The 55,226-nt window shown below is 68.9% G+C and carries 57 protein-coding genes, 2 tRNA genes and 1 riboswitch (2 of these 60 only partly in view); of the genes, 27 read left to right on the top strand and 32 right to left on the bottom strand.

Annotated features, from left to right (window positions below):
• Both VMV28_01355 and VMV28_01360 read right to left on the bottom strand, forming a co-directional pair.
• A protein-coding gene (locus VMV28_01355; protein ID HUZ79257.1) for a glutamate--tRNA ligase crosses the window boundary here: on the bottom strand, positions 1–1,522 show its 5' portion. 218 nt of this gene lie to the left of the window's left edge; 1,522 of the gene's 1,740 nt are visible here — the first part of the coding sequence; it begins with the start codon at positions 1,520–1,522; its stop codon lies off the left edge, out of view.
• A gap of 13 nt (positions 1,523–1,535) precedes the next feature.
• Positions 1,536–2,339, bottom strand: coding sequence for a hypothetical protein (locus VMV28_01360; GenBank protein ID HUZ79258.1), 804 nt, complete (start codon positions 2,337–2,339; stop codon positions 1,536–1,538).
• 56 nt (positions 2,340–2,395) lie between these two features.
• Between VMV28_01360 and VMV28_01365 the strand changes: the two genes are divergently transcribed.
• The 4 genes from VMV28_01365 (at position 2,396) to VMV28_01380 (ending at position 3,700) form a co-directional block, all read left to right on the top strand.
• Positions 2,396–2,719, top strand: coding sequence for a zinc ribbon domain-containing protein (locus tag VMV28_01365; protein ID HUZ79259.1), 324 nt, complete (start codon positions 2,396–2,398; stop codon positions 2,717–2,719).
• Complete coding sequence (locus VMV28_01370) at positions 2,701–3,174, top strand: hypothetical protein (protein ID HUZ79260.1); 474 nt, start codon at positions 2,701–2,703, stop codon at positions 3,172–3,174. Before VMV28_01365 ends, VMV28_01370 begins: the two co-directional genes overlap by 19 nt.
• Positions 3,175–3,201: 27 nt before the next feature.
• Positions 3,202–3,284 (top strand) — tRNA-Leu (locus tag VMV28_01375).
• 149 nt (positions 3,285–3,433) lie between these two features.
• Positions 3,434–3,700, top strand: coding sequence for a hypothetical protein (locus tag VMV28_01380; GenBank protein HUZ79261.1), 267 nt, complete (start codon positions 3,434–3,436; stop codon positions 3,698–3,700).
• On the opposite strand, the gene amrS is transcribed toward VMV28_01380, so the two are convergent.
• Complete coding sequence (amrS, locus tag VMV28_01385) at positions 3,697–4,755, bottom strand: AmmeMemoRadiSam system radical SAM enzyme (protein ID HUZ79262.1); 1,059 nt, start codon at positions 4,753–4,755, stop codon at positions 3,697–3,699. The genes VMV28_01380 and amrS overlap by 4 nt on opposite strands.
• A 105-nt stretch (positions 4,756–4,860) precedes the next feature.
• Here amrS and cca point away from each other — a divergent pair, with 105 nt between their 5' ends.
• The gene (gene cca, locus VMV28_01390; GenBank protein ID HUZ79263.1) at positions 4,861–6,273 is read left to right on the top strand and encodes a CCA tRNA nucleotidyltransferase; all 1,413 of its coding nucleotides are present in this window, start codon (positions 4,861–4,863) and stop codon (positions 6,271–6,273) included.
• Here the strand turns inward: cca and VMV28_01395 are convergent.
• From VMV28_01395 to VMV28_01435, 9 genes are all read right to left on the bottom strand, one after another.
• The gene (locus tag VMV28_01395) at positions 6,270–6,635 is read right to left on the bottom strand and encodes a hypothetical protein (protein HUZ79264.1); all 366 of its coding nucleotides are present in this window, start codon (positions 6,633–6,635) and stop codon (positions 6,270–6,272) included. The genes cca and VMV28_01395 overlap by 4 nt on opposite strands.
• Positions 6,636–6,638: 3 nt before the next feature.
• The gene (gene lipA, locus VMV28_01400) at positions 6,639–7,559 is read right to left on the bottom strand and encodes a lipoyl synthase (protein HUZ79265.1); all 921 of its coding nucleotides are present in this window, start codon (positions 7,557–7,559) and stop codon (positions 6,639–6,641) included.
• 25 nt (positions 7,560–7,584) lie between these two features.
• The gene (locus VMV28_01405; GenBank protein ID HUZ79266.1) at positions 7,585–8,733 is read right to left on the bottom strand and encodes an AAA family ATPase; all 1,149 of its coding nucleotides are present in this window, start codon (positions 8,731–8,733) and stop codon (positions 7,585–7,587) included.
• A gap of 42 nt (positions 8,734–8,775) precedes the next feature.
• Entirely contained in the window at positions 8,776–9,414 is a 639-nt protein-coding gene (gene tmk / locus VMV28_01410; GenBank protein ID HUZ79267.1) for a dTMP kinase, read from the bottom strand.
• The gene (locus VMV28_01415) at positions 9,411–10,283 is read right to left on the bottom strand and encodes a TatD family hydrolase (protein ID HUZ79268.1); all 873 of its coding nucleotides are present in this window, start codon (positions 10,281–10,283) and stop codon (positions 9,411–9,413) included. The genes tmk and VMV28_01415 overlap by 4 nt, the downstream gene beginning before the upstream one ends.
• Positions 10,284–10,312: 29 nt before the next feature.
• Complete coding sequence (locus tag VMV28_01420) at positions 10,313–10,861, bottom strand: TATA-box-binding protein (protein ID HUZ79269.1); 549 nt, start codon at positions 10,859–10,861, stop codon at positions 10,313–10,315.
• A gap of 263 nt (positions 10,862–11,124) precedes the next feature.
• Positions 11,125–11,790, bottom strand: coding sequence for a CoA pyrophosphatase (locus VMV28_01425; GenBank protein HUZ79270.1), 666 nt, complete (start codon positions 11,788–11,790; stop codon positions 11,125–11,127).
• Positions 11,787–11,960 (bottom strand): hypothetical protein, encoded by a 174-nt coding sequence (locus tag VMV28_01430; protein HUZ79271.1) that lies wholly within the window; start codon positions 11,958–11,960, stop codon positions 11,787–11,789. Before VMV28_01430 ends, VMV28_01425 begins: the two co-directional genes overlap by 4 nt.
• A 49-nt stretch (positions 11,961–12,009) precedes the next feature.
• Complete coding sequence (locus VMV28_01435; protein HUZ79272.1) at positions 12,010–12,840, bottom strand: alpha/beta fold hydrolase; 831 nt, start codon at positions 12,838–12,840, stop codon at positions 12,010–12,012.
• 395 nt (positions 12,841–13,235) lie between these two features.
• Here VMV28_01435 and VMV28_01440 point away from each other — a divergent pair, with 395 nt between their 5' ends.
• From VMV28_01440 to VMV28_01475, 8 genes are all read left to right on the top strand, one after another.
• A complete protein-coding gene (locus VMV28_01440; protein HUZ79273.1) occupies positions 13,236–13,862 on the top strand; it encodes a hypothetical protein in 627 nt (208 codons plus the stop codon).
• 65 nt (positions 13,863–13,927) lie between these two features.
• A complete protein-coding gene (locus VMV28_01445; GenBank protein ID HUZ79274.1) occupies positions 13,928–15,391 on the top strand; it encodes a hypothetical protein in 1,464 nt (487 codons plus the stop codon).
• Positions 15,392–15,395: 4 nt separating this feature from the next.
• Positions 15,396–15,896, top strand: coding sequence for a zinc ribbon domain-containing protein (locus tag VMV28_01450; GenBank protein HUZ79275.1), 501 nt, complete (start codon positions 15,396–15,398; stop codon positions 15,894–15,896).
• 120 nt (positions 15,897–16,016) lie between these two features.
• Positions 16,017–16,520 carry a hypothetical protein gene (locus VMV28_01455; protein HUZ79276.1) on the top strand — a complete coding sequence of 168 codons (504 nt, stop codon included), beginning with the start codon at positions 16,017–16,019 and terminating at the stop codon, positions 16,518–16,520.
• A 10-nt stretch (positions 16,521–16,530) separates the two neighbouring features.
• Positions 16,531–16,845, top strand: a complete 315-nt coding sequence (locus tag VMV28_01460) for a hypothetical protein (protein HUZ79277.1) — start codon at positions 16,531–16,533, stop codon at positions 16,843–16,845.
• A gap of 36 nt (positions 16,846–16,881) precedes the next feature.
• Positions 16,882–18,036: a beta-ketoacyl synthase N-terminal-like domain-containing protein gene (locus VMV28_01465; GenBank protein ID HUZ79278.1), complete on the top strand. Its 1,155-nt coding sequence runs from the start codon at positions 16,882–16,884 to the stop codon at positions 18,034–18,036.
• Between the two features lie 88 nt (positions 18,037–18,124).
• Positions 18,125–18,457, top strand: coding sequence for an OB-fold domain-containing protein (locus VMV28_01470; protein ID HUZ79279.1), 333 nt, complete (start codon positions 18,125–18,127; stop codon positions 18,455–18,457).
• Between the two features lie 11 nt (positions 18,458–18,468).
• Positions 18,469–20,181: a long-chain fatty acid--CoA ligase gene (locus tag VMV28_01475; GenBank protein HUZ79280.1), complete on the top strand. Its 1,713-nt coding sequence runs from the start codon at positions 18,469–18,471 to the stop codon at positions 20,179–20,181.
• On the opposite strand, the gene VMV28_01480 is transcribed toward VMV28_01475, so the two are convergent.
• Both VMV28_01480 and VMV28_01485 read right to left on the bottom strand, forming a co-directional pair.
• Positions 20,162–21,355: an acyl-CoA dehydrogenase family protein gene (locus VMV28_01480; protein ID HUZ79281.1), complete on the bottom strand. Its 1,194-nt coding sequence runs from the start codon at positions 21,353–21,355 to the stop codon at positions 20,162–20,164. The two genes, VMV28_01475 and VMV28_01480, sit on opposite strands and share 20 nt — an antisense overlap.
• Before the next feature lie 2 nt (positions 21,356–21,357).
• A complete protein-coding gene (locus VMV28_01485; protein ID HUZ79282.1) occupies positions 21,358–22,143 on the bottom strand; it encodes an enoyl-CoA hydratase-related protein in 786 nt (261 codons plus the stop codon).
• A 129-nt stretch (positions 22,144–22,272) separates the two neighbouring features.
• On the opposite strand from VMV28_01485, the gene VMV28_01490 reads away from it, so the two are divergent.
• Entirely contained in the window at positions 22,273–23,010 is a 738-nt protein-coding gene (locus tag VMV28_01490) for a KEOPS complex kinase/ATPase Bud32 (protein ID HUZ79283.1), read from the top strand.
• Positions 23,011–23,019: 9 nt separating this feature from the next.
• Here VMV28_01490 and VMV28_01495 read toward each other — a convergent pair whose 3' ends face one another.
• The gene (locus tag VMV28_01495) at positions 23,020–24,525 is read right to left on the bottom strand and encodes an NAD(P)H-hydrate dehydratase (GenBank protein ID HUZ79284.1); all 1,506 of its coding nucleotides are present in this window, start codon (positions 24,523–24,525) and stop codon (positions 23,020–23,022) included.
• 6 nt (positions 24,526–24,531) lie between these two features.
• A complete protein-coding gene (eif1A, locus tag VMV28_01500) occupies positions 24,532–24,972 on the bottom strand; it encodes a translation initiation factor eIF-1A (protein HUZ79285.1) in 441 nt (146 codons plus the stop codon).
• Between the two features lie 102 nt (positions 24,973–25,074).
• Here eif1A and VMV28_01505 point away from each other — a divergent pair, with 102 nt between their 5' ends.
• Entirely contained in the window at positions 25,075–25,602 is a 528-nt protein-coding gene (locus VMV28_01505; protein HUZ79286.1) for a pyridoxamine 5'-phosphate oxidase family protein, read from the top strand.
• Here VMV28_01505 and VMV28_01510 read toward each other — a convergent pair.
• The gene (locus VMV28_01510) at positions 25,599–26,441 is read right to left on the bottom strand and encodes an amidohydrolase family protein (protein HUZ79287.1); all 843 of its coding nucleotides are present in this window, start codon (positions 26,439–26,441) and stop codon (positions 25,599–25,601) included. The two genes, VMV28_01505 and VMV28_01510, sit on opposite strands and share 4 nt — an antisense overlap.
• Positions 26,442–26,536: 95 nt before the next feature.
• Here VMV28_01510 and VMV28_01515 point away from each other — a divergent pair, with 95 nt between their 5' ends.
• The gene (locus VMV28_01515; protein HUZ79288.1) at positions 26,537–27,838 is read left to right on the top strand and encodes an FAD-dependent oxidoreductase; all 1,302 of its coding nucleotides are present in this window, start codon (positions 26,537–26,539) and stop codon (positions 27,836–27,838) included.
• A 313-nt stretch (positions 27,839–28,151) separates the two neighbouring features.
• On the opposite strand, the gene VMV28_01520 is transcribed toward VMV28_01515, so the two are convergent.
• Genes VMV28_01520 through VMV28_01530 form a run of 3 tightly spaced genes read right to left on the bottom strand, consistent with a single transcriptional unit; the run spans position 28,152 to position 31,107 of the window.
• The gene (locus tag VMV28_01520) at positions 28,152–29,150 is read right to left on the bottom strand and encodes an electron transfer flavoprotein subunit alpha/FixB family protein (protein HUZ79289.1); all 999 of its coding nucleotides are present in this window, start codon (positions 29,148–29,150) and stop codon (positions 28,152–28,154) included.
• Positions 29,147–29,944 carry an electron transfer flavoprotein subunit beta/FixA family protein gene (locus VMV28_01525; protein ID HUZ79290.1) on the bottom strand — a complete coding sequence of 266 codons (798 nt, stop codon included), beginning with the start codon at positions 29,942–29,944 and terminating at the stop codon, positions 29,147–29,149. Before VMV28_01525 ends, VMV28_01520 begins: the two co-directional genes overlap by 4 nt.
• Before the next feature lie 14 nt (positions 29,945–29,958).
• Positions 29,959–31,107 (bottom strand): acyl-CoA dehydrogenase family protein, encoded by a 1,149-nt coding sequence (locus VMV28_01530; GenBank protein ID HUZ79291.1) that lies wholly within the window; start codon positions 31,105–31,107, stop codon positions 29,959–29,961.
• A 60-nt stretch (positions 31,108–31,167) separates the two neighbouring features.
• Between VMV28_01530 and larB the strand changes: the two genes are divergently transcribed.
• From larB to VMV28_01545, 3 genes are read left to right on the top strand one after another with little or no spacing between them, the layout of a single operon-like run.
• Positions 31,168–31,944 (top strand): nickel pincer cofactor biosynthesis protein LarB, encoded by a 777-nt coding sequence (gene larB / locus VMV28_01535; protein ID HUZ79292.1) that lies wholly within the window; start codon positions 31,168–31,170, stop codon positions 31,942–31,944.
• A 28-nt stretch (positions 31,945–31,972) separates the two neighbouring features.
• Positions 31,973–33,253, top strand: coding sequence for an SLC13 family permease (locus VMV28_01540; protein HUZ79293.1), 1,281 nt, complete (start codon positions 31,973–31,975; stop codon positions 33,251–33,253).
• A gap of 56 nt (positions 33,254–33,309) precedes the next feature.
• Positions 33,310–34,215 carry a hypothetical protein gene (locus VMV28_01545; protein ID HUZ79294.1) on the top strand — a complete coding sequence of 302 codons (906 nt, stop codon included), beginning with the start codon at positions 33,310–33,312 and terminating at the stop codon, positions 34,213–34,215.
• Between the two features lie 35 nt (positions 34,216–34,250).
• On the opposite strand, the gene VMV28_01550 is transcribed toward VMV28_01545, so the two are convergent.
• The 3 genes from VMV28_01550 to VMV28_01560 form a co-directional block, all read right to left on the bottom strand.
• Positions 34,251–35,228, bottom strand: a complete 978-nt coding sequence (locus VMV28_01550; protein ID HUZ79295.1) for a hypothetical protein — start codon at positions 35,226–35,228, stop codon at positions 34,251–34,253.
• Between the two features lie 138 nt (positions 35,229–35,366).
• Entirely contained in the window at positions 35,367–36,308 is a 942-nt protein-coding gene (locus tag VMV28_01555) for a hypothetical protein (GenBank protein ID HUZ79296.1), read from the bottom strand.
• Between the two features lie 3 nt (positions 36,309–36,311).
• The gene (locus tag VMV28_01560; protein HUZ79297.1) at positions 36,312–37,472 is read right to left on the bottom strand and encodes a hypothetical protein; all 1,161 of its coding nucleotides are present in this window, start codon (positions 37,470–37,472) and stop codon (positions 36,312–36,314) included.
• Positions 37,473–37,591: 119 nt separating this feature from the next.
• Between VMV28_01560 and pyrF the strand changes: the two genes are divergently transcribed.
• Entirely contained in the window at positions 37,592–38,434 is an 843-nt protein-coding gene (gene pyrF / locus VMV28_01565; protein HUZ79298.1) for an orotidine-5'-phosphate decarboxylase, read from the top strand.
• Here pyrF and VMV28_01570 read toward each other — a convergent pair.
• Both VMV28_01570 and pdxS read right to left on the bottom strand, forming a co-directional pair.
• A complete protein-coding gene (locus VMV28_01570; GenBank protein ID HUZ79299.1) occupies positions 38,400–39,563 on the bottom strand; it encodes a glycosyltransferase in 1,164 nt (387 codons plus the stop codon). The two genes, pyrF and VMV28_01570, sit on opposite strands and share 35 nt — an antisense overlap.
• 30 nt (positions 39,564–39,593) lie before the next feature.
• Positions 39,594–40,535 carry a pyridoxal 5'-phosphate synthase lyase subunit PdxS gene (gene pdxS, locus VMV28_01575; GenBank protein ID HUZ79300.1) on the bottom strand — a complete coding sequence of 314 codons (942 nt, stop codon included), beginning with the start codon at positions 40,533–40,535 and terminating at the stop codon, positions 39,594–39,596.
• Between the two features lie 166 nt (positions 40,536–40,701).
• Positions 40,702–40,810: riboswitch (TPP riboswitch) on the top strand.
• A gap of 28 nt (positions 40,811–40,838) precedes the next feature.
• On the opposite strand from pdxS, the gene VMV28_01580 reads away from it, so the two are divergent.
• From VMV28_01580 to acnA, 4 genes are all read left to right on the top strand, one after another.
• On the top strand, positions 40,839–41,999 hold the full coding sequence (locus tag VMV28_01580; protein HUZ79301.1) for a hypothetical protein: 1,161 nt from the start codon (positions 40,839–40,841) through the stop codon (positions 41,997–41,999).
• On the top strand, positions 41,963–43,612 hold the full coding sequence (locus VMV28_01585) for an ABC transporter permease subunit (GenBank protein HUZ79302.1): 1,650 nt from the start codon (positions 41,963–41,965) through the stop codon (positions 43,610–43,612). Before VMV28_01580 ends, VMV28_01585 begins: the two co-directional genes overlap by 37 nt.
• Positions 43,599–44,570, top strand: a complete 972-nt coding sequence (locus VMV28_01590; protein ID HUZ79303.1) for an ABC transporter ATP-binding protein — start codon at positions 43,599–43,601, stop codon at positions 44,568–44,570. Before VMV28_01585 ends, VMV28_01590 begins: the two co-directional genes overlap by 14 nt.
• 81 nt (positions 44,571–44,651) lie before the next feature.
• Positions 44,652–47,321: an aconitate hydratase AcnA gene (gene acnA, locus VMV28_01595; protein ID HUZ79304.1), complete on the top strand. Its 2,670-nt coding sequence runs from the start codon at positions 44,652–44,654 to the stop codon at positions 47,319–47,321.
• A 96-nt stretch (positions 47,322–47,417) separates the two neighbouring features.
• Here the strand turns inward: acnA and VMV28_01600 are convergent.
• Positions 47,418–47,524: transfer RNA gene (locus VMV28_01600), tRNA-Arg, on the bottom strand.
• Between the two features lie 131 nt (positions 47,525–47,655).
• Here VMV28_01600 and gatD point away from each other — a divergent pair.
• From gatD to VMV28_01615, 3 genes are read left to right on the top strand one after another with little or no spacing between them, the layout of a single operon-like run.
• Positions 47,656–48,975, top strand: a complete 1,320-nt coding sequence (gene gatD, locus VMV28_01605) for a Glu-tRNA(Gln) amidotransferase subunit GatD (GenBank protein HUZ79305.1) — start codon at positions 47,656–47,658, stop codon at positions 48,973–48,975.
• Entirely contained in the window at positions 48,972–50,831 is a 1,860-nt protein-coding gene (gene gatE, locus VMV28_01610; GenBank protein HUZ79306.1) for a Glu-tRNA(Gln) amidotransferase subunit GatE, read from the top strand. Before gatD ends, gatE begins: the two co-directional genes overlap by 4 nt.
• A complete protein-coding gene (locus VMV28_01615; protein HUZ79307.1) occupies positions 50,828–51,550 on the top strand; it encodes a phosphoglycolate phosphatase in 723 nt (240 codons plus the stop codon). Before gatE ends, VMV28_01615 begins: the two co-directional genes overlap by 4 nt.
• Positions 51,551–51,738: 188 nt before the next feature.
• On the opposite strand, the gene VMV28_01620 is transcribed toward VMV28_01615, so the two are convergent.
• From VMV28_01620 to ftsZ, 6 genes are all read right to left on the bottom strand, one after another.
• Entirely contained in the window at positions 51,739–52,077 is a 339-nt protein-coding gene (locus tag VMV28_01620; GenBank protein HUZ79308.1) for a hypothetical protein, read from the bottom strand.
• Positions 52,078–52,254: 177 nt separating this feature from the next.
• The gene (locus VMV28_01625) at positions 52,255–52,548 is read right to left on the bottom strand and encodes a hypothetical protein (protein ID HUZ79309.1); all 294 of its coding nucleotides are present in this window, start codon (positions 52,546–52,548) and stop codon (positions 52,255–52,257) included.
• On the bottom strand, positions 52,545–53,012 hold the full coding sequence (locus tag VMV28_01630; protein ID HUZ79310.1) for a 50S ribosomal protein L11: 468 nt from the start codon (positions 53,010–53,012) through the stop codon (positions 52,545–52,547). The genes VMV28_01625 and VMV28_01630 overlap by 4 nt, the downstream gene beginning before the upstream one ends.
• A complete protein-coding gene (locus VMV28_01635; protein ID HUZ79311.1) occupies positions 53,002–54,000 on the bottom strand; it encodes a transcription elongation factor Spt5 in 999 nt (332 codons plus the stop codon). Before VMV28_01635 ends, VMV28_01630 begins: the two co-directional genes overlap by 11 nt.
• 32 nt (positions 54,001–54,032) lie before the next feature.
• Positions 54,033–54,278, bottom strand: a complete 246-nt coding sequence (locus VMV28_01640; GenBank protein ID HUZ79312.1) for a protein translocase SEC61 complex subunit gamma — start codon at positions 54,276–54,278, stop codon at positions 54,033–54,035.
• An 11-nt stretch (positions 54,279–54,289) separates the two neighbouring features.
• Positions 54,290–55,226 carry the 3' portion of a cell division protein FtsZ gene (gene ftsZ, locus VMV28_01645; GenBank protein ID HUZ79313.1) on the bottom strand. 176 nt of this gene lie beyond the right edge of the window, so 937 of the gene's 1,113 nt are visible here — the last part of the coding sequence; the start codon falls outside the window, past its right edge; the stop codon is at positions 54,290–54,292.

Genomic DNA, 55,226 nt, shown 5'->3' on the forward strand with positions numbered 1-55,226 from the left:
TGTTCTCGCGGCTCGTGAAACGGGCGGAGAGATGGGATGCATCGGGGGCTAGGCGATCCGGGAGTTGGACGTTGAGCAGGTCCTTGAGGCGGACCTCGAGCCCGAGCCGCGTCTCTAGGTCGATCCGCGCGAGGTAGAAGGAGGGCCCCGCGGGCACCGTCCGCGCTCCGAGCTCGGCGCGGTCGGGGTGGTTCGGGAGTTCCACGGTCCGAAGTTCGGCGGGGTAGTCGTCCACATCGACCCGGATCGGCTGGGCCACGAACGCCCGGCGCGGGGTCATCGGGTCGATCCGCTTGCGGTTCTCCGCGTAGAGGGTCTCGGCCGGCACCTCGATGTCGGAGAGCGACATGCCGAAGGAGAGGGTGAAACGCCGGCAGGCGTCCATCGATATCCCTCGGCGATCGAGCGAACGCAGCGACCAGGTACGCGGGTCGGCCCAGCCGTCGTAGAGGCCGCTCTTGACCTCGCGGTAGGATTTGCTCTTCGAGATCTTCGCCTCTCGCACCCGCAATAGGCCCCAGTGCAGGAAGGGAGGTCCCTGGATCTCGAGGAGCTTCCAGACGAACTGCTGCATGCGGTCCTCCATCACCAGATCCTTCCCGCGGAGCACGTGGGTGACCCCGAGCTCGACGTCGTCCGCCGCCCAGGAGAACTCGAGCATCGGCCACACCCGATACTTGTGGCCCACGCGCGGATGCCCCTGCTCGTTGATGCGGAACAGCACGCGGTCGCGGAACGCGGGATCGGGGTCGGCGATGTCCGTCCGCAGCCGCAGCACCGCCTCGCCCTGCGCGAACCCGCCCGAGAGCATCCGTTCCCACATCTCGAGGGTCTGCTCTACGGTCTGCAGGCGCTCCGCACAGGCCCGGCCCGCCTCGCGGTTCTCCCTCAGCGTCTCGGCCGGACAGACGCAGACGTACGCCCCGCCGCGCTCGATGACGCGGTGGGCCCACGGGTAGAACTTGTCGATGCGGTCCGATTTGTAGTACACCGCATCCGGATGGATCCCCGCAAGCTCGAGGTCTCCGAGGATCAGATCGAACGCCTCCGGGTCGACCCGCTTCTCCTCCGAACCGACCGTGTCGTCGAACACGAGCAAGAGGCGGCCGTCGTACTTCCGTCGGTAGTACTCGTTGACGAACAGCATCCGCGCGTTGCCGATGTGCAGGCTGCCGCTCGGGAACGGGGCCATCCGCAGCACGACCTTTCCCGGCACCGCTCCGATGAGATCGGGGAACGTGCCCTCCTCGGACGTGACGGGGCGCGGGGTGCTCGCCTCCGCCCCCCCGAGGGCCGCGAGCGCGGCGTCTCGAGCCTCGGGGGAGAGCGCTGCGATCTCCCGGATGGTGGCCTCGACGGCCGCCTGGACGGCGGGGGCGTCGTGCCGCAGGGCGGGGTCCGTGCCGAGGAGACGCGCGACGATCGGGCCGGCTCGCGGAAGCCCCCCGTGGGTGATGGCATTCTCGAGCGCTAGACGGCGAGCGCGCACGAGGATCTCGGGCGAGAGCGGCACGCTTGGCACGAGCTCTACGCCGTTAAAGCGGTTCGTGGACCGAGGAAGTGCGGTCGTGATCGCTCACGATCGCCGGCGCCGCACGGTCGCCGAGCGCGTCCGCGACCGCCTGCGTCAGCGTGAGCTCGCCGCAGAGCACGCGATGCGCGGCGGTCCGGGGGATGGTGACCCGCCCATCGCTGCCGATGCGGCTGAGCCGCTGAACGTCCGCGATCGCCCCTGCGGTCGGCCGCAGCGTCAGACGCCCTCGGATGGGTCGACCCGGTGTCTGTGCGATCCTTCGCGCCGCCACCATATCTCGCGGCCGCCGCGAGCCGCGCGGAGTGGTGCCCTGCTCGTCCACCAGTTCTACGGCCCGGGCCGACGCGAGGAGGTCGTTGACGAGGCGGTTGCGCGAGGGCGGGTCCCCACTCCCGACACGGAACAGGATCGAGCGGGAGGTGAAGCGGCGACGCAAGTGGTTCGCGAACTGTGCCCCCTCGCCCGGCGTCTCCAGCACGCCTTCCCCGATGCAGGTCCCACCGGACATAATCGCGTAGCCGGGTCGCGGGCCGGGATCGATCCCCACGATGAGGCCCCCGCGAACATCATGGGTCCGCAGGGCGTAAAGGACCGCAGCCCAGAGCGACGGGCGGTCGCCGTCTTCGGCCACCGCGAGGATGTGGGAGTGCGAAATCTCGGCGGCTTCCGCGGGCGTCGTCAGGACGACCGCGGCGCGCTCAGGGATGCGTTGCCCCGGGAGCAGGCTGATGGAAGGGAGACAGCGCTCGCGTAACGTACCCGCCATCTCCGCGTAGAGCGCGGGATCCCGGGTTACGAGCGCCACACACCGAGCCAACGAGCTCCCTGACGGTGATATACGGCATATACTTTGCCGAGGCGATGCCCGTCTGCCTGCATTGCGGGACGCTCGCCGACGAAGGCGCGCTGTTCTGCACGAAGTGCGGCTGGACCATGCCGCAGGAGGAACGTTTGGTGGGGGGAATGACCGGCCCACGCCTAGCCCCCCAGGTTCCACCGTCGTCCCCGCCCCCGGCCCCCCGGTTCGTTCCGATGCCGATGCCTTCCTCGCCGGTTCCCACGCTCCCTCCGGTGTGGGCCGCCGGACCGACCGCGACCACCTCTCCCGGCAAGCTGTGCATCCATTGCCAGACCCGGATCTCGCCGGCTGCGGTCTACTGTCCCGTATGCCAGAGCCCGCAGTGACCGTCCGTCGCGCCGGCCGCAGGGGACGCCGGACCGGCGCGATGGTGCGCATCGCCCAGGAGCGCGTGCGAGACCTCTTCGGCCTCGCCGAGCGCGAGGCCCTCACGGGACACCCGGAACTGAGCGATCGGTACGTCCATCTGGCCCGCCAGGTCGGGGCCCGGTACAACGTTCGCCTCCTCCCCGAGCAACGAGAGCTGTACTGCCGCGGTTGTTCGGCCTACTGGATCGAAGGTCGCACGGTGCGTACCCGGCTCCGATCCGGTCGACGAGTCCGTACCTGCCTGCGCTGCGGCCGGGAACGGCGGATCCGGATACGCGCCCCGCGGACCCCGACGTCTCGGGCGGCGGATGGCGCCCCTCCGGGAACGATGCGCGAGCAGGGGGCCGAGGTCGCCCTCCTCGACACGGCGGAAGAAAGCGAATCCCTGGAAGAGGAGTCGGAACAAGAATAAGCCCCGAGCGCTGGTCTCCCAGCAGCTGCCGGGGTAGCCGAGCGGCCAAAGGCGGCAGACTCAAGATCTGCTCTCGTAGGAGTACCCAGGTTCAAATCCTGGCCCCGGCATCGCTCCGAGCCGTCTTGGACGGCGGCGCGGAGATCGCCTTCCTCGGGGGTTCATCCGGATCGGCGGCGGCGCCGGTCTCAACGAGGTCGAATCGACTCGGATCCCGGCGAGCGCCGGGAGGGTCGGACGCTAGGGGAGCGCCGCGGAAATGATCTTCGCGCCCACGGTAACGAGCGGGTTCCTCCGCCGGGTGGCCGGAACTCCCCTCGCTCCGTACGGCACGGCGCTCGCCCCGCGCATCACCACCGGCTCCTTCGCCTATGCCGCGTTGCTCCTCCCCTCGGTCGCCCTGCGCGTCGCGTTCTCTCCGATCGCGGATGTGAGCCTCTTCCAAGGAATCCACCCGATCGTCGGCTCCCTGGCCGGTGCGGTGCTGTGCGCGTGGCTCCTGCGGTCGGATCCGGACGCTGCCTAAGTGACTACGGGCATGGCGAACGTCGGCACGTAATCGTCGGGCGGTCGGCCGACAATCGGGATCTGCTCCCCGCAGGCGCGGCACCGATTCTCCGCGTCGAGGTTCCAGCTCTTGATCATGAACCCGTACCGCTCCACGGCGATAGCGTGGCAGCGGGGGCAATAGGTGTGTTCGAGAGGGTGTCCCCAGAGGTTGCCGAGGTACACGTAGCGCAGCCCTTCCTCCACCGCGACGGCGTGCAACGCCTCCAATGTCGCCACGGGAGTGCTGGGGATGTCCATCATCTTGTAGTCGGGGTGGAAGCGCAACAGATGGAACGGCGTGTCGGGTCCGACCCGGTCACGGACCTCGCGGGCGAGCCGCCGCAGCGCTTCGGGAGAGTCGCCCACGCGGGGCACGATGAGGTTGGTCACCTCGACGTGGATCCCGTGACGCGCGAGGCCCTCCATCGTCTCCAGGATCGGTTCGTCGCCCTTCGCGGCGACGTACTTGCGCATGAATCCGGCCTCCCCACTGGCCTTGAAGTCGACGCTCACCGCGTCCAGGTGGGGCCCGATCGCACGTACGGCCTCGGGAGACATGTACCCGTTCGTGACGAAGTTCGCGAACAGGCCGGCCTGCCGAGCCTCGCGTACGATGTCGAGTGCGTACTCGATGAAGATCGTGGGCTCGTTGTACGTGAACGTGATCCCTCGGCAGTCGAAGCGCTCGGCGAGCTTGACCGCCTCACGCGGGGAGAGTCCGCGACCGACGATGTCGCGCTCCTGAGAGATCTCGGCGTTCTGGCAGTACTGGCAGCGCCAGTTGCAGCCGGCGGTTCCGATCCCCAGGACCCGAGTGCCGGGCCGGTAGTGCGATAGCGGCTTCTTCTCGATGGGATCGACCTGGATCGCCGCGGCCCGCCCGTACGAGAGGAGGACGAGGCGACCCGCCTCGTTCTTGCGGACGAAACAGAACCCGTGCGATCCTTCGGGAATCACGCAGTAGCGCGCGCACGCCGTGCAGCGGACCTTGCGGTCCGGCAGCGGTTCGAAGAGCGTGGCGAGATGAGCCATCGACCGGGGACCCCGTGATGATATCGCCCCGCGCGCCGATAACGGTACCCCGCTCCGGCCCCGTGCGACCAAGCTTTCAAGTGCGCGGAGGCTCCCCTGTCTGCCATGCCCGCCGGTCGGTCCCGAGAGAGTCCCGCGGCGGCGGCGCAGCGGATCGAAACTCGCGTCCGGGAGCGGATCACCCCCTCTCCGGAGGAGCTCGCCCGCGTCGCTCGCGTGCGGGCCGATCTCGTCCGCGCCGTCCAGCTCGCGGCCGAGGCCCGGAAGAGCCCGCTCGCGCGGGCCCTGGTCGCGGGGAGCGCCGCGCGGGGGACGTTCTTGCGGGACCGGCTGGACATCGACTTCTTCCTCCTCTTCCCGCCCGAGCTCCCACGGGCCCAACTCGAGACCGAGGGTCTCGCGCTGGCCGAGGCGATCCTCACGAAGCCCGAACGCAAGTACGCCGAGCACCCGTACCTCCGGGGAACGTTCCAGGGATACACCGTCGACGTGGTCCCCGGCTACGCCATCTCGGATCCGTCGAAACCGCTCACGGCGGTCGACCGGACGCCGTTCCACGACGAGCACCTCCGGGCCCACCAGACGCCGGCCAACGTCTCGGAGGTCCGGCTCGCGAAGCTGTTCCTGCGCTCGCTCGGGATCTACGGCTCGGAGGCCCGGACCGAGGGGTTCTCCGGCTACTTGGTCGAGCTCGTCATCCTCCAGTTCGGGACGCTGCACGCGCTCCTCGAGGCCGCCCGAAGCTGGCGCCTCCCGGTCCGCCTGTGCCCGCCGGGGAAGGAACCTCCGCGGCTTCCCCCGGACGTCGCGCTCATCCTCCCGGATGCGGTCGATCCGAACCGGAACGTCGCGAGCGCGCTCTCGCCGCGCAACCTCGCGCTGTTCATTCTAGGGGCGGCCGCGTACCTGGAGCACCCCTTGGAAGAGTGGTTCGAACTGCCGAAGCCGCGCCACCTCTCCCGTGCCGATGCTCTCGAACGCGTCACCCGACGGGCGACGCACGTATCGGTGGTGGAAGTGCCCCGCCCGGCGCTCGTGGATGATACGCTGTATCCCCAGCTGCGCAAGGCGGAACGCGCGATCGCCGAGGAAGCGGCCCGCGCCGGGTTCGAGGTCGTCGGTTCCGCATGCGCGGCCGGTCCGGCCGCGCTCCTCGTGCTGGTCGAAGTGGCGCACGGGCGGCTCAGCGCGGTCCGAGTGCAGGATGGGCCCCCGGCGGGTCTCGACCGGGTCGGCTCCTTCCTCGAGAAGTGGACCGCTCCGGGCGCCCCCGTTTCTCAAGGGCCCTACGTCCGCGAGGACGGCCGTCTCGGCATTGAGGTCCGGCGCAGCGAGCGCGACCTCGAGGTCGTGCTCGCCGCGGCGATCCCTCGGCTCTCGCTCGGCAAGGACATCAGCCCAGCGGCGGCCGAACGCACCCAGGTCCGCCGACTCGCCGATCATCCCGAGAGTCCCGAGCTCGATGGGGCCCTGGTCGACCTTCTGGGAAAGCGCCTACCCTGGCTCGGCCCGCGCTAGAACACGCGGATGGTGTCCATCAGCAAGAACCAGGTCGCGAGCCATCCAAAGAAGACGACCGCGTAGAGCGTGGCCCACTCGCCCTTGGTGTAGATGCGCGCGCGCGGGTGGAGCATCGTGACCAGCGAGTACAGGACGATGAGGACGATCAGGGCGATGACCGGCGGGAGCTCCCACGGCAGCGACGCGGTATCGATCGCCCAGGAGATGCCCCCGAGCAGGACGGCGACCCCGCCGGCGATGAGCATCCCGCGGGTGATCTCGTACTCGTGGTTCAAGAACGCGCGATCGTCGAACACCGGGAACTCGAACGGAGGCTCCTCGTCCACCGCGCCGGGCTTCCCGCGGACCTTCTTCGCCATGGCTCACGCCCCCCGCCGTGCGAACGCGCGCCGGTATAGCTCTTCCGCATGGTAGGAACTTCGCACGAGCGGGCCCGCCTCGACTCCCGCGAAGCCGTTTTCGAGCCCCCGGGTCCGGTACCGATCGAACTCCTCGGGAGGAACGTACCGGGCCACCGCGACGTGCTCCGGTCCCGGTCGGAGGTACTGCCCCAGCGTCAGCAGATCGACCTCCGCGGCTCGCAGATCGCGCATCGTCCGCACGAGCGCGTCCTCGCTCTCTCCGAGCCCCAGCATGATCGAGCTCTTGGTCACCAGACCGGGGGACCCGATCGCCCGGGCGCGCCGGAGGACCTCGAGCGAACGCTCGTAGCTGGCGCGGGGATCGCGGACGGAGCGAGAGAGCTCCCGGACGGTCTCGATGTTGTGCGCGAGGACGTCCGGGGGATGTTCGAAGAGCTTCGCGAGCGATTCCTCTCGTCCGGCGAGGTCGCCGATGAGGAGCTCGACCCGGGCGGAGGGAGCTCGTTGTCGGATCTGGCGGACGGTATCGGACAGCACCTCGGCACCTCCGTCCTCGAGGTCGTCCCGGCAGACCTGGGTCAGCACGACATAGCGCAGCCCGGCGCGCTCGACGGCTTCGGCCACGCGCGCGGGTTCGGTCCGGTCGACCACGCCGCGGGGCCAGTGGGTCGTGACCGCACAGAAGCCGCAGCGTCGCGTGCAGTCCGTCCCGAGCAGCATCAGCGTGGCCGTTCCGGCCGACCAGCACTCCGAGAGGTTGGGGCACCTCGCTTCCCGGCAGACGGTTCCGAGCCGGAGCTCCTCCAGCGTGGAGCGCAACTTCCCATACAGCGCGCCCTGAGGCGGGCGAGTGCGGATCCACCTCGGCAGTCGAGGCTCGGGACCCGCTCCCGAAGATGCCGGTGACGCGGGGGAGGACACGACCCGTCGAACCGAGATATCGGGTTTAGGCTTTGCGAGCCCGGCCGTGGCCGAGCCGCTCTTCGATCAGCGTCCCGAGATAGCTCGCGGGGAGCTCGTCCATCGCGACGCTTGAGGACGCTCCGGACGGGCCCGTATCGAGCGCGACGAGGCCGTCGCGCTCGAGCTCCTTGAGCGTGCGCCAGAACGTCGTTCGGCTGATCGGCTTTTCGGCGAATTCCTCCAACAGCGCGGAGTGAGCGGTCCGCAGCTTCTGGCTGGGCACCGAGGACCCCTTGCCCTTCAGGGTACGCGTGAGGGCGAGCAGCACCGTGAGCGCATTGACCGAGAGGCCCTCGAGTTGCGTCTCCGTGACCGTCGAATAGATCGATCCTTTCGCGGCGCGGATGTCCTCCGCGGAGATCGCCCGGTGTCCGGCCTCTTCGGCCACATGGGCGGCGCTCCCGAGGACCTCGATCGCGAAGCGAGCGTCCCCGTTGGGCGCCGCGATCCGCGCGATCTGCTCCAGTGTTTCGTGGGTGTAGCTCGCCGGAGCGAGCGCGACCTCGGCGCGCGCCTCGAGGATGTCCGTCAGCGCGGCCCGGTCGTACGGAGGGAGCGCCATGCGGTGCGTGACCCCGAAGCTCGACCGGCTCGCCGGGTCGAGGTACGGGAGCAGGTCCTCCGTCGCGATCAGGAGCAGCGAGATCGACCCGAGGCCGACCTCTCCGGAGCGGGAGAGGAGGTAGACGAGCTTCGTCTCCTGCCGGACGAGCGCGCTCGCCTCGTCCAGGATGACGAGGTGGTGCCGGGGATGGCGGCGGATCCCCTGCTCGAAGACGTCGAGCATCTCCGGCAGACCGTACCCTCGATCGGGTAGGGAGACATCGACCGCGCGCAACAGATCGAGCACGATCGTCCGATCGCTGGCGCGTCGCCAGGCGTTGATGTAGATCGCCTTGACCGGAGCGGGACCGATGCGGCCGAGTCGTTCGAGATCCGCCGCGAGTCGCTTGGCGAGGGCGGTCTTGCCGCTCCCGACGCCCCCGGTCAGCAGGAGGTGGAACGGAACTCCCTTGGAAAGCGCCTCCCGGTACCGGCGGGTGAGCAGCGCGAGCTCGGCAGTGCGATGGGGCAGCTTCGGCGGAAGGAATGTCGGTTCGAGGGTCTCCTCCCGAACGAGGATCGCACCCACGTCTTCCTCCCTGGTGAGGGGCGAGGCATCTTGGGTAGGATATCACCTTCGACGCCGCGGCCGGGTCCGGCTCCGAGCCGCGAGCTTGTTTCGGATCGACCTCGCGGCCGCGTCGGCGACCTCCCGAGCCGTGTTCCGCGCATCGACCACGAGCCAGCCATTCCGACGGGCGAATCGCCGGTAGGCACGCGCGACGCGCTCCTGGGTCCGCCGCCGCTCGAGCGGGCTCTTCGCCGAGGCGCGGGATCCGACGCGACGCATCGCCTCGGTCGGATCGAGGTCGATCAGAATCACCTGGTCGGGCTCTACGGTGGCGTGGGCCTGGAGCCCGGCCAGCTTCCGCTGCCGCTCGGGAGCGAGCGCGCTCCCCTGGTAGGCGAGGGTCGACCAGTAGGAGCGGTCGGTGAGCACGACGGACGCCGCGCGAAGATCGCGTTCGAGATCCGCGCGGGCGAGGTAGCGGTCGAGCGTGAAGTACACCGCGCCGGTCCACGGATCCTGTACGCTCGCGGCCTGAGCCTTCCGATTGAGTTCGGCGGATGCGGGCTCCCTGCGGGTCAGCACGCGCAGTCCCTCTCGGCGGAGGCGCGAGGCCACGCGGCGAACGGCCGTGGACTTCCCGGCTCCGTCGATTCCCTCGAAGGCGACGTACCACGCTCGGCGCGGGGCGTTGCCCTTCATGGAGAGGCCCCCTTCCCGATCTCGGGGGCCCAACCGTACACCTGCCGGATCGAGTCGACGAACGGGATACGCAGTTGCTCTGCGGCAGTGGTCGAGCGCTCCGCGATGGCGCGCGCCCTCCTCGGCACTGTTGCGAGATCGAGCACGGCACCGGGGCGAGCGGGGTCGTCCAGGAAGTCGGTCTCGAGGAACCAAGGGCCGGGGTCCGCGAGGGCCCGATCGACCAGCTCGCGCCGCGCGAGGAAGGACGGGGCGACTCCGGCCCGATCCGGCTCGGCGACGTAGCGGCGGGCGTAGTGCTTGATCAAACGATGCGCGGGAAGGCCGGCGGCTCGGCCGAGCGCGGCGATCGCGCGGTACCCGTTCGCGTCAAGATCCTCGCAGTGGATCACCGCCGGACAGTCGGAGTCCCGGGCGACCTCGAGGGCGTGACGGAACGCCTCTTCGCACGCCGCGCGCGTGGCCGCATCGACCTCGAAGTGAGGACGTCCGACCTCTCCGATGGCCACCGCGCGGTGCTCGCGGACCCACCGTCCCGCGAGATCGAGCGCGGCCCGTTGCAGATCGAGAGCGGCCGGTAGGCCGATCGACGAGGAAACGTGAACAAGATCGATCGGGTACGGCGCGACCACGGAGTAGACCACCACCCCGACCTCGTCGTGGATCTGGCGTCCGAGGCGCTCCGTGACCTCGAACTGTTGAGCGTAGTCCGCGACCGAGCTCGGGGGCCGGCCGGCGTAGTTCTGCGTGGCAAGGAAGAGGTGAGTGCCGCCGGCGGAGTGGAAGCGGCGTGCGGCCGCAACGCCTTCCCCGGTCGGCGACAGATGACAGTGGTGATCGACGACCGGAAGGTCGGAAGGGAACGGCACGGCGTCCGTCCCGGGGCCCGGAGCGCCTCCTAGCGCAGGAGGCCGGCGCCCTGGAGCTCCTTGGTGATCTTCTTGACCGCGACCTCGACATCGGAGGGTTTGCGCGCCCCCGTGCAGACCAGCTTGCCGCTTCCGAAGAGGAGCACGACGACGCGCGGGTCCTGGATCCGGCAGACCAACCCGGGGAACTGCTCGGGCTCGTACTCGACTCGGTCGAGACCGAGAGTGACGGCGATCGCGTTGAGGTTGATCTCGCTTTCCAGATCAGAGCTCGCGACGATGTTCTGGACGGCGATCTTGGGCTTCAAGATGATCTTCTGTCCGCCCTTCTTGATCTGCGCGGCCACGGTGTGGATCGAGTCCTCGACCTCCTTCATGCTCTTCGCGCCGGTGCAGACGACCTTCCCGGAGCGGAACAATAGGATCGCCGTCTTCGGCTTCTTGAGCCGGTAGATCAGGCCCGGAAACTGCTCCGGCTCGTACTCCGCGCCGTCCAGGCCGAGGGCGATCGACTGAAGATCGAGCTCATCACCCAACGAGGTCGATGCGACCACGTTCTCGATACGAATCTTGACCATGGTTTCGAGGTTGAAGTATTTAGGCCGTTATTTAAATGTATTTAAAGCGCCTGCCGCGCCTGGGGGTCCAGCGCTATTCCCCGACGGGCAGGTCGAACGTGCCCCACCGGCCGCGCCCGGAGCATCTCATGTACCGCTTCGAGTCCAGCTGTACTGCACTCGGGGAAGCGCCCACGAAGAAGTCGTAGTCGAATTTTGTCCTTCGCATCGCCGGCAGGTCAAGGGAAACTCTTGCATGGTGAAGAGCGGTGCTCTCGAGGTGCTTACCCCGTTCGGCGGGCTCGGTTCAAGTCGGGAACGCTGGACGACTCGCGGACGGCACGATTGTCCTCGGGATCGTCCGGGTATCCGAAGAACTTGAGCAAGAGCCGGCGGGTGAAGCCCCAGAGAACGTGATCTGCGTACATCACCGCGGGAACCTCCATCGTCCCGCGGTCGGTGGGTCGCGGCACACGCTCCGATCGCTCCAGGGCGGAGCGGGGGAGCCAAAAGATGCTCGCGACCTCCGTCGGGCTGTGCGCCGTCGGGCCGGGGGCCGGGTCGCCGAGCTCGGCGGCGAAGACGGCAACATCCATGGAGAAGGCCCGCGCGGGCTCGATCCCCACGAATCGTGGGGCCGAACGGAGGTCCCCGGGCCGGAGACCGACCTCTTCCGCGCATTCCCGCAAGGCGGTCTCGGCGAGCGAACGATCGCCCTCTTGCACGTGGCCTCCAGGGAGCGCGATCTGACCGGAGGCCCGATCGTTGGAGCGGATCGCGCGCTCGATGAGGAGGGTCTCGATGTCGCGAGCGCCCTCGCGCAGGATGATCAATACGGCCGCTCCCGCAAGGTTCGTGGGTAGAGCCGTGGGAGCGAAGCGTTGGAGCAGGGCGGGGATGCGGTCGCCCGGAGGCTTGGAGTGTGGTTCTTTTCCGCCGGTCGCGCTCACGCTTGCCAGTCGTACGTGACCTTGGACCGGACGACCTTCTGGTCGACCGGGTGCTCCCCGCGCTCGGCCGCGGATCGTTCGAGATCCACGATGCGGTCCTTGAGCGCTTGGATCTCGCGCTCCATTGCGCGCAGGCGAGCCTCCACTTCGGGGGGAACGGGATTCGCCATCGGTGCTGGTCCTCTGGAGGGCGGACGGGGCCTTAACCTCGGCCCCCCCTCATGGTGCCGGACCTGACGGACCCGCGGCCGCGGAGCTCGCCCCGGCCGATTGGAGGAAGCCCGAAATCGCCTGCGCGGTCTCGGTCGGTCGCTCCACGGGGATCATGTGGCCCGTGTCCCGGAACAGTCGGAGCTCGGAACCCGGGATCGATTGACGCAGGAATCGTCCGTGCGACCCGTCGATGACCCGGTCGTCCATCGCCTGGATGATCAGGGTCGGGAGCCGGATCCGCAAGAGGCGGCCCCGGAGGTCGAAGCTCTGGATGGCACGCCCCCACAACGCGACCGCGCGGAAGGAACGCTCGTCGAACTGCGATCGCATCCGGTCCAGATAATCGAGGTGCGCTTCGATCCACTCGGGGTAGTACAGGTCCTTGACCAGCAGGAGCAGTAGGGCCTCGCGCCCCTCGGTCTCGTAGGTCTTCGCCCAGTTCTCTCCGACCTCCTTCGTGTGGGGATCGCAGCGAGCCGACGCGCCGAGCACCGTCAGGCTCACCAGGCGCGTCGGATGATCGAGGGCCATGCGCATCGCGAGGAACCCTCCCGCGCTCAGGCCGACCAGGTGGCAGCGCGCGAGCCCCCGTTTCTCCAACAGCTGGAGGAGGTCCCTCTCCAGCTCCTCGAAGGAGAAGCGCGAATTCTCGCCGTCGGAGGACCGTCCGTGACCCCGCAAATCGGGCGCGATCACTCGGAACTTGTCCGAAAGGAGAGGGATGACGCCGTTCCACACCTGATGGTCGCCCCCGAGCCCATGGAGGAGAACCAGCGCCGGACCGTTCCCTTCCTCCCGAGCGTACAGTTCCACGGGAGGGGAGATGGGCTCCGACATGACCCCGCAACGGAGCCTCCCGTCTTAACAGCTAGTCCAGGTTCCGAGGTGATGCCGCGTTTCCCGGGCCGGTGATGCTAACGATTGGGCAGATCCGGGCTTCGGTCCGATCCCGAGCCGGCCCAGTCTCAGTTGAAGCGGATTCGGGACGTGTCCCTTCGTGGGTAGATCCGCGCCTCAGAGGACGATATCCCCGCTCTCCGCGGAAGGCACGTTGTTCGCGTCCGCCCTGATGATTCGAAGCCGCTCCACAGAGCTCCCGTACTAGGCGTCGGAATCCGACAGCCCCGGTATCGAGGGAGGTCGCCCGTCGATTTCTACCCGCGAATGCGCGCGAAGGGCACGGGCGTTCGATTCCGCACGCCTAAATACTGCCCCATCGGTGGTAGGCCGCGATGTCGCGCGGCGTGATGCTGATGAGCGGTGGGATCGACTCGCCGGTCTCGCTGTACTACCTCCTCCGCCAGGGTCACGAGATGATCACCGTCCACATGGACAACCGACCGTTCACCGACGATTCGCCGCTGGAGAAGGTCGTGGACCACCTCCAGGTGCTGCGCGAGCGCTTCCACCAGCCCATCCCGCTGTATGTCCTGCCGCACGGACCGACCCAGATCACGCTGATGCGGAACACCGATCGCCACGTGGGTTGCGTGCTCTGCCGCCGGTTCATGTGGCGATCGGCAGAGCGGATCGCGGAACGGGAGAACGCGACGTTCCTCGCGACCGGCGAATCCCTCGGTCAGGTCGCATCGCAAACGCTCAGCAACATGCGCTCCGCGACCTCGAGCGTACGCCTGCCGATCGTCCGACCGCTCATCGGATTCGACAAGATCGAGATCGAGACGGTGGCGAAGGAGATCGACACCTACGAGATCTCCACCCGCCCGGGCCTCTGCTGCCAGGCCGTCCCCGACAAGCCGGCGACGCGCTCGAACCTTGTCCAGATCCTGGGCGAAGAGGAGCGGATCGATGTCGACGACATGATCGAGGAGTGCATCCGCAAAGCCATCGTGATGTGACGGGATCGGGTGCGGACACCTCGAACCGGCCGAGCCTCTATTAGGACCGCGAGCTTGTTCGAGCCGTGGCCGCGTGGGGCAGCGGATTCGCCGCTCCGTGGGCCCTCGGTCTGTATATCGGGACCTTCGCGATCCTCGGCTGGCTCGTATTGTGGTACGAGAGGGAAGCTCAGGGCGCTTCGAGCGGATGGGCCCACCGCTGGGTCGCGCGGCTCACGGGCGGAAGCGACCTCTCCTGGATCGATGCGCGGCTCCTGACGGCGGTCGCCGCCGGAGCGTTCGCGCTCGGTGCGATCGCGAACGCAGCGTTGGGAGCGTACGCCTGCAGTGCCCCCGGTCCCTCCGACCTCACGACGCTCTTCACCTCGGGCCAGGAATTCCTGCGGGGGGGCGATCCGTTCACGATCACCGCCTGCGGGGTCTCAGGAAACCCGGTGCCCGCCGGAATGGCGTCGGTCCTCCTCGACGCGCTCGGCAGCCTCGGCGGGGAGGTGGGGACCCTACTGGTCTGGGGAGCGGTCTCCGTCGCGCTCGTGCCGCTCGTCTGGAGCCTCGCTGGCACGCGCCGGGCCGTGACGACCGTCGGAATCCTCGTCTCGTTCCTCTATCTACCGGTGGTCGCGGTCCAGGTGGATGGCGCGAGCCTCGCGATCGTTCCGCTGGCCGTGCTCCTCGTGCTTTACCTCGCCCGTCGCGGTTGGGCGCGGGCGGCGGCCATCGGCGGGTTCCTCGCGACGGGACGGTTCCCCGCGCTGTTCCCGATCTTGGCCGCGACCGGTCGTGCCGGAGCGCGCCGGGCGATCGCCTTCGCGAGCGCGCTGGGGATCTTTGCGGCCGTCACGCTGATCTCGATCGCAATCTACGGGAGCGCCTTCCCCGGTCCGGTGTTCTTCGCCCAGTTCGCCCGCGGGGATTCCTCGCTGAACTACTGGGGCGTCCTGCAGGGCGAGGGCTGGCTCAACACCTCGAGCGCGCTGACGATCGTTCAGGCCTCGCTCACCATCGTCCTCGTGGGAGTGACGTGGGTGTGGGCTCGCTCCGCGCTCGGAGCGATCGCGATCGTCCTGACGGGCACGGTCCTGCTGACTCAGTATCTCTCCTTCACGGCCCTGATCTTCCTCCTTCCGGTCGCCCTGTTCGGTTCCCGGGCGCGATGGTGGCTGTGGGCGATCGGGCTCGTTGCGATCTCGAACTACCTCCTCGCCATCCAGTCCTACGCGTCGATCGGCGGCTCCGCGATTCCATCGTACGTTCTGGATCTCGCTCTCACGGTGCTGGTCCTCGGATTGCTGATCGAGTTGCTCCGGACGGAACTGGCCCGGTATCCGAGCCCTGAAGGTTCGATCGAGGCGGCGATGTCCGGGGACGAGCGGCCGGCACCGCGCGCCCGCGATTCGCCATCTCGAGCGAGCGGCCTCCATCCAACGCCCCTGAGGAGCCGACTCGGACGGGAGAACGCCGAATCCTACCCTCGCGGGGCGGCACCGCGTCGCGAGCCGACGCTTGAAATACGCGAGCGCGTCATCTAGGACGATGGCGCCGAGCTCGACGCCGACCTATCCGGTCGGCGCGTACTACCTGACGATCTTCGGCGGGATCGTCATCGCGTTCGTCGGCGTGATTCTGTTCTTCGCCGGCATTACCTTCACGATCTTCTTCTCGGAGGTCGGGACGACGATCCTGATCTTCTCGTTCCTGGGAGTCCTGGTCGGACTGCTGCTGCTCGTGTGCGCGTGGATGCTGCGGCACACGCACCGGTGGACCTCCGCGATCGGAGTGCTGATCGTGCTCCTCGCCGGAGCGAGCCTGCCGTTCACGCTGGGCGGATTCGGCTTCGGCTTCATCCTCGCCCTAGTCGGAGGGATCCTCGCCATCCTGTGGAAACCGTCCGCCCGTGGCCCGATGTTCGTCTACACCACCCCCGCCGGCGCGTCTCCCAACCTCCCATCGCTCCAGCGCGTTTGTCCGGCATGCGGCGCGATGAGCTCGCCGGGCTCGACGTTCTGCTCGAAGTGCGGGAAACCGTACGCCTGAACGCGAGGCCCGTACTCTTGGGAACGGCGTCCGGTACCCGGTACCCCGAGCTCCAGGACCGAGAGCGTATTCGGCCGATTGGACTCGGCTTGAAATAGGCGAAGGGGCGTGAAATGCCCGATGCCGCCCGAAGGCTCCGAGGAGCTCCGCCCGATCGCTTCCCTCCTGGCACGCATTGGAGGGGTCCTGATCCTTCTCGGGGGTCTGCTCACGCTGATCTTCGCGGCGGTCAACTACTACCCCGGGTACCGGCCCGGCCCGGTGGACCACTCCTTCTGGGGGGGCCTCATCGTCGGCTTCATCGCCGTCATCCTGGGGTTCGTAATCTTCGCTCTCGGCGAGCGCCTGAAGCCCGGCCACTCCGATGTGGTCCTTTGGAGCGTGGTGATCGTGGCCCTCGCCGCGATCAGCCTCGCCGCAGAGGGTTGGTTCACGGCGATCGGGTTCATCTTCGCCCTGATCGCGGGGATCCTCGGGATCATCTGGGCCGTGATCCAGACCTCGGGGACTCCTCCCCCGGTGCCCCCGATGCTGTACGCGCGCGCCTGTCTGTCGTGCGGAGCGCTCAACTCGGGCTCGGCCGCCTACTGCCAGAGCTGCGGGAAACCGCTCAATCGGCCGTAGGAGCTCCGGCGTGACGCCTCGGTCCTCATCGGTCTCCCCCGTGTACGAGACCGTGCGCCTCTGCTCGGGGAAGGGATCCTACGAGGCTCTTCCTCGGAGGGGCTATACCTTCGATCTCGAGCGCGCGCGCCACCTACTGGAATCGGAGGGGATCCCCGTCACCAACGCGCGTGTGATGCTGATCGTCTCGACGAAACCGGAGATTACCCTGAGCCGCAATGGGCGGATCCTGATCAAGACCCGGGACCCCCGTGAGGCGGAACGCGCCCTCGACTCCCTCTTGGAGCATCTCCGGCTGCCGGGGCGGGCTTCCCGGTCAGGTTAAAGACCCGAACGTTCTCGTACGATCCCCGAGGGATCGATGCGCGAGACGTGGGTCGTCGCAGCCGCTTCCAACCGGTACGGCAAGATGAAGGAGAGCGGCCGGGAGGCCGCCACGCGCGTCGCCTGGGAAGCGATCGAGCGCTCGGGCCTTGCCCCGAAGGACATCGGCTACACGTTCGTCTCGAACGCCTTCGGAGTGGCCGAGCGCCAAGCCCATGTCGGGCCGCTCATCAACACCTCGCTCGGGATCCCGGACGTGCCGTCGTGCACGATCGAATCCGCCTGTTCGAGCTCGAGCGCCGGGCTCCACGAGGCGTTCGTCCACGTGGCGGGAGGCTTCGCCGACGCGGCGCTCGTCGTGGGCGTCGAGAAGTTGTCGCACCTCGACACGCTCGCGGCGACGAGCTACTTCGCCATGGGCGCGGACTACGCCTTCGAGACCAAGAACGGGGCGACCTTCCCCGGGCTCTACGCGACCCTCGCGGACGCCTACCAGCACGCCTTCCGCACCCAGCCCGAGATGTTCGGATCGATCGCCATCAAGAACCATGCGAACGCCGCGCTCAACCCGCATGCTCAGTTCCGCAAGCCGATCTCCCTCGACGTCTACCTCAACTCCCCGGTCATCGCCTCGCCCTTGCGCCTGTACGACTGCTGCCCGTTCTCCGATGGCGCCGCGGCGGTGGTGGTCGCGGCCCGGGAGTTCGTCCGGACGCCGAAGACCGAGCCGCTCGTCATCCGGGCCAGCGCCCGCTCCGGATCGATCGGCGACATGCACGATCGGCCGGACCTCCTCGGACTCCCCGCGACCCGCACCGCCTCCCAGAAGGCGTTCCGCCAGGCGAAGATGGAGCCGAAGGATATTGACTTCCTGGAGGTCCACGACTGCTTCACGATCGCCGAGGCCCTTGCGCTCGAGGATCTCGGATTCTACCCCCGGGGGACCGCGGCCCGCGAATCCCTCGAGGGATCCACGGCGTTGCACGGGCGACTTCCCGTGAACCCCTCCGGCGGCCTGAAGGCGAAGGGGCACCCCGTCAGCGCGACCGGGGCGGGCCAGGTCGTCGAGATCTTCGAGCAGTTCAATGGGCTCGCGGGCGCACGGGCCGTCCCGAAGACCGACACCGCCCTCGCGCACAACGTCGGAGCCACGGGAAGTTCCTGCTCGGTCCACATCTTCTCGCGGCGCTGAAGGAGCGATCGATACGACCGATTCCTCCGAACCGACCGCGTCTCACTCGATCGCGGACTACGTCCGGGCCTACGAGGAAGAGCATCGGTTGCGAGGCTACCGCTGCCCGAACTGCCAATTCGTGACGGCGACCTGGTCGCTCGCCTGCCCCCGATGCGGAGCGGCCCGGCTCGGCGAGATCGATCTCTCGGGCCGGGGGCGGGTCGTCGCGCACACGGTTCAGAACGTGCCGGGGGACGAGTTCCTGAACGAGGCCCCGTATGCCTACGTTATCGTCGAGCTGGAGGAGGGAGGCCGGATCACGGGATGGATGCCGACGGTCCGCCGGGAGGAGGACCTGGCGATCGGCGATCACGTCCGCTTCTCCGGCAGCTACAAGCCGGGAGTGCAGTTCGTCAAGGACGAGCCGCGCGCGGAGTAGGAGTTCGATCGGTGAGCGCACCCCCTTCCACGGATCCCGCGCGACCCTGGCTGGGCCAGTACCCGCCGAAGGTTCCGGCCCATGTCCCGATCCCGCCGGGGACGCTGCAGGCCGTGATCGGCGAGTCCATGCGCAATCTTCCGGACCACACGGCCCTGATCTACTACGGTCGGAGATGGACGTACCGGCAGCTCGACCAGGAGAGCGCCCGGTTCGCTGCGAGCCTTCGGCGGGAGGGGGTCCGTCCCGGAGATCGCGTTGCGCTGTACCTTCCGAACTGCCCAGCCTATCCGATCGCGTTCCTGGGGGTGCTCCGGGCCGGGGCGATCGTCGTCCAGGTCAGCGCGCTGTACTTCGGGGACGATCTCGTCGCGCTGCTGAAGGACTCCCAGCCGAAGGCGGTCGTCACGCTCGAGATCCTCTACCCGAACTTGGAACGGATCCGGGGCGCCTTCTTCGCGCCGGTAGTGTACGTGGCTCGCCTGCGCGAATTCTATCCGGCCCGGACTCGCCCGTTCGTGAACATGGTCCTCCGCCGCCAGGGACGCGACACGAGGGTTCCCCACGGGCCGGAGATCCGCCTTTGGGGCAAGGTCGTCCGGACCCCGGGAACGATCGACGATCACGTCTGCGATCCGGCGACGACCGTGGCGGTGTTCCAATACACCGGAGGCACCACCGGGCTCGCCAAGGCGGCGATGCTCACACATCGCAACCTCCTGGCGAACATCACCCAACTGAACACGTGGAACACCCTCCGCGACTCCGGCCACGAAACGATCCTCGCCTCGATCCCGTTCTTCCACATCTACGGACTGACCGTGGCGCTCCTCCTCGGTCTGGTCGATGGGGACGCGGTGCTCATCCAGACACGGCCGGACATCCCCGAGGCGCTCAAGCTCATCGACCGGTATCAGCCGACTCAACTTCCCGGGGTCCCCGCGCTGTACATGGGCCTGATCCGGTTCCCCGACATCGGCAAGTTCCACCTGCACTCGATCAAGTTCTGCATGAGCGGCTCGGCCCCGCTCCCGGTCGAGGTCATGCGCCGCTTCGAAGCGCTGACAGGGGCCCGGCTCATCGAGGGGTACGGCCTCAGCGAGGCGTCGCCGGCGACCCACGCGAATCCCGTGGAGGGCGCGCGGAGAGCCGGCTCGATCGGTCTGCCCCTTCCCGACACCGATCAGCGGATCGTGGATCTCGAGACCGGGAAGAACGATGTGGCCCCCGGTGAGGTGGGCGAACTGTGCGTGCGCGGCCCGCAGGTGATGGCGGGCTACTTCCACAGCGCCGCCGACACGAGCGCCGCGCTCGTCGACGGCTGGCTCCACACGGGGGACGTCGCGCGGATCGACGCGGACGGCTGGGCCTACATCGTCGATCGCAAGAAGGACATGATCAACGTCGGTGGATTCAAGGTCTACCCGCGGGAGGTCGAAGAAATCCTCTTCCAACACGCGGCGGTCGCGGACGTCGCCGTGGTCGGGGTCCCCGATGCCGAGCATGGGGAGGTGGTCCGCGCCTACGTGGTCCTCAAGCCCGGTGCGAGCGCTACGGCGCCGGAGCTGATCGACTTCGTCCGCGAGCGGCTCGCGCACTACAAGGCGCCCCGCTCGATCGAGTTCCGCTCGGAGCTTCCCCGCAGCGGGATCCAGAAGGTGCTCCGGCGTGTCCTGCACGCGGAAGCGATCGCGAAAGCGACGGCTACAAGCCCCGGCCCATGAGATCGCGCGAGATCACGAGCCGCTGGATCTCGTTCGTCCCCTCGAAGATCTCGCTGATGCGCGCATCCCGGTAGGCGCGCTCGATCGGCGTGCCGCGGATGTACCCCAAGCCCCCGTGGATCTGGAGCGCCTCGTCGATCACGTCCGCGGCCCACTCCGACGCGAGGCACTTGACGATCGCCGCCTCGCGCGTCTTCTCCAATCGCTCGAGGTGGCTCCACGCCTTCGGGTTCGTCCCGAGGCGGTCCTGGCGCGCGGCGGCGTGGTAGACCATGTAGCGGAGCGCGTGGATGTGCATCGCCATGTCGGCGAGCTTGAACTGGATGACCTCGTACTCGCTGATGGGCAGTCCGAACTGGGTCCGGTTCTTGGCGAACTCCATCGCCTGGGTCGTGGCCGCCTGCATGCCGCCCAGCGAGGCGGCCCCGAGCGAGACCCGGCCGACGTCGAGGGCGGTCATCGCCACGTGGAATCCCTTGCCGACCTCCCCGAGGACGTTCTCGGGGCCGACCTCGACGTGATCGAGGATGAGCTCCGCGGTGGAGGTGCCGTGCAGGCCCATTTTCTTCTCGCATCGCCCCACTCGGAACCCCGGCGAGTTCGTGTCCACGAGGAAGGCGCTCACTCCGCCGTTCGGGCCGAGCTTCGCGTTGTTCGCGGCCATCACGATGATGGTGTCGGCCTCCCGGCCGTTCGTGCAGTAGAGCTTCGTTCCCGTGATGCGCCAGCGATCTCCCGCCGCCTCCGCGATCGTGTGGACGGCGCCGGAGTCCGAGCCGGATCCGGGCTCGGTGAGGGCGAAGGCGAGCAGCTTCTCCCCTTTCGCGGCGGGCACGAGCCAGCGCTTCTTCTGGGCTTCCGTCCCGTAGTACAGAAGCGGGGTCGTGCCGAGCGACGTGTGGGCCCCGAGGATGGTGCCGTGGGACGCGTCGACCCGGCCCATCTCTTCGAGCAGGATGCAGTATCCGACCTTGCCGAGACCGAGGCCGCCGTACTCCTCGGGGATCGGGACCCCGAAGAACCCCTCCTCCTGCATTCGGCGGACCGTCGCGCGCGGGAACTCCTCCTTCTCGTCCATCTCGACCAGGATCGGGGCGACCTCGCGCTCAAGGAAGGAGCGGACGGCCGTGCGGAACGCCTCCTGGTCGGCGGTGAACGAGAACTCGAACGGCATCGCTAGGCTCCCCGGAACTTCGGCGGTCGATGTTCAACGAAGGCGGCAATCCCCTCTCCGAGGTCCTCGCTCGGCAGCACCTCGGTCTCGAACAGCTTCGTCTCGAGCTCGATCCCCTCGGAGAGCGAACGCTCTCGTCCTTCGTTGATCGCGCGCTTCGAGGCCTGAACGGCCTTCGGTGCCTTCTGGGCGATGGTGTGCGCGAGGTCGCGGGCGGCGCGCAGCTCCTGCCCCGCCGGAACGACCTTGTTCACCAACCCCAGTCGGAGCGCCTCGGCGGCCGAGATCATCGTTCCGGTGAAAATGAGCTCCTTGGACTTCGCCGATCCCAGGAGACGGGAGAGGCGCTGCGTGCCCCCGTACGCGGGCATGAGACCGAAGTTGACCTCGGGAGCCCCGAGCTTCGCGGACTCTCCCGCGACCCGGAGATCGCAGGCGAGTGCGAGCTCGAGGCCGCCTCCGAGCGCCAGACCGTTGATCGCGGCGATCACGGGCACGCGGAGCCCCGCGATGCGGCCGAAGAGGTCGTGGCCCTTACGGACGATCTCCACCGCCCGGTCGAGACCGAGCGTCGCCATCTCTTTCAGGTCGGCACCCGCACTGAAGAACTGGCCGTCCCCCGTCAGGATCAGGGCGCGCGCGTTCGCGTTTGCGGCGAGTTCCCGGATCTGTGCGTCGAGCTCGCTCAGGAGCGACGTGCTCAGGGCGTTGACCGGCGGGTGCTTGAGAATCAACAGCTCGACCCCGTCTTCCTCGCTCTTCTTCCCGACTAGGCCCGTGGCTGCCATCTTCCGACCTCCTCCGGTCGAGGTCCGGTTGCCAAATAACGCATCCTCCTGCTCCGCGCGACGGCGCGCGCCGTCGCACGGTCGACCATCGCACCCACCCGCGGGGCCACGCTATAGTAGGCCTCCGACGTGGACCTCGCGTTCCGCCCGCCGTCGAACACCGGCCGCGGGACTCGGACGAACGGAGAAGCGGACGTGGGCAAGCCGAAGACGGACGACAGCTCTCCCGCGGCGGGCCGAGTGGTCCACCGGGGAGCGGAGGCGACCCTGCGCGCGGTCGATTGGTGGGGATTCCCGGCGATCGTGAAGGATCGTGAGGCCAAGGGGTATCGGCCCAAAGCGCTGGATGAGCGCCTGCGGCGCGAGAGAACCCGGACGGAGGCCCGGCTGCTCCTCGACGCTCGTCGCGCGGGAGTGCGCACGCCCATCGTCTATGACGTGGACGTGCTCCACCACCGGCTCGTTCTCGAGGAACTTCCCGGACCGACCTTGAAGTCGATCCTAGAAGATCCAAACCTCGCGCCGACGCTCGTGCGCGGGGCCGTCCGGTCCTTGGGGATGGCGCTCGGCAAGCTGCACGCCGGCGGGATCTCCCACGGAGACCTGACGAGCTCCAACGTGCTCTACCCGGACGGCCCGGAAGCCCTGCCGGCGCTGCTCGATCTATCGATGGGTACGCGGAGCCCGGGGGTCGAGGAACTCGGCATCGATCTCCACCTCGTGGAAGAGGACCTGCGAGCGCTGAGCCCGGAGAGCGAGGCACTCACCCGCGCATTCCACGAAGGATACGCGATCGGGAATCCGAACGGCCAGACCGCGGTCCGCACGCGAGCGAAAGAGATCCGGGGCCGGGTCCGGTATGCCTGAGCGGCGCGCTCAAGCCGCGCGCTCGATGCGGGAGAGCCCCCCGACGAGCGCGTGGGGGACCTCCTCGATGACGTCCGTGGCGACGAGCCCGAGGCCTTCCCGAGCCGCCGCGCGAATGCCGGCCTCGCCCACCCAGTAGCTCGCGAGCCGGGTGGCGTGCAGCGGGGAGACCCCCTGGGCGAGCAGGCTTCCCAGGACGCCTCCCAGAACGTCCCCGACGCCGCTGACCGTGGCGGCGGGATGATGGTGGTAGTTCTGGAACGTCCGGTCTCCATCGGTGAGAATGTCGGGGTCGCCCTTCACCAGGAGCACGATGCGCCGATCAAGCGCCGCGCGCCGGGCGTGCTCGATGCGCTCCGAGAGCGCCGCGTCGCTCGGACCGCTGAAGTATCGGCGGTACTCGCCGGCATTCGGGGTGGCGATCAGGCCCGGGCCGGGCTCGCCGATGGTCCCGGCCTTGGGAGAAGGCAGGGCACCGAGGGCGTCCGCGTCCACCACGAACGGCGTCGTCGCTCGCAGGTGCTCGAGCACCGCGGCGAGGGCGGCGACGGTCTCGGGATCTCGGCCCGCGCCCATCCCCATCACGATGGCCCGGGGGGGCGCGGTGCGGATGAACTCCAGGATCGCCGGAACGTCCGCGGGTCGGAAGTGATCGGTCCCGAAGGCGCGGACGACCAGGTTCGGGCTGAACGACTGCACCGCAAGCGCCGCGCTTCCCGGGGTGAGCACCGTGGCGCGCTCCGCGCCCGAGCGCAGCGCCGCGAGGCCGGCGAGCGCGGGAGCCCCGGCGTACGGCCCTCCACCGATCACGATGACGCGGGCCGAGCGGCCGGCCTCCTGAACGGCCCCCCGGCTCCTCGGCAAGAAATAGAACTCGCCGGGCCCCGTGCGCAGCCAGGCGTCCGCCGGGATGCCGATGTCGCGGACGATGATCTCTCCGGAGTTCTCCGGGACCATGCTCTCCTTGAGGGCGGTGAGGGCTACGGTCCAGCGGGGGCGCAGGCCGTCCGGGCTCGAGATCCCCGTGGGCACGTCGATCGAGAGGATCGGCACACCACTCGCCTTCGCCTGCGCCACCGCCTCCCGGTACGGCGGACGCAACGGTCCGGTCTGCCCGGTACCGAGCAGCCCGTCGATCAGCATCGTCAGGTTCGCGAGCTCTTCCGGCCGCGGAAGCCGCAGATGGATCATGCCGCGGCGTTCGATTCGCTCGAAGCACCGTCGGGATGCGCGCGAGCGGATCTCCGTCGCGGGCCGAACAAGCCAGGCCTCGGCTTGGTAGCCCCACTGGGAGAGGTAGTAGCCCGCGGCCATGGCATCTCCTCCGTTGTTGCCCATCCCTACGAGGATCCCGACCCGGGAGGGCGGGGCGGAGAGTCGACGCGCCGCCTCTTCGGCGACCGCGCGTCCCGCGTTCTCCATCAGGGCGTCGATGGGGACCCCGAGGGCGACCGCGTTCTCCTCGGCGACCGCCATCTCGAGCGAATCGATGCGGGGGGCGGCCGGGGCCGTCATCCTGGTTCAGGTGGCCGTGGGCGGGACCGAGTCGGAGGGAGGTGCATCCGGCGCGCCGAACAGATCCATCGAGGCGGGCAGGAGCTTGCGGCGCGAGAGGTACTGCGCCTGGGTGCGGCTGTAGCGGAAGATGATGTCGGCCTTTCCTTCCTGGAATCCCCACGGGCGCACGACGAGGAGATCGCCCTCTCGGATCCACATCTTCTTCTTCATCTTCCCCGTGATGCGACCCATCCGCGAGATCGAGTCGTCGCACATGACCTGGATCCGCGCGGCTCCGAGCAGTCGGCTCGCGATGCCGAAGGATTCGCCCCGGCTCTTCCGAGGCAGCGGGAGTCGGCCGACGTCTTCGCCGCTTTCGACGAGCTCGACGGTGGCGGGAGCCGCTTCGGGTTCCGAGGGAGCCGGAGCTTCGTCGGAAGCGTCCGGCTTGGAGGGATCGGTCACGCCCTAACGAGACGGGGTGGGTATGTAAGTCCTCACGTCCGCTCTCCGGGGAGCGCGGATCGGCGGACCGAAGCCTTTAGTGCCGGGGCCGATGGGGGGAACGTGGTCGTCCGTCTCGAGTCTCGCGCGTTCGCGGAGAGCGCCGTACGGGCGAGCCTCGCGCACATCCTATCGGAGACCGCGATCGCCTCGATCTCGACCGTCGCCCCCGGACACCGGGCGCACATCAACACCGCGTTCGTCGCCTACACGCCCGATCTCGAATTCTACTTCATCTCGGATCCGGCGTCCACGCACGCCCAGAACCTCCTCCGGAACCCGTCCATGGCCCTGACGATCTTTCGCTCGACGCAGCGCTGGGGCGGCAACGACCGGGGCGCGCAGCTGTTCGGAAAGGCGCATCGGGTCTCGGGCGCGGCGGCGAAGACCGCGAGCCGGGTCTACGCGCGCCGGTTCCCCCGCTACGCGCAGTACCTGCGCGGGCGGACCCCGCAGGACCGGCTCCTCGCGGACGGATTGAGAACGCTCGCCTTCTTCCGCTTCGCTCCCGATCGCGTCCAGGTCTTGGACGAGGGGCGGTTCGGGGCCGCCACGTTCGCGAGCGCCTCGGTCCGCCGTACCCGACGCTAGCGGGGACGGAACACGCGGCGGGGATTCTCCTCGAGGATGCGCCGCTGCGCGTCCTCCGGCAGCCCCAGGGCGCGGAACTGCTCGAGGTTCTCGCCGATCCCTTTGACCCCGGGCCCCGGCCAGTCGCTGCCGAAGAGAACCTTGTCCGAGATGCGGGGCAGGATGGGAAAGTACTCGAGCAGCCTCGTCGGAGGGACGCCGGAGATCTCGAGCCACACGTTGGGGAACCGCCGAGCGAGGTAGACGGCCTCTTCCGTCCAGAACGGACGGCCCCCATGGGCCAGCACGATCGTCAGCTCGGGATAGTCCAGGGCCACGTCCTCCAGGAGGAGCGGGTCCCCGAAGCGACTCCGGGCGCGGGGAAAGATCGACGTGCCCGTGTGGAATATCACGGGGAGCGTGTGCCGGGCGCACGCGGCGTAGATCTCCGAGAGGCCCGGGTGTCGGCCCTCCGCGTAATCGTTGGGACGGAAGAGCTGGTGCGGGGGGTGGAGCTTCAACGCCCGGATGCCGAGCGCATCGACGAGGTGGCGGATCTCCTCCGCCGGTTTGGGGTGATCGGGCGAGATCCCTCCGACCGCGATGAGCCGATCCGGGTCGGCTCGGGCGTACTCACTGACGAACGCGTTCGCCTTCTCGGTGTATCCGATCACTTCCGGTGCGACGTAGTTGACCAGCACCGCCCGCTCGACCCCGGAGCGGTCGAGCATGTCGAGGAAGAGGCGCGGTTCGTGGACCAGCCGCGCGACCTGGGGATCGATGTGCCCGATGAGCTGGAGCGCGTCCGGGCGCATCTCCCAGATGGGGTTGATGTGGACATGGCAGTCCGTGACGTCCATCGGAGCGCCTCGACCGCCGCCGAAATATAAGCGCGAACGGACGCGGGCCCCGGTCGAAGACTTATCATGTCGCGACCCGTCCGCGCAGCGGACCGATGGCGGACGACTTCGACGTGATCGTGGTCGGCGCCGGGATGGCCGGCAGCCCCGCCGCGATCCGCCTCGCGCAGGGCGGAGCGCGGGTCCTCCTCCTTGAACGGGCCCCCGAGGCGGGAGCGAAGAACCTCTCGGGCGGCGTTCTCTGGGGGCGCGATCTCGACCGGATCCTCCCGGATTGGACCGCGCAGATGCCGCTCGAGCGGCACATCGTGCGCAAGCGATTCGGTTTCCTGACCGAGGATGGAGCGCTCTCGGTCGACTTCGACGACGAGCGCTGGAAGCGAGCGCCGTTCGCCGCGCACACCGTGTTGCGGGCGCGAACGGATGCCTGGCTCGCGAAGAAGGCAGAGGAGGCCGGGGCGACCGTGGTCACTGGGGTCCCCGTCGACGGCCTTCTGTGGGAGGGCACGCGGGCCCGCGGGGTGCTCCAGGGCGGGGAACCGATGACCGCCCCGATCACGATCGTGGCCGACGGGGCGAACTCTCGCGTCACGCTCGGGACCCCGATCCGGCCGGCGAAGCGCCTGGAGTGGAGCGCCACCGAGCTCGGCATCAAGGAAACATATCGGCTCCCCGCCGAGCGGATCGAGGAGCGCTTCCAGCTCGGACCGGGCGAAGGGCACGCGGAGGAGTGGGTCGCCGGCATGCTCCCTCCCGGCGTCATGGGGGGCGGGTTCCTCTACACCAACGCCGACACGTTGTCGATCGGCCTGATCGTGAACATCGGATCCATGTACGGACAGCCTACGCCCTCCCACGAGCTGATCGAGCGGTTCCGGATGCATCCAACGATCGCCGCCCGCTTGAAGGACGCCGAGCTCGTGGAGTACGGAGCGAAGCTCATCAGCTCCGGCTGGGCGAGCCGGCCCGCGGCATTCTCCGGCGAGGGCTGGATGGTCACGGGGGACGCGGCGGGATTCGTGTTCTCCAACGGGATCGTCATCCAGGGCATGAACTACGCGATCCGAAGCGGGCTCGAGGCCGCCGAAACGGCGCTCGCGGCCAGGTCGGCGGGCGACGCATCGGCCTCTCGGCTATCGGAGTACGACCGGCGACTCGAAGCGACGGGGATCCTGCACGACTTCCGGGAGTTCGAGAAGATGGACCGCGTGAAGTGGAACTCCCGCTTCTACGGGGTCCATCCGAAGCTCGCGATCGAGATGTTCCATGCGATGCTATCGGAGTCCGGGGAGCCGAAACGCCACCTCCGCGAGCTCCTTCGCGCGGCGCGCGCCGCCTCCGGCGACTCCCGAATGGACCTCGCGCGCGACACGCTCGACCTCGCTCGATACTTCTGAAAGGCGCCGGAGCGTGCCTCAAGACCCGAGGCCGGTCCGATCTCGACCACCGGCTCCCTGCACGTCGAGACGTTCGGAGCGATCCGAAGCTCCTCCACGCCGGAGGCGAAGTAGGACGGACGAGGAGCGGACAGCTCATGCTTTGCGCGTTCGGCTGCCGAGTTCTCCCCGACGGTTAGGTGTGGATCCCGCTCGGGAAGCGGGTGTTCGACACCACACTCTAGCGCCTCGGCTACGATGTGGAGACCACCCGGCTGCGCCACGTGAATGGGAGGTGCCAGGGTTTCCTCTACGCCGGTGAACGGCGAGCCCCTCAATTCGCCGGGAGACCCCGGACGCGTCGGATCTCCTTCGTGAGCGCAGGGACGATCTGGAACAAGTCCCCGACGATGCCGTAGTCGGCCACGCGGAAGATCGGGGCGGTGGAGTCGTTGTTGATGGCGACGATCACTCGGGAGCTCACCATGCCCACAATGTGCTGGATCGCTCCGGAGATCCCCACCGCGATGTAGAGCTGCGGAGAGACGGCCTTGCCCGTCTGGCCGACCTGGAAGGAACTCGGCCGCCATCCCGCGTCGGTGACGGCGCGGGAAGCTCCGACGGCCGCTCCGAGCGAAGCCGCCAGCTCCTCGACGAGGCGGAAGCCGTTCGCGTCCCGAACCCCGCGGCCACCCGAGACCACGATGGAGGCGTCGGAGAGCGCGGGCCCGGCCGACGAACCGGCCGCGGCAACCTCGCTCCGTCGCGCTGCCAGTAGGGGGTCGGGAATCTCCGGGCCGGAGTCCGGCTCGGTGGTGGCCGTTGCCGCGCCTGCGGTGGGCTCGGCGAACGCATGGGGACGGATCGCGATCGCGATGCGCGGCCCGGTAAGGCGACGGGTCTCGGTGGCTCGGCCCCCGTAGACCGGTCGGCGTACGCGGAGCGCGCTCGCATCGGCCCACGTCGCTTCCGTCACGCCGTTCGCCGCCGCCGCGTTCCATCGAACGGCCAGGCGGCCCGTCAGGTCCCGACCGAATTCCGTTCCGCCGGTCACGATGACGGACGCGGAGACCGCCTCTGCCGATGCAACGACGCTCACCGCGATCGCCCCGGCCCCCGCCGCGTCGAGGCGCGGGTCCTCCCGGGTCCGGATGCGCGTCACTCCGAGCTCCCCGAACTCCGTCACCGAGAGGGCCAGCGAACTGCCCGCGAGGAATCCGACCACGGAGCCTTCGGGGCCCGCGAGCCCGAGCGCAACCCCGACCGCCTCCCGCGTCGCGGAGGTGAGATGGCCGGAAAGCCGCTCGCCGACGACGAGGATGGAGGGCGTCATGGGAAGACCTTCGCCTCCTCGCGCAGGATGCGGACGAGCGTCTCCGCCGCCTCTTCCGGGGACTTGTACTCGATCATCTTCGCGCCGGTGCGGGCCGGCGGGAGCTCGAACCGTTCCGCCACCGAGCGGGGTCGGGCCGCCTCTCCGAGCGCGGCCGAGACCTCGGCCCAGGGGATCTTCGCGATCGGCATCTTCCGGGATTTGAGGATGTTCGGCAGTTTCGCGGTCCGCGGATCGTTCCACGCCTGCTGGAGCGCGATGGCGCACGGGAGGGGAGCGGTCCAGCTCTCGACGCCCTCCTCGGTCGCGCGCTGGAACGTGAGAGACCCGGTCGCCGAGTCGACGCGAAGGTTGACGACGGTGCCGAAGTCCACGATACCTAGGGACTCGGCGATGGCGGCCGTCACGAGACCTTCCTCGTCATCGCCCGCCTGCTTGCCTCCCAAGAGGAGCTCGTGCGGGACCCGGGCGAGCGCGAAGGCGAGCGCGCGGGCCACGATCCCGGGATCGTCCGCCCCTTCCGCCGGCGATTCGACCCAGGTCGCCTCATCGACCCCGAGGGCGAGGGCGGCGCGCAGGACCTCCTCAGTGCGGGGCGCCGGACCGAACGCGAGCGCCCGTACCTTCGAGCCGGGCGTCGCCTCGCGGAGGAGGAGCGCCTGCTCGATCGCGGACTCGTCGTAGCCGGCGAGCACGAACTTGACGCCCTCGGCGTCGAGCTGGGTCCCGTCGGCTCGGGCGCGCAGGCGGGTCTCCGCCTCCGGTACCGGCTTGATCAGAACGGCGATCTCCATCGGCTACCCCGGGCCTACGCGTACGCTCGCAGCAACTCTTTCGAGATGACGATCCGCTGGATCTCGTTCGCGCCCTCATAGATCTGGGTGAGCTTCGCGTCGCGCAGGAGCTTCTCGACCGGATACTCCTTCATGTAGCCGTAGCCGCCGAAGATCTGGATTGCGTCGTCGGCGACGCGCATCGCGGCGTCGGAGGCGAAGCACTTCGCGATCGCCGACTCGAGCGATCCCCGCTCTCCCCGGTCGATCGTCACGGCGGCCTGCCAGGTGAGGAGCCGCGCGGCGCGAATGGACTGGACCATGTTGGCGAGCTTGATCTGGATCGCTTGGTGCTCGGCGATCGGCTTGCCGAACGAACGGCGACCGAGCGCGTACTTTGCGGCGTGGTCGAGCGCCGCCTGGCCGATCCCGGTCGCGAGCGCGCCGATCGGCGTCCGGGTCTGGTCGAGCGTGCGCATCGCGATCGAGAACCCTTCGCCCTCGGCGCCGAGCCGGTTCGCGACGGGCACTCGAACCCCCTCGAAGTGGACCGTGCTGGTAGAGCTCGCGCGGTGGCCCATCTTGTCCTCGTCCTTTCCGGGAGCGACCCCGCGAGTGTCGCGGGGAACGATGAACGCGGTGATCCCTTTGTGGCCGAGCTGCGGATCGATCGTCGCGAAGACCGTGTACAGCGAGGCGTGGGGGGCGTTGGTGATGAAGCACTTCTCCCCGTCGAGGACGTAGTGATCCCCCTCCTTTCGCGCACGCGTCTTCAGCGCACCGGCATCGCTGCCGCCGCCGGGCTCGGTCAGGCAGAAGGACGCGAGATGGTACTCCGCGCAGAACGGCGTGAGCCATTGCGCCCGCTGCTCCGCCGTCCCGCCGAGGATGATCGGTTCGAGCGCGAGGCAGTTGGCGATGATCGAGGTCGTCATGCCCCCGCAGCCCTGGGCGAGCTCCTCGACGATCAGGCATTGGTCCATGACCGAGAGGCCGCTGCCGCCGTACTCGGTCGGCACGTTCAGGTTCATCAGTCCAAGCTCCCAGCCCCTGCGATAGATCTCCTCGGGGAAGCGTCCGGCCTTGTCGCACTCCGCGGCATGCGGCGCCATCTCGGTCCGCGCGAACTTCCGGGCGAGGTCCCGGAGGCTTTCCTGTTCCGGAGTGAGTGAGAAGTCCGGCATGGGGGGCCGCCGGGCGCGACTACTAGCACCCGATATATCACAACTTGGGTCGTGGAAGTCGTGACCCGACGTACGGAGCCCCGGAAAAGCTCACCGACCGAGCTCACGGTCGGCGGATACGCTCGCCTCGATCGCGCGCGGACGCGACGCACCGGGGTCCCCGAGATAGTGCTCGCGGAGGGCAAGAGCGCCGAGCATCTGGTCGGCATCCTTCGTGCGCTTCACCGAAAGGGGGAAGGCGCTATCGTCTCCCGCCCCACCCCCGCTCAGCTGCGACGTCTCCGGGCGGAACGGGCGACGGGGCTTCCCGTCCGGGAGCTCGCGGGCGGACGGGTGCTCCGGCTCCTCGGACCGCTGCATGTTCACTACGCACGGGGACCGATCGCGCTCGTCACCGCGGGGACGAGCGACGTGGTCATCGCCGAAGAAGCCCGGGCGGTACTCAACGAACTCGGGATCCGGACCGTGACGGCCTACGACGTCGGAGTGGCGGGGCTGCACCGCCTCCTGCGCGCCGTGAGGAAGCTGGAGCGCCATCGCCCTCGGTGCTACCTCGTGTTCGCGGGACGAGAGGGAGCCCTCGCCACGGTCGTCGCGGGCCTGGTCCGCGCCCCCGTTGTCGGGGTCCCCGTCTCGGTCGGCTACGGCCGGGGCGGCGCCGGGGAGGGCGCGCTCTCCTCGATGCTGCAATCGTGCGCGCCGCTCGCCGTGGTCAACATCGACGCGGCCGTGCCGGCCGCTCTCTTCGCCGCGCATCTGCTCACTCGCCTCCGCCCCGAGCGGCCCCGCGCCGGAGACACGGAACCGCCCACTTCCGCCCGGACTCCTAAGACCTGAACCCTCGCGGAGGCTCGGGCGGAGGTAGATGGTCGAGCCGGGGGCGTGGGGAGCCATCGCGGTCTTCGCGATCGCGCTCCTGCTCGTCGCTCGATGGGAGCGCTACCGCGCCGCGTTCGTGCTGGGCGGGGCCGTCGCGGTCATCGCCGTGGGCTGGGTCCCGCTGCCATCGCTCGTGCCGTCGGGCCCCGGGGGGAACGCCGGCGCGGTTGATTGGAACACGCTCGGCTTGATCGTCGGGGTTCTCCTCTTCGCCGGCCTCCTCGGCGCCCTCGGGCTGTTCCGCGCGGCGGCCCACGCGATCGCACGTCGGACGGCCGACCGCCCACTCGCCCTCTACGCATCCCTGGTGCTTCTCACGGCGGTCCTGAGCGCGTTCGTCAACGCGGTCGCGGTGATGAGCCTGCTCGCCGCCGTGACCCTGGAGATCGTCCGGCGCTTCGGGCAGAACCCGATCCCGCTGTTGCTCGCCGAAATCGCGGCGGCGAACATCGGGGGGACGATGTCGCTCGTCGGGAATCCTCCGAATCTGATCCTCGGCGAGTACTTCGGCTACACGTTCATCGACTTCCTGCAGTATGCGGCCCTGCCGGCGCTCGCCGCACTCGCCGTAACTCTGTACCTATTCTCGCGAAGGGTCGACCGAACCCCGCGGGAAGCTCCCGCCTCCGCCGTACCCTTCCGTGCGGAGCATCCGCCCCTTCGATTGGCCGCGGCGGTCGGGGCGTTCGCGGTCCTGTTGGTGTTCCTATCGGTACCCGGGGCCCTCGGGATACCCGTCTGGCTGATCGGCGTGCTCGGCGGGCTCGTGGCGCTGGCGCTATCGTTCCCCGTCTACACGACCCGGGTGATCCGCTCATTCGATGGGGAGATCGTGCTGTTCCTGCTCGGGCTCTTCATCCTCGTCGGGGCGCTCGTAGGCACCGGCGCCGTGAGCGCGATCGCGGATGGGCTCGCGTCGATCGGGACCCGAAACCTCCTCGTGATGGGTTCGATCCTGCTCTGGGCGCTCGCCCTTGCGTCGGCGTTCATCGACAGCGTTCCCATGGCCGCGGTGGCCGGGCCGCTGATCGCCCGGCTTTCCACCGACACGGGGCTCTCCGCAAAGCCCCTCGTGTTTGCCTCGGTCTTGGGACTCGGCATCGGCGGGAGCGGCACCCCGATCGGGTCCGCCTCCAACATCGTCGCGCTCTCGGCCGCGCGCCGAGCGGGCGTGACGATCACCTGGCCCACCTATCTCAAACGCGCACTGCCGTACACCTTCGCCGCGTTGGCCATCGCCAACCTCCTCTGGCTCTTCCTATCCTAAGCGGACCGCGGGGTGCGGGGGTAGTCTATTTGAGACCCTCCGTTGGTCGTGGGGCCATGCGCGGACGGACGGCGTTCCTCTCCGAAGAGGCGGAGCAGGAGGAGCGGGAGGGCCGCGATCGCCTCGAGGCGATCGACGGCAAGCTGCGCATCCTCCACCAGCGCCGTCAGGACCTGGTCGACCAGGTCCGCGAGCTCGCGGCCGAGCAGAAGGCCCTCTACGATTCCCAGCACGGTCCGCAGGCCGCCGCCGAGCAACGCTACGAGGAACACCGCCAGATGGGCCGGGAGATCGCCCGACTGCGCGATGCACGCAACGCGGCCCGCGCGAAGCTCGACGAGCTCACCGCCCGCACTCGGGAGATCCGCTCGGAGATCCCCGCGAGCGAGCGCGCGCGGCCCGAGCAGGTCCGCAAGGAGATCGCCGAGCTCGAGCTGCGCCAGCAGACCCACGCGTTCCCCGTCAAGGAGGAGAACGCGCTCATCGCACGGATGCGCGAGCGCAGCCAGTTCCTCAAAGAGCTCGAAGCGCACGCCGCGGTGCTCGCCGAACACGAGAAACGCTTGAAGGAGGCGGAGACCGCGATGCGGGAAGCGCGGGGCGAGGTCAGCCGCCTCGGCTCGGAGACCGTTCGCCTGAAGGGCGACCGGGACGCGAAGCTCGATGAGGTCCGTTCCAATCTCGTCGCCCAGGGCTCGGTCGTTGCGCAGATGCGAGCGAAGGGTCTGTTGCGCCGCCAGATCATGGAGAAGCTCGATTCGGTGAACCGGGAGTTCGCGACCCTCGACCGTGAGGCCGTGCAGCTGGTGGATAAGTCACGCCAGCGCCGGGAGGAGGCGCGCGACGCCGCGCGTCGGTTCGCCCCCCAGCGGCGCGGAGCCGGGCCGGAAGAGGTTCGAGCCCGCGTGGCAGAATCGACCCTCGAGCAGCTGAAGAAGCACGGTCGGGTCACGCTCCGCTAAGCGAGGCTCGCTCCGAGCGCCTCGGGCGGGCGCGGTCAGTACCCGCCGCTTCCGGAGGACCCGCCCGTGTGGCTCGGGCCGGGATAGATGTTCAGGACCGTGACCACGAAGACGAGGGTCTGCCCCATCACTTCGGCGTTGAAGTTCCAGACCTGGGTGTTCGTAGCGGGGCTGATCGAACTGACGATGAACTTGTTCGCGCTGCAGACCGTGCTCGCCGAACTCGGCAGCTTGCCCAGGACGAGTCCCGCCTGGCTGGGGGCGAGCAGGCTCGTGAGAGTGATCGTGCCCGCGCCGCCGCTTGCGGTCGAGATGTTCGTCACCTGCTCGGGGTACCCGTACGGCGAGGCGAGCTGACCGAGAGTGGGATGGTACTGGACGACGACCCAGCTCGCGTTCGCGCTGAGGACGAAGTCGGTCCAACCGTACTGCGGGTCAGCGAACTGGGCCCCCGTCGCGGCGGTCGCGTTGGGATATTGCGTATGGAAGGTGGACAGCGCGATGAGGTTCGTGGCGGGAATCGTGTAGACGAGCGGGCTGCTCTGGTAGCACCCGGCCTGCCCGTTGCCGTAGCCGAGCGACGGCGGGATCGAGATCCATTTGCTGACGTTCCCGGTCATCCCGAGCATGCCCTTCCAGAACCCGGTGATGACCGTGTTGAAGGTGGTGTTGTGGACCACGTAGCCGCCGGATGGAGCGGTGGGCCCGACATGGACGCCGAGCGGCGTGTAGGCCGCTTGCGATCCTCGATTGGCGAATTCGAGAGATTTCTTCAGGTTCGAGTTGTTCGCGACGCTCCAGAGCGACGTGTCGAAGATCGCACCGGCCTGGGGACCGCTTCCGAAGTAGCCGACGTAGTTCACGGTCACGTTGTCGCCCAGTTCGACCGAAAGGAGCGGTTTCGTCGGGGAGAGCTTGGAGTGGTAGTAGAGGTAGGCCCCGGCTCCGCTGGCGGCCACGATGACGATGGCCATGAAGACCGCGAGGGGCCAATACGAGTACTTGTGGGCCATTGAGTTCTAGTTCCGTTGGAAGGTGGGGGTCAGTTCGTCGCTGGTCTCGTCACGTGATCGGAGAGACAGGTGGTCTTCATCCCCCCGCCGCCGAGTGTCGAGGTGGTATAAATGTATCCAATCGGCGGGCGGCTTGGGTCAGCCGTCCGTGAGGGCGGAAGCGCGGCGAAGGCGGCCCATGATCGGCTCCTCGACCACGCCGTCGTCCTGCAGGCGGGCGAGGATGGTCTCCGCGGCCTCCTCGGAGAGGCCCCGCTCCGCCAGGCGCTGACGCAGCTCGCGGTAGTCCGCATATCCGTCCATCGACCCATCCGCGAGCTCGTCCATCACATCGAGGAACGCCGACTCGTTCGCGCGTTCGGACGCGCTCGGGGCTTCTCGGCGCCGGTGGGCTGGGGCCTCCACCCGTGTCACCCGAACGGTCGCCGGGATACCGGGCGCGGCCGAGGGGGACGGGGCGCGGCCCTCGATCGCAGGGAGCAACAGCTTCAGGGTCGTCCGGAAGGCGGAGCGGTCGATGGCGGGGTACCGCCGGATCGCCTCCCGGGCCGCCCGCAGCCCCGCGGCGCCGATCCCTTCCGCTCGCAGGTTCGCATCGGGGACCATCGGCTCCTTCAGGAGCCGTTCTACGAGCTCGAGTCGATCGAGGCTCTGGCTCAGCTCATCGAGAAGCGCGACCCGCAGCTGACCCTCGTCCAGCGGGCGTAGGGCTTCCGCCCGAATCGAAACGTATCCCGTTCCGTCGTTCCCGCGGTAGAGATGGACCTTCCCGGCGACCAAGGCCGGCTGGGGCGTCGTGATCGCGCGCAGCTGCGCCATGGCCCGCGGCTGGAAGCCGCCCGCCGTCACGGCCACCGTACCGGTGGGGTCGGTGAGGCGGGAGCGCCAGAACGGCTGGGCGGGATCCCGGCCGATCGACTCCGGCGGGCTCAGGGTCCCCGCGATGAGCACTCGGCTCATCCGCGACCCGTACGGGGAAAGCAGGTACGTGGCCGCTCGCTCCCCGGTGCCGCGCTCCTCTTGGAGCGCGGCCAGGATCTCCGCGACCGTTTCCCGCCAGGCGGTCTCGCGCAACGCCATCGTCTAACTCCCCAGCCGAGCCGCGAGCTCGCGCGCGCGCGTCGGGACCTCGATGGTCACGCGCTCGATCGATTCGGGGTACACGGTCAGGCCGAAGTCGTCCTTGGAAGCCCGGCCCCGAACGCGGACATGAGTGCCAAAGGTCGCCTCGAAGAGCTGCTCCTCGAGGAGCGTCGGGTCCGGCGCGTCGCGCAGGCGGGCGAGGGCCCCTTCGAGCGAGACGCCCCAGAGCATCTCGGTCCCCTCCCGGGCGGCGTTCACGGTGGCCGAGCCCGAGCCGTCATCGACGACGAACCGTCCTCGCAGATCGGCGACGCCCTGGACGGCTCCGTGCGTGGGACATATCCCTCCGGCGACGGCGCGCTTGCAGGTGGGGCATCGATAGACGAGGCCGCTCGGGGGAAGGAGCCCGAGGATCACGCCCTCGAGCGCGATCGACTCTCCTCCGCCCGCTTCCTCGATCTCGGCGATGGGGCGGGGTGGGGTCGAGAGCACCTCCGCCGGCTGGGGCAGATCCGCGCCCTCGATACGGGCCACGACCGAGCGCTCATCGAGATTGAGTTGCGGGCGGTTGCGGAACATGCGCACGTATCCTCCCGCGATGCGCACCGTCTGGCCGGCCTGGAGAGCGAAGTCGCTCCACGAGGTGAAGGCGATCGAGCCGCTCCGGTCGGCGAGGAGACCTTCGTAGATCGCCCGCTGCTCGGTTCCGACGGTGACCGTGCGCGGGGAGATGCGCACCACTCGGCCCTCGATGCGGAATCCCTCATCGGAGGCTCCCAGCTCGCGGATCTTGCGCAGAGGAATGTCGTCGCCGTCGACCGGCGGGAGCTCGAGCTCGCTCGCCGGCGCGACGCGCGTGCGGTAGCCGAACGAGACCTCGGGCCGTCCCCGAAACTCGCGGACCTGAGCGTTCACGGCGCGCAGGACCGTTCCACGGTCGACGCCCTCGGCCGGAGGTTCCCACCACGTGAACCGGACGGTCGCCGTCCCGTCGCTCAACAGGCCCGAGAGGAACGTGCGACGCCGACCGTCGGCGGTGTTGGTGTACTCGCGACGCTCCACCGTCACGACGCGTCCCAGGATCTGGACGGGGGCGTCCGTCGGTCGCAGGTCGCGCAGCCGGGTATCGGTGGGTGAGGCGGGCTCCGCAGCTTCCGTCACGTTCGTTCTCTCGCGGTCGCTCCCCACAGCGGGTCTTGATAAAAACCCGACACCGCGCCTGAACGCTGAGCTCTCCGAGGGGGAGTACGCCTTATCGGGCCGGCGACGATGGACCGAACGTGCCTGCCCCGTTCCTCGACCGCCTCGACCATGTCCTCTGCGAGACCAATTCGCTGGTGTCGGTGGGGCTCGATCCGGACCCGGCGCGAACGCCCTCCCCCCTGCGCCGGCAGAGTCGGACCCGTCAGCTCGATGCCTTCCTCGGCGGGATCGTCGGGGCCACGCGCCCGTACGTGTCGGCGTACAAGATGCAGCTCGCCGCCTACTGGAGCTACGGAGCGGCAGGGTTCGGCGCCCTGGAGCGTGTCGTCCGAAAGATCGGGCCGAGCCGCATCAAGATCCTCGACCTGAAAGCGAACGACATCCCGAACACCATGCGCCTGCTCGCCGACGGAGTGTTCGATGCCTTCGGGTTCGACGCGATCACCGTGACCCCGTGGATGGGCTGGGAGAGCCTTGTACCGGTCGCGGCCCGTCCCGATCGGGGCTACTTCGTAGTGGCCCACACCAGCAACCCCGGTTCCCGGGACTTCCAGGAAATCCGCCATGGCTCCTCGCCGCTGTGGATCGAGATCGTTCGGACCGTGGGCAAGCTCGCGCGCAAGAGCGGAAACGCCGGCGTCGTCATCGGGGCCACCGATCCTCGAGCGGTCGCGCGGGCCCGCGCCGCGCTCGGCGAGCGGGGCGCGATCCTTCTTCCCGGGATCGGTGCGCAGCGCGGGGATCTCGCCGCGAGCATCTCGGGCGGGGTCGACCGCAACGGCCGCGGGCTCCTAGCGGCGGCTTCTCGCAGCATCCTGTACGCATCCTCGAAGAGCGACTGGCGGGCGGCCGCCGGCTTCGAAGCGCGACGCCTGCGCGACGAGATCAACGATCTGCGAGCACCTCGGCGTAGAGCTTGAGGAGCTGGCCGGTCACGGTCTCGACACCGTAGCGTTGCTCCGCGCGTTTGCGCGCGGCGGCAGCCATCCGAGCGCGCATCGCGTCGTCGTCGAGGATCTCCCGAATGCGGGCGGCCAGATCGGAGGCGATCAGCGGTTCGGCGAGGAGTCCCTCCTTCCCCGGCTCTATCACCTCTCGGACCCCGGGCATGTCCGCCGTGACGACCGGGAGCCCCACGGCCATCGCTTCGGCTACCGCGAGCCCAAAGCCCTCGAGCCGGTTCTGGGAGGGAAAGACGAACAGATCGGCCGCGCAGAGGTACCGGGGCAGGTCGACGTCCGAGACCTCCGTCAGGAATCGCACGCGGTGGGGGACGCCGAGGCGGTACGCGAGTCGTCGGAGGTACGCGAAGCGGGGGCCGCTGCCGATCGCGAGGAGTACCACGTCGCTGGGCAGCTCGGCAAGCGCCCGCAGGATCACGTCCACGCCCTTGTGCGGGACGAGCCGACCGGTGAATGCGAGCACTCGCTTTCCCTCGAGCGCGAAATCGCGGCGGATGTCGGAGGCGTCGAGGCCGGGCCGGAATCGATCGAGATCGACGACCGAGGGGATGATCTCGAGGGGCCGTCCGCGCAGGACGGCGGAGGTCATCCCATAGCTGCGCGTGTGGACGATGATCCGATCGACCCGGGCCAGCGTGCGGGTCAGGAAGATCCGCTGGAACGCCTCCGTGAGGACGCGACCCCAGGGGCCCGGGAGGTAGAGATCGCAGTGGTACGTGAGGCAGATCGGGACCGGGCTCCGCTGCAGCGCGCGGACCGCAAAGTACGAGGTGAGCGGTGGGGGGTAGTGCAGGTGGACGATGTCCGCCTTCAGCCCCTTGAGCACGCGGCCGACCGCGGGATCGATCGGAGTGTTGAGGAGGACCGCTCGGCAGGGCGCTCGGGCGATCCGGTACCCTTCGAGATCCTCCTGCGCGGGTAGGTCGGGATCGAAGCGCGCGGTGAGCACCACCACGTCCTGGCCCTGCAGCGCGAATCCCCGTGCGAGCTGGCGGACGTGCGTCTCGACACCCCCGGCGTGGGGATAGAAGAACGGAGTAACGAGGACGATGCGCACGGGCTCCTCCGATAGAGCATCGGAGGTCACTTAGGTAAAGGGCGCGGTCGAATGGACTGACTAGGCCTCGGTGACACCGGGGCGTCGGGGCGCGGCCGGTTGCGACTCGCGCGCTTGGAGCAACTCGGAGTCCGGCACGCCCGCGAGATCGAGACCCTTCATCGGTTCCCCGAGCCCTTCCGAGACGCGGGCGAGCACCTCGGGCTGATCGAAGTGCAGCGAGGCCTCCACCACCGCGCGCGCGACCTTCTCCGGGTGCTGGGACTTGAAGATCCCGCTCCCCACGAAGATCCCGTCGACCCCGAGGAGTCGACAGAGCGCGGCATCCGCCGGAGTCGCGATCCCTCCGGCTGCGAAGTTGACGACGGGCAGGCGTCCGAGCGCCCGGACCTCTTCCACGGTCGAGGGCAGCACCCGGGCCTTCCGGGCCCAGAGCGCGGCGTTCTTCTTGGTCATCTTGCGGACGAGGGCGATCTCCGAGCTGATCTGGTGAATGTGGCGGACGGCCTCGATCACGTTGCCCGTTCCGGCCTCGCCTTTCGTGCGGATCATCGCCGCGCCCTCGTCGATGCGGCGGAGCGCCTCCCCGAGGTTTCGGGCGCCGCAGACGAACGGTACCTGGAACGCCTTCTTGTCGACGTGGTAGAAGGGATCCGCCGGCGTGAGGACCTCGGACTCGTCCACCATGTCGACTCCGAGCGACTCCAGGATCCGGGCCTCGGAGGTGTGGCCGATGCGGCATTTGGCCATCACGGGAATCGTGACGCGAGCCTGGATCTCGCGAACCTTGAGCGGGTCGGCCATGCGGGCGACACCGCCCATGGCCCGGATGTCCGCGGGGACCCGCTCCAGCGCCATCACCGCGACGGCCCCGGCCTCCTCTGCGAGCGAGGCCTGTTCCGCGTTGGTGACGTCCATGATGACGCCGCCCTGCTGCATGCGGGCAAAGCCGCGCTTGACGAGCTCCGTGCCGAACCGAAGCTGGTCCATCGAATCGACCATCGCGCGACGCCCCTCTACCGCATAGACTCGCGAGGTGTATATCACGTTAGACCGGCACGCCGCCGGCCCTCGTGGGTCGATACGGGCGTCGATGAGCGACGAGCCCTCCCTCGACCCGCACGCGAACCGGTCGTTCTGCAAACGTTAATGCCGCGGGCGGGATAGTCTTCCTCGCAGGGGGAGCTGTGAACCGGCTGAGAGGACGAGCACGCCTCGTCGACCCCAGGAACCTGCACGGGATAATGCCCGCGAAGGGAACGCGATGGACGAAGTAACCATCCTCTCCGCCGGTTCGCCGGAGGAATGAGTAGCGCACCATCGAACGCGGCCGCGCCGCCACGGCGATTGCGCCGCCCGGGCCGCGCGAGCACGATCATCCTGATCGCGGCGGTCTCGGTGGTCGTCGTCGTAGCCGGTATCGGCCTCACGCAGTACTACCTCACCCCGACGCCGACCCTGACGATCTACACGTATTCGAGCCTCTTCGGCGGTACGTGCGGTGCCCCTGCGTTCTCGAACGTCTTCGGGACCTTCGAGGCGGCGCACCACATCCGCATCCAGGTCGAGTGTCCTTCCGGAGATCTTGCGAGCACGCTGCTCGCGCAGAAGAACTCGCCCGGAGCGGACCTCGTGATCGGGCTGGACGAGATCACCGCGAGCCAAGCCGAGAGCCAGTCGCTGCTCATCCCGTACGTTTCCCCCGCGCTCGCGACCGTACCGGCCTCGCTGGTCCGGGACCTGAGCCCGGATCACGCGGTCACCCCGTACGAGTACGGCTATCTCGGCATCGACTACAACGCTTCGTTCCGCACGATCACGAACGGCGCCATCGCGAACTCCTCGTTCCTGAACTTCTCGCAGAACTCCACCTGGGCGCGCCAGCTCCTCTACGAGAACCCCACGACCGACATCACGGGGGAGGAGTTCCTGGCATGGGAGATCGAGTTCTACTCCGCGATCCTGCACGAGAACTGGCAGAGCTTCTGGCAGCAGGTCCTTCCGTACGCTCCCAGCGCGCCCGACTGGTCGACCGCGTTCAACGAGTTCACCTCTCCTCCGGGAAACCCGCTCGCGGTCGTCAGCTACACGACCGACCCGGCCTACGCGATCGACAACCCCGGCCTCGGGGCGTTCAACACGACCGTGACGAACTGGAACCACACGCTCTACGGTTGGCAGACCATCTACGGGATCGGGATCGTCGCCGGGACGCAGCACCTCTCCCTCGACGAACAGTTCATCAACTGGTTCCTGAACGGGACGGTCCAGAACGAGATCCCGCTCAACGAGTGGGAGTACCCGGCGAACCGGACGGTCCCGCTCCCCTCCGAGTACCGCGGACTGATCGACCCGAACTCGATTGTGCCGCTCAACGAGTACACGACCCCCTCCGCACTCGCCACGAACATCGCGAACTGGCAGAACGAATGGCAGACCCTGGCGAACCAGTACGCTCCGCCGTAGGCGCTCGGGAGGCCTGGCCGGTCCTCCCGATCATCGGCTACGTCCTCCTCTTCGCGCTCCTCCCCGTCGCCTTACTGTTCAGTCAGGGGCTCTGGGTCGGAGGCGGGGCCGGGTGGATCGATTCGCTCACGCAATCCCCGCTGAATCGGCAGGCGTTCGAGAACTCGCTGGAGCAGGGAAGCCTGAGCGCCGTGCTCGCCGTCGCCATCGGCTATCCGGCCGGTGTGTTCCTGGGCCGCTACACCTGGCCCGGCCGCTCCGCCGTCCGCGCCTTCCTGCTCGTCCCGTTCCTCCTCCCCTCGATCGTGGTCGTGCTCGGCATCCTCGATCTCTTCGGTCCGTCCGGCACCGTATCGAGCGCGGTACCGGCCTTCGGGGTCCTGGGCCACGGCCTTCCGGCGATCGTCGCGGCGAACCTCTTGTTCAACGTCCCGATCGTGATCTTGTTCACGGCGCTCGGATGCGAGAGCGCCTCCCCGGAGCTGGAGGAAACGGCGGCGACCCTCGGGGCCGGTCCGGCGCGAGCGTATCGAGACGTCTGGGGCCCGGGATCCTGGCTCGGGGCGGCGGCCGGTGGATTCCTGACGTTCCTGTTCAGCGCGGTCGCCTTCGCGACCCCGCTCGTCCTGTGCGGAGCGCGATGCTACACGGTCGAGGCCCGGATATGGTACCTCGACCAGTACGGGTTCGATCCCACCGGTGCGGCTCTCCTCGCCCTCGCGCTCTTCCTCTTCCTCGTGATCCCGACGGCGATCTACCTCGTGCTCCTTCACCGGCTCCGCTCGTCGAGCTCGTCGGTCCGAACCCGACCACGCCCGGGACGCGTCCGTTCGCCCCTCGCCTACGCGCTCGCCGCGGAGACGATCGCCCTTCTGGGAGCGGTCGCGTTCTTCCTCGGGACGGTGCTCTACCGTTCGTTGAGCCCTCCGGGAGGAGGGACGTTCGGCGCTCCGTGGACCGAACTCTTCGGTCCCACCGCGACCAACCTTCTCGGGATCCCGCTGGTCCAGGTCCTCGCCAACACCCTGTTCTTCGCGGCGGTCGCGGCGACGATCGTGCTCCTCCTCGGGATCGTGGCCGGCTACGCGCTCGGAGCTCGGCCACGGCTCGGCACGGGCCTGTCGCTGTACCTGTTCCTCCCGCTCCTGATCTCGCCGGTGCTTCTCGCGTTCTCGCTGGCCGAGTTCTGGCGGCCCGTGCTCGGCGGGGAGTCGACCGTGTGGATCCTGATCATCGTCAGCCAGTCCATCCTGGCGCTCCCGTTCGCCCTCCTGAGCCTCCAGATACCTCTCGCCGGGCTCTCGCCCACGGCTCGAGATTCCGCACGCGTGCTCGGGGCCCCGGCCTGGATCGCCTACCTCGACACCGATCTCCCCCAGGTCCGTCGCGGACTGTTGACGGCCGGGCTCTTCGCCTTCGCCTTGGGACTCGGGGAGTTCACCGCGACGTACTTCCTCGTCACTCCGAACTTCACGACCCTGAGCGTCGCCGTGTACGATCTCCAAGACCTGCGCCAGTTCCCGCTCGCAGAGGCGGCCGCGGGGCTGCTGCTCCTGGTCAGCCTCGCCGTCTTCGCCGCGGTGAACTATGGAGGCCACCGTGCCGAGCTCTGATCCTCCCGTGCTCGAGGTCGAGGATCTCTCGGTCTCGCTCGGTCGGACCCCGGTACTGGATTCGATCTCCTTCGAGGTCGCTCCGGGCGAACTATTGTCGCTGATGGGCCCGAACGGAAGCGGAAAGACCACGCTGCTGCGGACCATCGTGGGGTTGGAGCACCCCGCCCGGGGCGCCGTCCGGCTCGACGGGAAGGATCTTCGCGATGTGCCCGTCCACCGCCGAGGCATCGGGCTGCTGCTTCAGGAAGCGGCGCTCTTTCCGCGCCGGACCGTGTACGAGAACGTGGCCTACGGCCCGCTCGTTCAGGGGCGCCCGCTCTCCGAGGCGGACACCGAGGCCCGCCGGGCCCTGGAACTCGTCCGGATGCAGGGGTTCGAAGAACGCGATCCGGCGACGCTCTCGGGAGGAGAGCGCCAACGGGTAGCGCTCGCCCGCACGATCGCGGCCCACCCCCGGGTCGTGCTGCTCGACGAGCCGTTCGCAGCGATCGATGCCGGGGTCCGGGCCGGCCTGCGGGGGGAGTTCCGTCACGTGCTCGCGGAGCGGGGGATTGCGGCGGTCCACGTTACCCACGATCGGGAGGAGGGCCTCTTCCTCGGGGATCGGGTCGCCATCCTGCTCGAGGGTCGACTGCGCGCCATCGGCGCGCCGGCGACCGTGTACGACGAGCCGCCGGACGTCGGCACGGCCCACTTCCTGGGATACAACCTCCTGCCGGAAGGTCCCGGCTGGGTGGCGTTCCGACCCCAAGACGCGCGGCTCGACCCGGTCGGTTCGGTGGGCCTACTGGTCGACGTTCTCGCCGTGGGGTTCACGGGTCGTGGCTCGCTCGTGGTCGTGCGGTGCGCGAGCGGAGAGCGGCTCGAGGTCGAGCTGGATGGCCATGCGGCACCGCCCCGTCCCGGGGAGCGCCTCGCGCTGAGCTGGGAGCGCTCGCTCCGCTTCTCCCGGTGACCGTCGGCCCGGGGAACCGCTCTCGCAAGGAGGTGGACCACGTACCGCAGAGCCCAAGAAGGGTCGCGCACTCTGCGGACCATGAACCCCGCCGATCCCCTAGGCGTCCTCGAGTCGGTCTTTCTGGCCGGAGAAGATTCGTTCGTCTACCGCCTCGACCGGCTCTCGGGGATCGACCACTCCAAGCTCGCCCGGCGTCCCCGGACCGTCCGCATCCTCCTGGAGAACCTCGTGCGCCGGTTCGACCCGGCGCGCGTGAGCCCGGAGACCGTCTACGCGCTCGCCGAGGGCCGCGACATCCCCCCGACGGTCGAGATCCCGTTCTACCCGGCGAGGGTCCTGCTGCAAGACTTCACGGGGATCCCCACGCTCGTGGACCTCTCCACCCTGCGCGACGATGCGGCCGAGCGCGGGCTCGACCCGAAACGGATCAATCCGGTTGTGCCGGTCGACCTCATCGTCGACCACTCGGTCCAGGTCGACAGCTTCGGGACGCCCCAATCGCTCACGATCAATCTCGATCACGAGTACGAGCGCAACGGGGAGCGCTACCGCTTCCTGCGCTGGGCGAAGGATGCGTTCTCGAACACCCGGATCGTGCCGCCGGGCAACGGCATCTGCCACCAGGTGAACCTCGAGTACCTCGCCTCGGTCGTCCAGCGGCAGGAGATCGCGGGGAACCCGGTGGCGTTCCCGGACACTCTGATCGGAACGGATTCCCACACCACGATGGTCAACGGCGTCTCGGTCCTCGGATGGGGAGTGGGAGGGATCGAGGCGGAGGCGGTCATGCTCGGCGAGGCGTACTTCCTCGCCGATCCGATCGTTGTCGGAGTCGAACTGATCGGTTCGATGCCGGAAGGGACGACCGCGATGGATCTGACCCTGACGATCACCCGTCGCCTGCGGGAGCGCGGCGTGGTCGATCAGTTCGTGGAGTTCTTCGGCCCCGGGATCTCCCGACTCGCCGTCCCGGATCGGGCGACCATCTCCAACATGTGCCCGGAGTACGGGGCGACGGCGGCCTTCTTCCCGATCGACGAGGCCACGATCGCCTACCTGCACGGCACCGGACGCGACGCGAAGGCGGTCGCCCGGGTCGAAGCGTATGCGAAGCTCCAGGAGCTCTGGGGCACGAAGCTCCGGGGCGAGCTCGAGTTCGACGACGTCCTGACGATCGATCTCGGGACGATCGTCCCCACGATCTCCGGTCCGGGCAACCCGCAGGAGTCGATGGCCCTCTCCGACGCCCCCGCGGGATTCGCCCGATCGCTCGCGGCCTACCGGAAGATCAAGCCGGCCGTGCCGAACGGCGCCCCGGTCGCGCCCGACGGTTCGATCGTGATCGCGGCGATCACGAGCTGCACGAACACCTCCAATCCCTCCGTCATGTTCGGCGCCGGGCTCATCGCCCAACGGGCGCTCGCCCTCGGGCTGCGGGTGCCGCCGTACGTGAAGACCTCGCTCGCGCCGGGTTCGAAGGTCGTCACCGACTATCTCCAGCGCGCCGGGCTGCTCCAGCCGCTCACCGATCTCGGCTTCGGACTGGTCGGCTTCGGCTGCACGACCTGCATCGGCAATTCCGGCCCGCTGCCTCCGGACGTCGCGAAGGACGTCGCGGAGCACGATCGCTACGTCGCGGCCGTGCTCAGCGGGAACCGGAACTTCGAAGCACGGATCCACAACCAGGTCCGGGCGAACTACCTCGCCTCTCCGATGCTCGTCGTGGCCTACGCCCTCGCTGGACGGATGGACGTCGACCTCACCCGCGACCCGATTGGGAAAGGCCCCGACGGCGCTCCGGTCCGGCTGAAGGACCTGTGGCCGACCTCGGCCGAGATCCGCCGCCTCGTGGAGGCCGATCTCAACCCGGAGATGTTCCGCGAGAAGTACCGGGCGATCGAGGTCGGGGACGTGCACTGGGAGTCCCTCGATCCACCGAAGGGGGACCTGTATGCCTGGGATCCCGCTTCGACCTACCTCCAGGCCGCTCCGTACCTCCACCTGCCTCCCCCGTGGATCCCCCAGCGCGGGGTCCTCGCCGAGGGGGCCCGGGCGCTCCTGACCTTCGGCGACCAGATCTCGACGGACCACATCTCTCCGGCCGGCGCGTTTCCCGAGAGCACTCCCGCGGGCCGGTACCTGCTCGCCCACGGGGTTCCGGCGTCTCAATTCAACACCTACGGCACGCGCCGGGGGGACCACGAGGTGATGGTTAGAGGAACGTTCGCGAATGTTCGTCTGAAGAACCAGCTCCTGGCGCCGAAGGAGGGAGGCTGGACCTCACATCTCCCCGAGGGCGACGTGCTCTCCGTTTACGATGCGGCCGAGCGGTACCGCACCGAAGGCGTCCCGCTCATCGTGCTGGCGGGCAAGAGCTACGGCCAGGGAAGCTCTCGGGATTGGGCCGCGAAGGGGCCTCGCCTGCTCGGGATCGGCGCCGTGATCGCGGAGAGCTTCGAGCGGATCCACCGGACCAATCTGATCGAGATGGGCGTCCTCCCGCTGCGCTTCGCTCCGGGCCAGGGCTGGAAGGCGCTCGGCCTGACCGGTCACGAGTCGTTCCGCCTGAGCGTCGCCTCGGGCGGGGAGCTCTCGCCTCGGGGAGCGATCACGCTGGAAGCCCTGCGCGAGCCGGATCCGCCGATCACAGCGACCCTCGAATGCGCGATCCACTCCCCGATCGAGCTCGAGTACTACCTCGCCGGCGGCGTGCTTCCGTACGTGATGACCCACCGGTTTGCCCGCTAGGGTCGCCGGGCTAGGGCAGAGTGTGGCTGGCCCGGCCATCGGGCCCGTGAACGGAGCCCCTGCCGGGTGATGCCCATCCTCGGCCGATCAGAGAGACGCCCGTGCTGGGATTCGAACCCAGGTCTGAGGCTCCGCAGGCCTCTAGGATATCCAATGTAGCAGGACGGGGGGAACCCCCGCTCCCGAAGCTACCCCACACGGGCATTCGTGGTCGTTCGTACCGAGGCGTGCGAGCGGAGGAGTGTATAAAAGCCCGGTCTCGGCGATCGCGCCCGCCGCGCCACAATTTATAGCGCGGGACGCTGCGATGGGAGGAGCGGGAGTTCTTCGTCCGATGAGTCCACCTACCACGAAGGACCCCTGGGAGACTCTCCGGACCCTCCCCATGGGCCAGCGGGTCGAGCTGCACGATCCGGTGGGAGCCGATTGGACGGGGACCATCGTTCCTTCTCACGAACTCTCCGGAGATCGGATCCTGCAACTCAAACTGGAGAGCGGGTACAACGTCGGGATCCGGATCGGAACGGACTTCACATTCCGGATCTCCTCGGCGTCGCCGCCCTCGGCTCCGGCGGACGAGCGCGCCGCCGCGGGCTCGAACTCCGCTGCGCATCCGGAGGACCACATCGCACTGTTGACGACCGGCGGCACCATCGCCTCCCGGATCGACTACGAGACCGGCGGGGTCCGTCCGGTCCGCGGCGAGAGCGAGATCCTCGACTTCTATCCGGACCTGCTTTCGGAAGGCGCGGTCCGGGTGGTCCCGGTGTTCGATCGCCTCAGCGAGAACATCGCTCCCCACGACTGGTCGATCCTCGCGGAGCGGGTCGCCCTGACGTTCCGGGAGGGGGCGCGGGGGATCGTGATCGCCCACGGAACCGATACGCTCGGCTTCACGGCCGCAGCCCTGTCCTTCCTCCTTCCCGAGCTTCCGGGACCGGTGGTGGTCGTGGGTGCCCAGCGATCGCCGGACCGGCCTTCGTCGGACGGCACGTCCAACCTGCAGGCGGCCGCCCGCGTGGCACGCGACCGCCGGATCGGGGAGGTCGTGGTGGTGATGCACGCTGGGCTCTCCGACACACGCTTTGCGATCCATCGGGGCACGCACGTGCGCAAGATGCACTCGAGCCGCCGGGACGCCTTCCAGAGTCGAAACGCCCCTCCCCTCGGCGTGGTCGAGGGCGCCGAGATCCGCCTCGATGCACGCGTCCGGCCTCCCAGCCCGCGCGGAGCACGCTTCGACGGGCCGCTCGATCTCTCGGGCCGGCTCCTCTGGTACTACCCCGGCTTGACGCCGGAGCTCGCGGAGGCGTTCGTGCGGTGCGCGCGGGGGATCGTCCTCGCGGGAACGGGGCTCGGCCACGTCGCTTCGGTCCACGTCGACTGGATCCGGCGGGCGGTCGAGGCCGGGGTCGTCGTCGCGATGACGACGCAATGCCTGGAGGGAGTCGCCGATCCCTTCGTGTATGCGACGGGCCGCGAGCTGCATCGAGCAGGAGTGCTCTTCCTGGACGACCTCCTTCCCGAGACGGCCTACGTCAAGCTGTTGTGGGCGCTCGGCCATGCGACGAGCCCGGACGATGTGAGATCGCTGTTGCGGCTCGATCGGGCCGGAGAGTTCGTCGCGCGCCATCAGACCCGAGGCGAGGAGTGAAGGCGGGGCTCGAGGTCCACCAACAGCTGGCCACGGGCAAGCTGTTCTGCGCCTGTCCCTCGGAGCTGTCGGACGCGGTCACGGGGACCTTTTCGCGTCGTCTGCGAGCCTCGAGCGGCGAGAACCGCGGGATCGACGCCGCGGCCGCCCACCAGGCTTCACGGGGACTGACGTATCGCTACGAGACGACGGAGGCGAACTGCCTCGTCGAGATGGACGAGGAGCCGCCGCACGCGCTCAACCCGGCGGCTCTCGATACCGCCCTCACGTTGGCCCGCATGCTGCACGCCCGGGTGCTGGACGAAATCGAGGTGATGCGCAAGATCGTGGTCGACGGATCGAACACCTCCGGCTTCCAACGGACCGCGCTCGTCGCCGCGGGCGGGTACCTCGAGCTCGGGAAGCGGCGCTACTCGATCCTGTCGATCTGCCTCGAGGAGGACGCGGCCCGAAAGATCTCCGAGAAGAGCGGAGAGGTTCTCTATCGGCTCGACCGGCTCGGCATCCCGCTCGTCGAGATCGCGACCGGCCCGGATCTGACCACTCCGGAGGAAGCCCGAGAGGTCGCCGAGGAGATCGGAGCGCTCCTGCGCGCGACCCGGCGCGTACGTCGCGGGATCGGGACCATCCGCGAGGACCTGAACGTCTCCACGGAGGGCGGCCGGCGGATCGAGATCAAGGGAGTGCAGGAGCTCCGACGCCTTCCCCAGTACGCCGAACGCGAGGTGGAACGCCAGCGGGTGCTGCTCGAGGTCCGCGATCGGCTCCGGGGCCGGAACGCGGCGAGCGCGTTCCCTCCGGCCCTGGACGTGACGGAACTCCTCGGGGCGATCGAAAGCGGGCCGGTGGCCGATGCGGTCCGCCACCGAGGAGTCGTGCTCGCGATCGCGCTCCCCGGTTTTGCCGGCCTGCTGAAGAGCCCGCCGAACTCGGAGGAGCGTCTCGGGCGAGAGCTCGCGGACCAGGCCCGCTTCCTCGGATTGCGCGGGATCCTGCACTCGGACGAGCTCCCCGGCGCCGGGATTGGTGCGGAGGAGACGGAGCGATTGCGAACGCGGCTCGGCTCGGGCCCGAACGACGCGTTCGTTCTGGTCGCGGATCGATCGGCCGAGCGGGCACGCGCGGCGCTCGATCGGATCGCGGCCCGTGCGCTCGCCGCGCTCGACGGCATCCCCGCCGAGACCCGCGACCCGCTGCCGGACGGGCGCAGCCGATTCTCGAGGCCGCTCCCGGGCCGGGACCGCATGTACCCCGAGACCGACGTCGCGCCCATCCCCATCTCCGCCGCGGACCTCGCTCGCATCGACGCGGGACTTCCGGAGCGGCCCGCGGTCCTGCGCGAACGGCTCGCGCAGGAGTATCACCTCGTTCGCGAGGTCGTCCGGCAGCTGGTGGCGGGCGGGCACGTCGACGCGTTCGAAGCGCTCGCGCACCAGGGCCACGCGCCGGCGGTGGTCGCCCGTCTCCTGACCCAGGACCTCCCCGCCGCCGGAGGCGGCGCCGAACGGGAGTGGCCTCTCGCACTCCTCGGAGAACTCCTGTCGGCCCAGGAGTCCGGGCGGTTCGCCAAGGAAGGCTTCCCGGCGGTGCTCGCCGCCCTGACGAGCGGGGCCCCCACCGTCGACGAGGCGATCGCCAAGGCGGGACTCTCGGGCATGCCCCGGGCCGAGCTCGACCGTCTCGTCGACCGGATCGTGGACGCCAACCGGGGGATGATCGTCGCTCGGCGGGAGGACGCGTTCTCTCCGCTCATGGGCGACCTCATGCGCGAGGTCCGCGGCCAACGCGACGGCCAAGAGGTCGCCGCGGCGCTCCGCGAGGGAATCGCGCGGGTCCTCTCGGAGCCTCGCGCGTGAGGCGCGCCGCCCGGGCATCGAAGGATCTTCGGGTCCTCGTCACGGATGTCGACGGAACCATCACCGACCCCGAGCGGCGCCTCCATCCCGCGGCGCTCGGCGCGCTGCGACGCCTGACGGACCGGGGAGTCCCCGTCATCCTCGCGACGGGCAACGTGCTGCCAATCGCCCTCGCGCTCCACCGCTCGCTCGGCCTCGTGGGCCCGATCGTCGCGGAGAACGGCGGGGTCGTCTACCAGCATACCGAGTCCGGGGAGCGGATCGAGCACCTCGCGGACCGGCGCGTGGCGCTCGCGGCGTACCGGGCACTCCGGGCGAGCGGCCTCCCCGTCCATCGACTCTTCACCGACCGGTGGCGCGAGACCGAGGTCGGCATCGACTCCAGCGTTCCCCTCGCGGAGGTGCGCCGCCGGATCCGGGGCATCAACGCCTACGCGGAGAGCAGTGGGTTCGCGATCCATCTGATGGAGCGGGGCGCGGGCAAGTACTTCGGAGTGCGCCGAGCGGTCGAGCTGCTCGGGCTCGGCCTCGAGCACGTGGTCGCGATCGGCGACGGGGACAACGACGCGCGGCTCCTGCGCGCCGTGGGATTCGGGGTCAGCTTCCCCTCGGCGAGCCCCCGCGCGCGGCGCGCGGCCGATCTCGTCACCCGCGCGGACGGGGCTCCCGGATTCCTTGAGGCGATCCGGGCGAGCGGTTTATCGGGAAGGGGGCCCTAGCCTCGGCCGGGTCCCCCACCATGATCGTCGGTCAGTGTATCCGGTGCGGGCGACCGGCCACGCGCAGCTGCCCCATCTGCGGTCAGATGTACTGTTCTGAGCACATGACGCCCTCCGAACGGGTCTGCTCGGACTGCGCCGGCGGAGCGCGACGGGGCCGCGGCCCCGGACTCTCCTAGAGCGCCCGGTTACGGGTGCTGCTCGGAGGAGTAGTCGTAGCCGGGAAGCACGAGCGGGCCCCGCGCGCTCGTGCGCGCGAGATAGAGGAAGACCACGCCCATCGTGCCCGTGAAGACGCCGATCCCGAGGGCGATCCACGCGAACCCTCCCAGGTGGGGCCCGATCCAGATTCCCCACCACAGTCGCATGCCGCCCGCAGGCGTGAGCGCATGGGCGAGCAGGTTGATCACGACGGCGATGCCCCAGCCGAAGAAGATCAAAAGACCGCTCGCGATCTCCCATCCGAGGCGCGGATCGCCCCCGAAATCCTCCGGAGGGGTCGCAGGCGACTCCTGCAGATCGACCACGAGATTGCTAGCGTAGCCGGGTCTAAAGAGGTTGCCCCGAGCGTCCCTGGGCGGGGCGTGGCCCCGGCGCGATCACCACGAGACCGTTGTCGGCCGCCGACGCGCCGTAACCGGGCTCATGCGTTCGGACGTCGGGGCTCACCGTTCGACGCGGCCGATGGACCGCGCGCGGGTCCGCTATCCGAAGCCGGGCAGGGACTTCGTGTCCTTGCCGGTGCCGGGGCGCATCGGGGCCCTGCGCAGCTCCTTCGGGGTCTCCACGAGACGAACGATCGGAGCGGACTGGACGATGTAGCTCGGAAGGCCGGTGTTGGCGTCGTGGCCCGCCCGCAGGATGTTCATGATCTCCAGGCGGACTTCGATGACCGAGCCGTCCTTGAGTTTGAGGCGGACCTTCGCGTCGCCGCCGACCACCTCGTAGTCGACGATCTCGGCGTTCGATAGATCGGGCGGCGGGCCTCCACCCATCATGCCGGGGCTCCCTTCCGTATGCGCTCCTTGAGCAGCGCGCGGGGGTCCTGGCCATCGACCGTGAGTCCGATCGAGACGCAGGTGCCGATCACCTGGTTCACCTTCTCCTCGACCGAGCGGCCGAACATGTCGCCGCTCTTCGCCTCGGCGATCTTGCGAACGGCCTCCAGCGAGACGTCCCCGACGATGTCGGTCTTCGCCTTGCCCGAGCCCTTCTCCTTCCCCGCTTCCTTCAAGAGGAGCGCGGTGACCGGGGGTCGCCCGACCACGAGCGTGAACTGGCGCGTACCGGGATCGACCCGGACGACGACGGGAACGCGCATCCCGGCGAACTGCTTCGTTTCCTCGTTGATCTTTGCGACGACCTGCCCCACGTTGACCCCGAGGGGTCCGAGCGCGGGGCCGAGCGGCGGTCCCGCCGTCGCCTTGCCGCCCTCGACGAGGACGCTCACTTCATCCGCCACTCTTGCCGCCTCCCTTCTCCAACATGCGCACGTGATCGCCGCGTACCGTCACGGGGATCGGCACCACGGCCTCGATGAGCTCGACGGTGATCTCTTCCTTGTCCTGGTCGATCCGCTTCACTCGGGCCTTCTCGCCCTTGAACGGACCGGCGATGAGCTCGACGATCGCACCCTCGACGAATCCCTCGACCGTGATCTTCGGGACGAGGAGCGGCTCGACCTCTTTGAGCGTCGTTTCCCCGGCGACGAGGCCGCGGGCCTTGCGGATCCCTTTGAGCATCTCGTGGACGCCCTCGAAGCTCATCCCCTCGGCGAAGACGTAGCCGCGCAGCGCCGCCGGCACGAGGAGCGCGAAGATGACGTCGGGCTTCTCCTCGGTACGCGCGAGCAGCGTGTCGGCGACCTCGCGCTCGTACCCGCGCGAACTCTTGATCGCCAGCACGGCTTGGCGAGCGACGCAGGCGAGCGTGAGCTTGGCGGGATTCCCGCCGTCCAGCGCCTTCGCCTGGAGACGGATTTCCACGCGGTCCCCGTACCGCACTCCGACCGGGGCCGTGATCTCGAAGGAGAGGGGAACGAGGGAGTTTTCCTCCATCGTGAGGGTCACGGACTGAGAACGGGCGAACAGCTCCACGACGGTCCGCTTCCCCGGGGGAGCCCAGCGCACGGGCCACTCGGCCCCTTCTCCGGGGTAGGTGGAGGTGTAGCCGACATCGATGGTGAGCTCGACCGGGCCGGCGCTTCCGCGCTGGTGGGCGAGCACGGCGCTCAGGGTGGTGATCGTGCCGGCCGTGACCTCCCGGACGGTGTCGTCGGCGGCCTTGAGGCTCAGCTGGGACGGCTCGGCGGCGCGTGCCGGGGTCGCGGTGGGACCGGGCGGAGGGATCGGCGCCCGAGCGGTCGCGGGGGTCGTGGGCGCCTTCCCCGGGCTCGGTGTCGGTGGACCGCCGAGGAGACCGATGCCTTCGTCCGTGGGGTTCCCTGCCATTCCGCCTCCTATCCTCCGTACGGCCGCGGGACCTACAGCGCGGCGAAGTAATTCGCCCAGATCCACGGGCCGGCTTGAGTGAAGAAGATGTAGATCCCGAAGCCCGTGAGGCCGATGATCGCCGCCCCGATGAACGTGATCGTCAACACGCGCGTGTACTCCTCGCGGGTGGGTTTGCGGGCCATCCGCAGGATGCGGCCGTACTTGCCGTGGCCGACGTGGTGCAGGCGACCGTCGAAATCGTCCTGGGCCCGCCGGGCCCGGTCGAGGAATGCCATGGGGGTTGTACCTACCGTACCGTTTCGATCTCGTGCTCGTGCGCGCGCGAGCCGTGAGATCCCGCGGACGATGCCCCGAGAATCTGGGGGGATTTAACGCCGGTGACCACGAGTAGGACGCGGATCGTGGCCTGCATGGTGGGGTCGATGTTCGCTCCCCAGATGATGCGCGCGTTCGGGCTGATGGTCTTCTGGACGATCTCGCTCGCCTTCTGGGCTTCGCTGACCGTCATGTCGGGGCCGCCCGTGACGTTGATGAGCGCCCCGGTCGCCCCGGCGATATCGACCCGGAGCAGCGGGGAGTTGATCGCCTCCATCACGGCGTCCTCGGCCCGGTTGTCGCTCTCGGACTCGCCGATGCCGATGAGCGCGACGCCCCCGCCCTTGAGGATGGTGCGCAGGTCGTTGAAATCGAGGTTGACGAGGCCCGGCCGGGTGATAATCTCGGTGATCCCACGGATGGCGCTCGCGAGGACGGAATCGGCGACCTTGAAGGCGGTCTGCACGGGGAGCCGCGGCACGAGCTCGAGCAAGCGGTCGTTCGGGATCGTGATGACGGTGTCGACGACCGAGGAGAGGCGCTCGAGGCCCGCGAGCGCATTCTCGGTGCGCACCGTGCCCTCCGAGGTAAACGGAAGGGTTGCGACCGCGATCGTGAGCGGGTCCCCACCGGAAGCTTTGGCGATCTCGGCGACGACGGGGGCGGAACCCGTCCCGGTTCCCCCGCCGAGACCGAGGGTGATGAACACCATGTCGGAGTTCGCAAGGAGCGCCTTGAGGTCATCGCTCGCCTCTTGAGCGGCGCGCTCGCCGACGTCGGGGAGCGCCCCGGCACCGAGACCCCGGGTGAGGCGTCGGCCGAGGAGGACCTTGCGATCGGAGTGGATCGTGAGCAGATGCTGGGCGTCGGTGTTGGCGGCGATCGTCACCGCGCCGGAGAGCCCCTGC

Source organism: Thermoplasmata archaeon, assembly GCA_035532555.1.
Classification (GTDB): domain Archaea; phylum Thermoplasmatota; class Thermoplasmata; order Lutacidiplasmatales; family UBA184; genus Lutacidiplasma.

What these genes read in the sequence shown, in the direction of transcription:
- amrS (HUZ79262.1), bottom strand. Translation starts at nt 4,755, where the DNA reads ATGGCTCATCTCGCCACGCTCTTCGAACCGCTGCCGGACCGCAAGGTC.
- cca (HUZ79263.1), top strand. Translation starts at nt 4,861, where the DNA reads ATGCCCGCCGGTCGGTCCCGAGAGAGTCCCGCGGCGGCGGCGCAGCGG.
- VMV28_01495 (HUZ79284.1), bottom strand. Translation starts at nt 24,525, where the DNA reads ATGACGGCCCCGGCCGCCCCCCGCATCGATTCGCTCGAGATGGCGGTC.
- VMV28_01440 (HUZ79273.1), top strand. Translation starts at nt 13,236, where the DNA reads ATGTCGCGCGGCGTGATGCTGATGAGCGGTGGGATCGACTCGCCGGTC.
- VMV28_01585 (HUZ79302.1), top strand. Translation starts at nt 41,963, where the DNA reads ATGGCAGACCCTGGCGAACCAGTACGCTCCGCCGTAGGCGCTCGGGAG.
- VMV28_01540 (HUZ79293.1), top strand. Translation starts at nt 31,973, where the DNA reads ATGGTCGAGCCGGGGGCGTGGGGAGCCATCGCGGTCTTCGCGATCGCG.
- VMV28_01545 (HUZ79294.1), top strand. Translation starts at nt 33,310, where the DNA reads ATGCGCGGACGGACGGCGTTCCTCTCCGAAGAGGCGGAGCAGGAGGAG.
- VMV28_01625 (HUZ79309.1), bottom strand. Translation starts at nt 52,548, where the DNA reads ATGATGGGTGGAGGCCCGCCGCCCGATCTATCGAACGCCGAGATCGTC.
- VMV28_01635 (HUZ79311.1), bottom strand. Translation starts at nt 54,000, where the DNA reads ATGGCAGGGAACCCCACGGACGAAGGCATCGGTCTCCTCGGCGGTCCA.
- VMV28_01640 (HUZ79312.1), bottom strand. Translation starts at nt 54,278, where the DNA reads ATGGCATTCCTCGACCGGGCCCGGCGGGCCCAGGACGATTTCGACGGT.
- VMV28_01365 (HUZ79259.1), top strand. Translation starts at nt 2,396, where the DNA reads ATGCCCGTCTGCCTGCATTGCGGGACGCTCGCCGACGAAGGCGCGCTG.
- VMV28_01370 (HUZ79260.1), top strand. Translation starts at nt 2,701, where the DNA reads ATGCCAGAGCCCGCAGTGACCGTCCGTCGCGCCGGCCGCAGGGGACGC.
- pdxS (HUZ79300.1), bottom strand. Translation starts at nt 40,535, where the DNA reads ATGGTCGATTCGATGGACCAGCTTCGGTTCGGCACGGAGCTCGTCAAG.
- VMV28_01510 (HUZ79287.1), bottom strand. Translation starts at nt 26,441, where the DNA reads ATGGACGTCACGGACTGCCATGTCCACATCAACCCCATCTGGGAGATG.
- VMV28_01430 (HUZ79271.1), bottom strand. Translation starts at nt 11,960, where the DNA reads ATGGCGAATCCCGTTCCCCCCGAAGTGGAGGCTCGCCTGCGCGCAATG.
- VMV28_01520 (HUZ79289.1), bottom strand. Translation starts at nt 29,150, where the DNA reads ATGACGCCCTCCATCCTCGTCGTCGGCGAGCGGCTTTCCGGCCATCTC.
- VMV28_01550 (HUZ79295.1), bottom strand. Translation starts at nt 35,228, where the DNA reads ATGGCCCACAAGTACTCGTATTGGCCCCTCGCGGTCTTCATGGCCATC.
- VMV28_01435 (HUZ79272.1), bottom strand. Translation starts at nt 12,840, where the DNA reads ATGTCGGAGCCCATCTCCCCTCCCGTGGAACTGTACGCTCGGGAGGAA.
- VMV28_01515 (HUZ79288.1), top strand. Translation starts at nt 26,537, where the DNA reads ATGGCGGACGACTTCGACGTGATCGTGGTCGGCGCCGGGATGGCCGGC.
- VMV28_01555 (HUZ79296.1), bottom strand. Translation starts at nt 36,308, where the DNA reads ATGGCGTTGCGCGAGACCGCCTGGCGGGAAACGGTCGCGGAGATCCTG.
- VMV28_01485 (HUZ79282.1), bottom strand. Translation starts at nt 22,143, where the DNA reads ATGGCAGCCACGGGCCTAGTCGGGAAGAAGAGCGAGGAAGACGGGGTC.
- VMV28_01420 (HUZ79269.1), bottom strand. Translation starts at nt 10,861, where the DNA reads ATGGTCAAGATTCGTATCGAGAACGTGGTCGCATCGACCTCGTTGGGT.
- VMV28_01525 (HUZ79290.1), bottom strand. Translation starts at nt 29,944, where the DNA reads ATGGAGATCGCCGTTCTGATCAAGCCGGTACCGGAGGCGGAGACCCGC.
- gatD (HUZ79305.1), top strand. Translation starts at nt 47,656, where the DNA reads ATGAGTCCACCTACCACGAAGGACCCCTGGGAGACTCTCCGGACCCTC.
- VMV28_01395 (HUZ79264.1), bottom strand. Translation starts at nt 6,635, where the DNA reads ATGGCGAAGAAGGTCCGCGGGAAGCCCGGCGCGGTGGACGAGGAGCCT.
- VMV28_01380 (HUZ79261.1), top strand. Translation starts at nt 3,434, where the DNA reads ATGATCTTCGCGCCCACGGTAACGAGCGGGTTCCTCCGCCGGGTGGCC.
- VMV28_01580 (HUZ79301.1), top strand. Translation starts at nt 40,839, where the DNA reads ATGAGTAGCGCACCATCGAACGCGGCCGCGCCGCCACGGCGATTGCGC.
- VMV28_01455 (HUZ79276.1), top strand. Translation starts at nt 16,017, where the DNA reads ATGCCGCCCGAAGGCTCCGAGGAGCTCCGCCCGATCGCTTCCCTCCTG.
- VMV28_01465 (HUZ79278.1), top strand. Translation starts at nt 16,882, where the DNA reads ATGCGCGAGACGTGGGTCGTCGCAGCCGCTTCCAACCGGTACGGCAAG.
- tmk (HUZ79267.1), bottom strand. Translation starts at nt 9,414, where the DNA reads ATGAAGGGCAACGCCCCGCGCCGAGCGTGGTACGTCGCCTTCGAGGGA.
- VMV28_01450 (HUZ79275.1), top strand. Translation starts at nt 15,396, where the DNA reads ATGGCGCCGAGCTCGACGCCGACCTATCCGGTCGGCGCGTACTACCTG.
- acnA (HUZ79304.1), top strand. Translation starts at nt 44,652, where the DNA reads ATGAACCCCGCCGATCCCCTAGGCGTCCTCGAGTCGGTCTTTCTGGCC.
- VMV28_01530 (HUZ79291.1), bottom strand. Translation starts at nt 31,107, where the DNA reads ATGCCGGACTTCTCACTCACTCCGGAACAGGAAAGCCTCCGGGACCTC.
- VMV28_01480 (HUZ79281.1), bottom strand. Translation starts at nt 21,355, where the DNA reads ATGCCGTTCGAGTTCTCGTTCACCGCCGACCAGGAGGCGTTCCGCACG.